The organism is Flavobacterium sp. WC2409 (assembly GCF_041200085.1).
Classification (GTDB): Bacteria; Bacteroidota; Bacteroidia; order Flavobacteriales; family Flavobacteriaceae; genus Flavobacterium.
In genome coordinates this window covers 2,011,786-2,069,456 of sequence record NZ_CP165625.1, presented here as the reverse complement: position 1 = coordinate 2,069,456, position 57,671 = coordinate 2,011,786, and the positions used below count along the sequence as shown (strand labels likewise).

At 32.7% G+C, this 57,671-nt stretch carries 48 protein-coding genes and 1 other RNA gene (2 of these 49 only partly in view); 15 read left to right on the top strand and 34 right to left on the bottom strand.

Annotation, left to right across the window (positions count from 1 at the left end; genetic code table 11):
- The 3 genes from AB3G34_RS08870 to AB3G34_RS08860 all read right to left on the bottom strand — a co-directional run.
- Nucleotides 1–578, bottom strand: the beginning of a protein-coding gene (locus AB3G34_RS08870; protein ID WP_369752183.1) for an efflux RND transporter permease subunit. 2,614 nt of this gene lie to the left of the window's left edge; 578 of the gene's 3,192 nt are visible here — the first part of the coding sequence; it begins with the start codon at nucleotides 576–578; the stop codon falls past the left edge of the window.
- 184 nt (nucleotides 579–762) lie between these two features.
- A complete protein-coding gene (locus AB3G34_RS08865; RefSeq protein WP_369752182.1) occupies nucleotides 763–1,842 on the bottom strand; it encodes an efflux RND transporter periplasmic adaptor subunit in 1,080 nt (359 codons plus the stop codon).
- Nucleotides 1,843–1,915: 73 nt separating this feature from the next.
- Nucleotides 1,916–3,229, bottom strand: a complete 1,314-nt coding sequence (locus AB3G34_RS08860; RefSeq protein WP_369752181.1) for a TolC family protein — start codon at nucleotides 3,227–3,229, stop codon at nucleotides 1,916–1,918.
- A gap of 160 nt (nucleotides 3,230–3,389) precedes the next feature.
- Here AB3G34_RS08860 and AB3G34_RS08855 point away from each other — a divergent pair, with 160 nt between their 5' ends.
- A complete protein-coding gene (locus AB3G34_RS08855) occupies nucleotides 3,390–10,160 on the top strand; it encodes a PAS domain S-box protein (protein WP_369752180.1) in 6,771 nt (2,256 codons plus the stop codon).
- A 37-nt stretch (nucleotides 10,161–10,197) separates the two neighbouring features.
- Here AB3G34_RS08855 and AB3G34_RS08850 read toward each other — a convergent pair whose 3' ends face one another.
- From AB3G34_RS08850 to AB3G34_RS08790, 13 genes are all read right to left on the bottom strand, one after another.
- Entirely contained in the window at nucleotides 10,198–11,322 is a 1,125-nt protein-coding gene (locus AB3G34_RS08850) for an ABC transporter permease (RefSeq protein WP_369752179.1), read from the bottom strand.
- A gap of 98 nt (nucleotides 11,323–11,420) precedes the next feature.
- Nucleotides 11,421–12,527: an ABC transporter permease gene (locus tag AB3G34_RS08845; RefSeq protein WP_369752178.1), complete on the bottom strand. Its 1,107-nt coding sequence runs from the start codon at nucleotides 12,525–12,527 to the stop codon at nucleotides 11,421–11,423.
- 103 nt (nucleotides 12,528–12,630) lie between these two features.
- Nucleotides 12,631–13,365 (bottom strand): ABC transporter ATP-binding protein, encoded by a 735-nt coding sequence (locus AB3G34_RS08840; protein WP_369752177.1) that lies wholly within the window; start codon nucleotides 13,363–13,365, stop codon nucleotides 12,631–12,633.
- 3 nt (nucleotides 13,366–13,368) lie between these two features.
- Nucleotides 13,369–14,280 carry an ABC transporter ATP-binding protein gene (locus AB3G34_RS08835; protein ID WP_369752176.1) on the bottom strand — a complete coding sequence of 304 codons (912 nt, stop codon included), beginning with the start codon at nucleotides 14,278–14,280 and terminating at the stop codon, nucleotides 13,369–13,371.
- A gap of 58 nt (nucleotides 14,281–14,338) precedes the next feature.
- Nucleotides 14,339–15,217: an HlyD family secretion protein gene (locus AB3G34_RS08830; RefSeq protein WP_367770895.1), complete on the bottom strand. Its 879-nt coding sequence runs from the start codon at nucleotides 15,215–15,217 to the stop codon at nucleotides 14,339–14,341.
- Between the two features lie 141 nt (nucleotides 15,218–15,358).
- A complete protein-coding gene (locus AB3G34_RS08825) occupies nucleotides 15,359–16,615 on the bottom strand; it encodes a TolC family protein (RefSeq protein WP_367770892.1) in 1,257 nt (418 codons plus the stop codon).
- On the bottom strand, nucleotides 16,612–17,205 hold the full coding sequence (locus AB3G34_RS08820) for a TetR/AcrR family transcriptional regulator (protein WP_367754050.1): 594 nt from the start codon (nucleotides 17,203–17,205) through the stop codon (nucleotides 16,612–16,614). The genes AB3G34_RS08825 and AB3G34_RS08820 overlap by 4 nt, the downstream gene beginning before the upstream one ends.
- A gap of 63 nt (nucleotides 17,206–17,268) precedes the next feature.
- Complete coding sequence (locus tag AB3G34_RS08815; RefSeq protein WP_367770890.1) at nucleotides 17,269–17,463, bottom strand: DUF6132 family protein; 195 nt, start codon at nucleotides 17,461–17,463, stop codon at nucleotides 17,269–17,271.
- Nucleotides 17,460–17,765 (bottom strand): thioredoxin, encoded by a 306-nt coding sequence (gene trxA / locus AB3G34_RS08810; protein WP_367754046.1) that lies wholly within the window; start codon nucleotides 17,763–17,765, stop codon nucleotides 17,460–17,462. Before trxA ends, AB3G34_RS08815 begins: the two co-directional genes overlap by 4 nt.
- Entirely contained in the window at nucleotides 17,758–17,964 is a 207-nt protein-coding gene (locus tag AB3G34_RS08805) for a hypothetical protein (RefSeq protein ID WP_367754044.1), read from the bottom strand. Before AB3G34_RS08805 ends, trxA begins: the two co-directional genes overlap by 8 nt.
- A 2-nt stretch (nucleotides 17,965–17,966) precedes the next feature.
- Nucleotides 17,967–18,821 carry a methyltransferase domain-containing protein gene (locus AB3G34_RS08800; RefSeq protein WP_369752175.1) on the bottom strand — a complete coding sequence of 285 codons (855 nt, stop codon included), beginning with the start codon at nucleotides 18,819–18,821 and terminating at the stop codon, nucleotides 17,967–17,969.
- A 16-nt stretch (nucleotides 18,822–18,837) separates the two neighbouring features.
- A complete protein-coding gene (locus tag AB3G34_RS08795) occupies nucleotides 18,838–19,044 on the bottom strand; it encodes a DUF2892 domain-containing protein (protein ID WP_367754041.1) in 207 nt (68 codons plus the stop codon).
- An 88-nt stretch (nucleotides 19,045–19,132) separates the two neighbouring features.
- Nucleotides 19,133–20,545, bottom strand: coding sequence for a rhodanese-like domain-containing protein (locus AB3G34_RS08790; protein ID WP_369752174.1), 1,413 nt, complete (start codon nucleotides 20,543–20,545; stop codon nucleotides 19,133–19,135).
- A 204-nt stretch (nucleotides 20,546–20,749) separates the two neighbouring features.
- On the opposite strand from AB3G34_RS08790, the gene AB3G34_RS08785 reads away from it, so the two are divergent.
- Both AB3G34_RS08785 and cydB read left to right on the top strand, forming a co-directional pair.
- The gene (locus AB3G34_RS08785; RefSeq protein WP_367770884.1) at nucleotides 20,750–22,081 is read left to right on the top strand and encodes a cytochrome ubiquinol oxidase subunit I; all 1,332 of its coding nucleotides are present in this window, start codon (nucleotides 20,750–20,752) and stop codon (nucleotides 22,079–22,081) included.
- A 3-nt stretch (nucleotides 22,082–22,084) separates the two neighbouring features.
- Entirely contained in the window at nucleotides 22,085–23,161 is a 1,077-nt protein-coding gene (gene cydB, locus AB3G34_RS08780) for a cytochrome d ubiquinol oxidase subunit II (RefSeq protein ID WP_369752173.1), read from the top strand.
- Nucleotides 23,162–23,235: 74 nt separating this feature from the next.
- Here the strand turns inward: cydB and AB3G34_RS08775 are convergent, their stop codons facing one another.
- From AB3G34_RS08775 to AB3G34_RS08765, 3 genes are all read right to left on the bottom strand, one after another.
- Nucleotides 23,236–24,510, bottom strand: a complete 1,275-nt coding sequence (locus tag AB3G34_RS08775; RefSeq protein ID WP_367770878.1) for an FAD/NAD(P)-binding oxidoreductase — start codon at nucleotides 24,508–24,510, stop codon at nucleotides 23,236–23,238.
- A gap of 75 nt (nucleotides 24,511–24,585) precedes the next feature.
- The gene (locus tag AB3G34_RS08770) at nucleotides 24,586–25,374 is read right to left on the bottom strand and encodes a sulfite exporter TauE/SafE family protein (RefSeq protein WP_367770875.1); all 789 of its coding nucleotides are present in this window, start codon (nucleotides 25,372–25,374) and stop codon (nucleotides 24,586–24,588) included.
- Between the two features lie 74 nt (nucleotides 25,375–25,448).
- The gene (locus tag AB3G34_RS08765; RefSeq protein ID WP_367754030.1) at nucleotides 25,449–26,075 is read right to left on the bottom strand and encodes a Crp/Fnr family transcriptional regulator; all 627 of its coding nucleotides are present in this window, start codon (nucleotides 26,073–26,075) and stop codon (nucleotides 25,449–25,451) included.
- A gap of 297 nt (nucleotides 26,076–26,372) precedes the next feature.
- Here AB3G34_RS08765 and AB3G34_RS08760 point away from each other — a divergent pair, with 297 nt between their 5' ends.
- From AB3G34_RS08760 to AB3G34_RS08745, 4 genes are all read left to right on the top strand, one after another.
- Nucleotides 26,373–26,684, top strand: coding sequence for a rhodanese-like domain-containing protein (locus tag AB3G34_RS08760; protein WP_367754028.1), 312 nt, complete (start codon nucleotides 26,373–26,375; stop codon nucleotides 26,682–26,684).
- Between the two features lie 53 nt (nucleotides 26,685–26,737).
- Nucleotides 26,738–28,318: an NADP-dependent glyceraldehyde-3-phosphate dehydrogenase gene (locus AB3G34_RS08755; protein WP_369752172.1), complete on the top strand. Its 1,581-nt coding sequence runs from the start codon at nucleotides 26,738–26,740 to the stop codon at nucleotides 28,316–28,318.
- A 165-nt stretch (nucleotides 28,319–28,483) separates the two neighbouring features.
- Nucleotides 28,484–30,361 carry a M1 family metallopeptidase gene (locus AB3G34_RS08750; protein ID WP_369752171.1) on the top strand — a complete coding sequence of 626 codons (1,878 nt, stop codon included), beginning with the start codon at nucleotides 28,484–28,486 and terminating at the stop codon, nucleotides 30,359–30,361.
- Nucleotides 30,362–30,698: 337 nt separating this feature from the next.
- The gene (locus tag AB3G34_RS08745; RefSeq protein ID WP_369752170.1) at nucleotides 30,699–31,370 is read left to right on the top strand and encodes a hypothetical protein; all 672 of its coding nucleotides are present in this window, start codon (nucleotides 30,699–30,701) and stop codon (nucleotides 31,368–31,370) included.
- A gap of 69 nt (nucleotides 31,371–31,439) precedes the next feature.
- Here AB3G34_RS08745 and AB3G34_RS08740 read toward each other — a convergent pair whose 3' ends face one another.
- Complete coding sequence (locus AB3G34_RS08740) at nucleotides 31,440–32,345, bottom strand: DUF6268 family outer membrane beta-barrel protein (RefSeq protein WP_369752169.1); 906 nt, start codon at nucleotides 32,343–32,345, stop codon at nucleotides 31,440–31,442.
- A 375-nt stretch (nucleotides 32,346–32,720) separates the two neighbouring features.
- Nucleotides 32,721–33,584 (bottom strand): DMT family transporter, encoded by an 864-nt coding sequence (locus AB3G34_RS08735; RefSeq protein ID WP_369752168.1) that lies wholly within the window; start codon nucleotides 33,582–33,584, stop codon nucleotides 32,721–32,723.
- Between the two features lie 123 nt (nucleotides 33,585–33,707).
- Here AB3G34_RS08735 and AB3G34_RS08730 point away from each other — a divergent pair, with 123 nt between their 5' ends.
- Complete coding sequence (locus AB3G34_RS08730) at nucleotides 33,708–34,178, top strand: OsmC family protein (protein ID WP_367770859.1); 471 nt, start codon at nucleotides 33,708–33,710, stop codon at nucleotides 34,176–34,178.
- 39 nt (nucleotides 34,179–34,217) lie between these two features.
- Here AB3G34_RS08730 and ssrA read toward each other — a convergent pair.
- Both ssrA and AB3G34_RS08720 read right to left on the bottom strand, forming a co-directional pair.
- Nucleotides 34,218–34,614, bottom strand: a transfer-messenger RNA (tmRNA) gene (gene ssrA, locus AB3G34_RS08725).
- 94 nt (nucleotides 34,615–34,708) lie between these two features.
- Entirely contained in the window at nucleotides 34,709–35,905 is a 1,197-nt protein-coding gene (locus AB3G34_RS08720; protein ID WP_369752167.1) for a serine hydrolase domain-containing protein, read from the bottom strand.
- Between the two features lie 239 nt (nucleotides 35,906–36,144).
- Here AB3G34_RS08720 and AB3G34_RS08715 point away from each other — a divergent pair, with 239 nt between their 5' ends.
- On the top strand, nucleotides 36,145–37,347 hold the full coding sequence (locus tag AB3G34_RS08715; RefSeq protein ID WP_369752166.1) for an NAD(P)-dependent oxidoreductase: 1,203 nt from the start codon (nucleotides 36,145–36,147) through the stop codon (nucleotides 37,345–37,347).
- Between the two features lie 101 nt (nucleotides 37,348–37,448).
- On the opposite strand, the gene fumC is transcribed toward AB3G34_RS08715, so the two are convergent.
- On the bottom strand, nucleotides 37,449–38,846 hold the full coding sequence (gene fumC / locus AB3G34_RS08710; protein ID WP_367770851.1) for a class II fumarate hydratase: 1,398 nt from the start codon (nucleotides 38,844–38,846) through the stop codon (nucleotides 37,449–37,451).
- A 253-nt stretch (nucleotides 38,847–39,099) separates the two neighbouring features.
- Between fumC and AB3G34_RS08705 the strand changes: the two genes are divergently transcribed.
- Entirely contained in the window at nucleotides 39,100–39,267 is a 168-nt protein-coding gene (locus AB3G34_RS08705; RefSeq protein ID WP_367754008.1) for a hypothetical protein, read from the top strand.
- Nucleotides 39,268–39,436: 169 nt separating this feature from the next.
- Here AB3G34_RS08705 and AB3G34_RS08700 read toward each other — a convergent pair whose 3' ends face one another.
- Both AB3G34_RS08700 and AB3G34_RS08695 read right to left on the bottom strand, forming a co-directional pair.
- On the bottom strand, nucleotides 39,437–41,917 hold the full coding sequence (locus AB3G34_RS08700) for a TonB-dependent receptor domain-containing protein (RefSeq protein WP_369752165.1): 2,481 nt from the start codon (nucleotides 41,915–41,917) through the stop codon (nucleotides 39,437–39,439).
- Nucleotides 41,918–42,012: 95 nt separating this feature from the next.
- Entirely contained in the window at nucleotides 42,013–42,354 is a 342-nt protein-coding gene (locus AB3G34_RS08695) for an ArsC/Spx/MgsR family protein (RefSeq protein ID WP_369752164.1), read from the bottom strand.
- Nucleotides 42,355–42,459: 105 nt separating this feature from the next.
- On the opposite strand from AB3G34_RS08695, the gene AB3G34_RS08690 reads away from it, so the two are divergent.
- Nucleotides 42,460–43,398, top strand: a complete 939-nt coding sequence (locus AB3G34_RS08690) for a lysostaphin resistance A-like protein (RefSeq protein WP_369752163.1) — start codon at nucleotides 42,460–42,462, stop codon at nucleotides 43,396–43,398.
- 14 nt (nucleotides 43,399–43,412) lie between these two features.
- Nucleotides 43,413–44,459 carry an AMP-binding protein gene (locus AB3G34_RS08685; RefSeq protein WP_367770839.1) on the top strand — a complete coding sequence of 349 codons (1,047 nt, stop codon included), beginning with the start codon at nucleotides 43,413–43,415 and terminating at the stop codon, nucleotides 44,457–44,459.
- A 74-nt stretch (nucleotides 44,460–44,533) separates the two neighbouring features.
- Here the strand turns inward: AB3G34_RS08685 and AB3G34_RS08680 are convergent, their stop codons facing one another.
- The 5 genes from AB3G34_RS08680 to lpxD form a co-directional block, all read right to left on the bottom strand.
- Complete coding sequence (locus tag AB3G34_RS08680) at nucleotides 44,534–44,956, bottom strand: DoxX family protein (protein ID WP_367753998.1); 423 nt, start codon at nucleotides 44,954–44,956, stop codon at nucleotides 44,534–44,536.
- 155 nt (nucleotides 44,957–45,111) lie between these two features.
- Nucleotides 45,112–45,744, bottom strand: a complete 633-nt coding sequence (locus AB3G34_RS08675) for a hypothetical protein (RefSeq protein ID WP_369752162.1) — start codon at nucleotides 45,742–45,744, stop codon at nucleotides 45,112–45,114.
- A gap of 156 nt (nucleotides 45,745–45,900) precedes the next feature.
- Nucleotides 45,901–47,475 carry a S41 family peptidase gene (locus tag AB3G34_RS08670; protein ID WP_369752161.1) on the bottom strand — a complete coding sequence of 525 codons (1,575 nt, stop codon included), beginning with the start codon at nucleotides 47,473–47,475 and terminating at the stop codon, nucleotides 45,901–45,903.
- A gap of 77 nt (nucleotides 47,476–47,552) precedes the next feature.
- Nucleotides 47,553–49,181 (bottom strand): acyl-CoA carboxylase subunit beta, encoded by a 1,629-nt coding sequence (locus AB3G34_RS08665; RefSeq protein WP_369752160.1) that lies wholly within the window; start codon nucleotides 49,179–49,181, stop codon nucleotides 47,553–47,555.
- A gap of 167 nt (nucleotides 49,182–49,348) precedes the next feature.
- Entirely contained in the window at nucleotides 49,349–50,347 is a 999-nt protein-coding gene (gene lpxD / locus AB3G34_RS08660) for a UDP-3-O-(3-hydroxymyristoyl)glucosamine N-acyltransferase (protein ID WP_367770828.1), read from the bottom strand.
- A gap of 183 nt (nucleotides 50,348–50,530) precedes the next feature.
- Between lpxD and AB3G34_RS08655 the strand changes: the two genes are divergently transcribed.
- Complete coding sequence (locus AB3G34_RS08655; protein WP_367770825.1) at nucleotides 50,531–51,442, top strand: phospholipase A; 912 nt, start codon at nucleotides 50,531–50,533, stop codon at nucleotides 51,440–51,442.
- A 189-nt stretch (nucleotides 51,443–51,631) separates the two neighbouring features.
- Entirely contained in the window at nucleotides 51,632–52,999 is a 1,368-nt protein-coding gene (locus AB3G34_RS08650) for a T9SS type A sorting domain-containing protein (protein ID WP_369752159.1), read from the top strand.
- A 218-nt stretch (nucleotides 53,000–53,217) separates the two neighbouring features.
- Here the strand turns inward: AB3G34_RS08650 and AB3G34_RS08645 are convergent, their stop codons facing one another.
- Both AB3G34_RS08645 and AB3G34_RS08640 read right to left on the bottom strand, forming a co-directional pair.
- Complete coding sequence (locus AB3G34_RS08645; RefSeq protein ID WP_369752157.1) at nucleotides 53,218–53,916, bottom strand: hypothetical protein; 699 nt, start codon at nucleotides 53,914–53,916, stop codon at nucleotides 53,218–53,220.
- Between the two features lie 138 nt (nucleotides 53,917–54,054).
- Nucleotides 54,055–56,019, bottom strand: a complete 1,965-nt coding sequence (locus AB3G34_RS08640) for an aconitate hydratase (protein WP_369752156.1) — start codon at nucleotides 56,017–56,019, stop codon at nucleotides 54,055–54,057.
- 499 nt (nucleotides 56,020–56,518) lie between these two features.
- Between AB3G34_RS08640 and AB3G34_RS08635 the strand changes: the two genes are divergently transcribed.
- Nucleotides 56,519–57,235, top strand: coding sequence for a L,D-transpeptidase (locus AB3G34_RS08635; RefSeq protein WP_369752155.1), 717 nt, complete (start codon nucleotides 56,519–56,521; stop codon nucleotides 57,233–57,235).
- 126 nt (nucleotides 57,236–57,361) lie between these two features.
- On the opposite strand, the gene prfB is transcribed toward AB3G34_RS08635, so the two are convergent.
- Nucleotides 57,362–57,671 (bottom strand): peptide chain release factor 2 gene (prfB, locus tag AB3G34_RS08630; RefSeq protein WP_367770814.1) (it continues 789 nt past the right edge of the window). Within the gene, nucleotides 57,362–57,671 belong to an annotated coding region that runs on past the window's edge; the region does not span the whole gene.

Genomic DNA, 57,671 nt, shown 5'->3' with positions numbered 1-57,671 from the left:
TCTAAAACTACTTTTAGTGTTCTACTACGTCCACCAATTTCTTTTGTAATAGCAACATCTTTTACTTTTTCAATTTCCGAAGTTACCTCTTCAGCAATTTGACGCAATTGAAAATCGTCCATTTTGTCGCTCCAAAGCGTGATTCCAAGCATAGGAACATCATCAATAGAACGTGTTTTTACCATTGGTTTGTACACTCCTTTTGGGAACATATCTTCGTGTTTTGCTAGTTCGTCGTATAATTTTACATACGAACGCTCCACATCTTGACCTACGTAAAACTGAACAATAAGCATCGCTTGACCATTCATAGCCATCGTATGCACGTGTTCCACCCCTTTAATATTCGAGATGATTTTTTCTAGCGGTTTAGCCACACGACTTTCTACTTCTGTAGGACTCGCTCCTGGATAACCCACCATGACGTCGGCCATAGGAACATTAATTTGTGGTTCTTCTTCTCTTGGAATGAGAAAAGAACTATATACACCAATGATCATCAAACCCACCATCATCAAAATGGTTAGTTTTGAATTGATGAAAAAATTGGCGATTTTACCTGAAATTCCTTCTTGCATAATTTTTTATTTATTTGGGCGTGACCACAAGGGTCGGGCTATTCGTTTCAATCTTTATGTTTTTAAAGAAAAAACATAAAGGATTTTCACTTCTATCCCTCACGCTGGAATTAACAATGACATTTATTTTATTCGTTTTCAGTTTAGGTGTTCTGATTTTTAAACCTTAAACTTTAAACTTTTTTTACTGAATACTAACTTTCGCTCCGTTATACAATTTCCCTTCGGCAGAAACGATATATTGTTCGTTTGCTGCTAATCCAGACAAAACTTCTACTTGGTTGCCAAAAGTTTTCCCAGTACGCAACCATCTTAAGATGGCTACATTTTCATTACCAATAGTATATATTCCAGTAAGTTGTCCTTGTTGTACTAAAGCGCTTTCCGGAACTAAAATAACAGTACTTTCAGAAGTCTTTGCTTTGTTTTCAACTGGAAACTGAACATTAACAAACATTCCTGACAAGACTGAACTATCTGTTTTATCTAAATTGATTTTTACCAGATATTGACCACCCGTATTTTTAGCAGATAAACTCACTTCACTCACTTTTCCCGTTAATTTTTCATTAGAGGATTTAACTAAAACTTGTACTGGCATTCCTTTTTTAATAGAAGTAATATCAGTTTCAGAAACCATGGCAGTAACCCCTAATTTAGAAGCTCCTTCGATACTTACTAAAGGCATTCCTGGGTTAGCCATATCGCCTTCTTTTACAAAAGTATTTGTTACTACTCCTGAAAATGGTGCCGTAATATTAGAATAATTAAATTGTGCTACTACTTCATTTCGCATTTGTTTTGCCCCTTCAAGTCCCGCTTTGGCCATTTCGTAACGAGCAGTCATATCGTCTAGTTCTTTTTGAGAAGCACTTTGTTGTTTGAATAAGTTTGTAAAACGATCATAATCTTTTTTAGCGCTATTGTAACCAGCAGTTGCTTGAAGAATACTAGCGTCTACTTGTGCTTTTTTGGCTTGTAAGTCAGAATTGTTGATGCTTACTAATGATTGTCCAGCGCTTACTTTTTGTCCTATAGTTACATGAACTTTAGTTACATAACCCATCATTCGGGTACTTAAATCGGCACTATTTTCGGCCTCAATTTTCCCACTTGCACTTACAAATGGACTGTTGTCATTTTCGGATACTCCGCTTACTTTAACAGCAATTGCAGGAGATTCAGCAACTGCTTCTTTTTTCTCTCCGTTGCAGGATGTTAAAATAAAAAGGGAGATTGAAATTAGTGTTATTATTTTTTTCATGGTTTTTCGTTTGATAATTTTTTGTCTTAAATCTGTATTCTTTTCTCTATATTCTTTGCTCTTTTCTCTATTGTTACTTCGTTAAAAATTGTAAATATTGTTGTGTAAAATTGTATTCAAAAACAGATTGTAAGTATTCTAATTCTTTTTTGAACATTTGAGTTTCAGTTTGTAATAAGTCAGTCGTTTTTTCTAATCCTTGTGCAAATCGATTGCTTCTTATTCTGTATGCTTCTTGAGATTGTTCTAAATCCAACTTAGAAAGAGTAACCTTGTTTTCGGCATCATTCAGCTGGCGGTTAGTTTTATTTAGTTCCAATTGGCTTTTGGCTTTGTACTGTTGGGTTTCAATTTCCGCTTTTTGAAAGTCTGCTTTCGCTTTTTCCATTTTTCCAATGGATTTAAAACCATCAAATACATTCCATGACAATTGAGCTCCTACAACATATCCTTTAGCCTTAGTTCCAAAAAGGACATCATCATACAATTCATAACTTCCAAAAGCATTCAAGCGCGGTAAGAAATTCATTTTACTAGAAAGAAACATTTTTTGATAGGCCTCAGTCGATTGATCCATGGCTTGAATATCCTTTCTGTTTTCAGAAAGTGTAGTATCTATATTTTTAATAGTAATCGTGTTTTCTAATTCTTCGGTTGGTTTGTAAACTTTATCACCAATATCTTCATTCAATAAAAAAGCTAAATAATCGGAAGCATTATGCACATTGCTTTTAGCATATTGTAATTGATTTTTAACTTCATTTACGCGTACTTGTACTGAAAGTAAATCTGTTTTTTGCAGCATTCCTTGCTTGAAATAGTTATCTATTAATTTCAAATTAGCATCTGCGGTAGCATTCGCTTTTTCTAAAACGGCCACTGCTTTATAAGCCAATTGCAATTCCATATACGATTTATTCACCTCTAGCTCGAGATATTCTTTGGTGCGCTCGGTTTGTAATCCGTAAGCATTCATTTTAGCTTTTGCAGCTTGTCTTCCATACATTCCATCTACATTAATTAAGGGCTGTAAAACCTCAATTTTAGTAGCAAAATTTTGTGTGCGATTTGGATTATTTAATAAATTTGGATCAAAATCAGAAGCCGTAAGGATTTCTTGATTTAATTTAGATCCAAAAGCCATTAATGGATTTGTTGTCGAAATGGCAGTATGTGAAGCCGTAATATTGGGTAAGAAAAGAGAATTAGATTGTCTATAATCTGCTTTTGCCGATTTAAAATCTTGTTCGGCGATTTTAATCTGTAAGTTTTTATCGGAGACTTTTTGCGAAAGCTCACTCTTAGAAATAGGCAAAGTTTCTTGACTATAACTAATAGTAGAGATGGAAATTGTTCCTAATAGTACTATTAAATTTATTTTCTTCATAATTTTTATTTCTAATTATTAAGGCAAAGATAAATTCAGAGCTAGGTATGCACAGTAACAAATGTCACATAAAGAAGCAGGTTTACAGTTTTATTATTTTTTTTAAAACTATCAAGAATTTATCTAAGTAAATTTTTATTATATTTAGCATATATATATTATGATTTTAAGAATGAGTATGAAAGAGGGAAAACCAACGTATGAGGAGTTACTCAAATTAACAAAAGAGCAAGAGTTTGAAATTAATCGATTATTAAAAAAAGAGCGATTAATTACTAATTTTGAGTTTTACTTCAAAGAGTCTTTAGATCTAGTGTGTTTAGCTGGGATTGATGGTTTTTTTAAAGAAATCAACCCCGCTTTTATAAATGTATTGGGTTATACGAAACAAGAATTGTTGAGTATTCCTTTCATAGAATTAGTCCATCCTGATGATGTAGCGAAATCAAATGCTGAATTAAAACAATTAGGACAAGGAATTTCATCATTACATTTTGAAAACAGATTTATCCAAAAAAACGGGAAAATTGTTTATATACAATGGACAACCAGCGTGGATTCTTCAAAAGAAAATATTTATGCAATAGGACGAGATGTTACCAAAATTAAAAAAGCAGAGGCTGATTTATTAGAAAGTGAAGAGCTACTGGAAAATGCACAAAAAATATCAAAAATAGGAAGTTGGGAGTATAATTATGTTGATCATAAAATGATTTGGTCAAACGAATTGTATTCGATTTATGAATTAGAGAAAAAAGATAATCAAGATTTATTTCAGGAATATGTAAAACGATTTTCTAAATCAGATGTAGATTCATTTTTAAATAAAATCAAGCAGTCTAAAATAGATAAAAAACCATTTGAAGCTGAACAAATTGCCATTATTAGTAAGAATAAAACAAAATGGGTTTATGCTATTGTTTATCCAATTGTAGATGAAAATGGAACTGTCATTGGTTTAAGAGGGAATACGCAAGACATCACTGAAAAAAGACAAACTAGAGAAGAACTTGATGCTAGAAAGCAGACTGAAATAGAATTAAAACTAAAATTAGTAGAAGAAGAAAGCAACCAAAAGTTTAAAAATTATATTGAAAATGCACCAGATGGAATTTTCATTGCTGATGAAAATGGAAACTTTATAGAAGTAAATAATGCGGTAACTTTAATATCGGGTTATTCAAAAAAAGAGCTCTTGACATTATCTATGATGGATTTAACATACCAGGAATCTATTGATGATTTGGGAGTGTGTTTTAATAGGTTAAAAAAAGTAGGAGTATCGAAAGGAGAATTTAAAACCGTTCATAAATCTGGAGAAATTAGATGGAGTGGTGTGGACTCAGTAAAACTTTCTGAAAATCGATTTATGGGTTTTGTTAAAGATATTACTGAAATTAAACGTGCAAACGAGTTACTTAGAAATACTTTTGAGCGTATTACGGATGCTTTTGTAGCACTTGATAATGACTGGTGTTACACCTACATGAATAAAAAAGCAGGAGAAATTCTTAAACGTGATCCTGATCAAATGATTGGTAAACATATTTGGACTGAATTTCCAGATGCTGTTAAAGGAGACTTTTATAATGTATGTCATAAATCAATAGCAACTCAGGAGTATAATCGTTTTGAAGATTATCATAAGTCTAGTAAGCGATGGATTGAAAATCATATTTATCCATCAGAAAATGGTATATCTAATTTTTTTAGAGATATAACTGAAGAAAAAATTGTTAAAGAAAAAATTGAAAGTAACGAAAAGTATTTTCGTGCTTTAGTTGAAAATAATGAGGGAATTATTACCGTTCTTGACGAAAATTTAAAAACGATATTTCGCAGTCCTTCATCGGAACGATTAACTGGATATAGCAACGAAGAGTTAAAGAAAATTTCTGATTTAGATTATTACCATCCAGATTATGTAGAATACATGCAGGAGATCATCCAAAAAACTGTGGAAAATCCGGGTATACAGAATCAAGTTTTATTTCAGGTAAAACATAAGAATGGACACTATATCTGGTTAGAAGGAATATTGAATAATCTAATTGATAACAGCAATGTAAAAGGTATTGTTGCTAATTTAAAAGATGTCACTCAAAGTAAAATAGCTCAAGACTTAATTGAACAAAATGAAAAACGTTTTAGGGCTTTAGTCGAAAATATTGACGGTATTATAACAGTTGTTGATGAGAAATTAAAGGTTATTTTTAGAAGTCCTTCGTCACGGAAAATTACTGGATATACAGACAAAGAGTATGATGAGCTTCCTGAATCAGATTATTTTCATCCTGATTATTTAGAGTATATTCATGAAAATTTCAAAAAAATATTAGAGCATCCAAAAGAACCAGTATTTATTTTGTTTCAAGCGAAACATAAAAACGGAGATTATATTTGGCTGGAAGGTATATTAAACAATAGACTTCATGATGATAGTGTGAAAGGCATTGTAGCAAATTTTAGAGATGTTACAGCTAGAATAGAATCAAATGAAACACTTGTAAAAGAGCGTGATGTATTTTCTAAAATTGCAGCTACTTCACCTGGTTTAATTTATTCTATGCGCCAAAATCATGATGGTTCAATATGCTATCCTTATGCGAGTGATGCGGTAAAAGATATTTATGGATTTAGTTTTGAAGAAATAGAAAATAACGCAAATAAAATTTTCGATTTAATACATCCTGATGATATTGACGATGTACTTGCTAAGATTGTAAAAACAAAAACAACTTTCGTTCCTCTTAAAGGAGAGTATCGTTATTTTCATCCTACAAAAGGACTTGTTTGGCATGAAGTAAATTCTTTACCTGTTGTTGAACCTGAAGGTACGGTAATTTGTCATGGAATAATTACTGATATCACGGATAGAATTGAAGCCAAGCAAAAACTACTTAAAGCAAATAGACTTTATTTTTTTATTAGCCAAATCAATCAAATGATTGTGAGGACTATCGATCAGGATACCCTTTTTAGAGAAGCCTGTAATATAGCGGTTGATTTTGGAGAATTTAGCATGGCATGGATTGGATTAATTGATTCCAAAAACAGTAGTGTTACACCCACAGTGGTTGCGGGAATTCATCAAGAATATCTGGATATAATAAAAACGATTACTACTGATGTAAATACAGTTGAAGGAAATGGACCTGCAGGGACAGCAATAAGGACTGGAAATTATTGTATAAGTAATGATATTGAAAATGATTTGATAATGGCACCTTGGAAAGAGGAAGCGTTAAAATGTGGCTTTCAATCTATAATGTCACTTCCTATAAAAAAATTCGGAATTGTAATTGGCGTTTTTACTTTTTATGCTGGAGAAAAGAACTTTTTTGATGCCGAAGAAATTGCTTTACTAGAAGAAGCAACTGGCGATGTCGCTTTTGCCTTGGAAATTTTCGAAAAAGAAAAATTAAAAGAGAAAGCAGAACTAGAAGTTTTTGAGAGTGAAAAACGATATCATACCCTTACAGAAGTCTCACCCGTTGGGATATTTCGTACTGATGCAACAGGGTATACTACTTTTGTAAATCCAAGTTGGAGTGAAATATCGGGTTTACCATTTGAGAAGGCTATAGGAAATGGTTGGCTTAATGCCGTTCATGATGAAGATAAGATAGGGATTTTAAACGGTTGGGAAAGTGCAACTTATATAGGTGAAAAATCGCTATCTGAGTACCGTTTTGTTAGGCCTGATGGTTCGATAGCTTGGGTTATGGGGCAAGCCATCCCAGAGAAAAATGAAAAAAATGAAATAATAGGGTATATAGGTACTATCACAGATATTACAGAACGTAAAAAAATTGAGAGTTTAATTTTAAAAGAAAAACTACTTTCTGAAACAGTAATAAATAATCTGCCGGGAATATTTTATCTATACGATGAATCAGGAAAGTTTTTGAAGTGGAATGCTAATTTTGAAAAGGTAACTGAGTATAGTACGATTGAAATTGATCAGATGGGGCCTTTAGCTTTTTTTGATGAAGTAGAAAAAGAAAAAGTTAAAAAAAGGATAGAAGATGTTTTTGCCAAAGATAATTGTGTAGGAGAAAATAAATTACCAGGTATTGAAATTGAGTTTTATACTAAAAGCAATAAGAGAGTTCCCTATTATATCAACTCTCTTCCTGTAGAGTACGAAGGAAAAAGATGCGTTTTAGGAATGGGATTGAATCTAAGTGAAATTAAAAAAGCTCAAAATGAAATAAAAATAGCCAATGAACGATTTGAGAGAATTTCGGTTGCAACAAATGATGCGATATCCGAAGTTGATCTAGTGACAGGGGAAAATTGGAATAATAAAGCATTTGTTGAACTCTTTAATTTTGGTAATAATGACCAATTAAGTAATACTGATAATAAAGAAATTTGGAGATCTAAACTTCATCCCGATGATAGAGAAAGAGTTATTGATAAACTTGAAAAAGTATACTTAAGTGATGTGAATACTTGGTCAGATGAGTTTCGTTTTCTAAAAAAAGATGGAAATTATGGCTACTTTTTTGACCGTGCTGTTATAATCAGAGATGAATCAGGAAAGGCCGTACGTTATATTGGAAGTATGACTGAAATCACAGAATTACAAAATATAAAACAACAGCTTTTTAATAGTGAAGAAAAATACAGTAGTCTAGTAGAACAAGCATCTGATGCTATTTTTATTAATGATCTTTCAGGTAATTTACTCGAAGTAAATAAAAGTGCTTGCGATATGCTTGGATATACAAAAGAAGAGCTTTGCACAAAAAATCTAACGGATCTATATACAATTGATGAGCTTGCGAGCAGGCCTATTATGTACAATGAACTATTTAGTGGTGACCAAACATCTCTAGAGCGCCATATGATTCATAAAGATAGATCATTAATTCCTGTTGAAATTTCGGCAAAAATGCTAGTTGATAAACGTATTGTGGCAATAGTAAGAGATATAAGCAGGCGTAAGGCATCAGAAGATGAGTTTAAAAAAATGCATAAAAAATTGGAAGCAATTTTAGAAGCTATACCTGATTTATTGTTTGAAGTAGATATTAATGGCCTAATTTATAACTATCATTCTCGCCGCAATGATTTGTTGGCTTTGCCTCCAGACTTGTTTTTGAACAAAAGGTTTTCAGATGTATTACCTTCTGATGTTTCAAATATATGCCAAGAAGCAATTTTAGAAGCTGCAGAAAAAGGCTTTTCTACTGGTCGACAATATTCTTTACAGTTAGAAAACCGCATTCATTGGTTTGAACTGTCAATAGCTCCTATGCAAGAGGGAGAAGATGATGAAATACATTATATATGTTTGTCTAGAGATATTACAAATGCAAAACAATCGGATTACGCACATTTAAAAAGCGAGAAAAGGTACCGTGGTTTAATGAATAATCTTGATGCAGGAATTGTAGTTCATGCTCCTGACACCTCTATAATAGTCAACAATCAAAAAGCAGCAGAGTTATTAGGGTTAAATGATGGGAAAATGATCGGGAAAACAGATGCGGATACCGCTTGGGTGTTTTTTAGAGAAGATAAATCAATAATGGCAATTGAAGAATACCCTATAAACCAAATTATTTCCAATAAAAAATCACTTAAGAATTTCAGAATTGGAATAAATAATCCTAAAACCAAGGATGTTATTTGGCTTTTAGTTAATGGGTTTCCAGAGATTGATGCTAATGGAGAAATATTTGAAGTAGTAATTAGTTTTATCGATGTCACAGAACAAAAGGTGATGGAACTAGAATTAGTAAAAGCCAAAGAACAAGCTGAAACTGCTAATAGAGCAAAGACGGATTTTCTTGCCAACATGAGTCATGAAATTAGAACCCCATTAAATGGAATAATAGGTTTTACTCATTTGTTAATGAAAACAAATCTGGAAAAAAATCAATTAGAATATATGGGTACTGTTAGTGAATCAGCTACAACATTGATGCACATAGTAAATGATGTTTTGGATTTTTCTAAAATTGAATCGGGAAAGTTAGAATTAAGTATTGAAGAAGTAAACCTTTTTGAATTAATTAAACAAGTTGTTGATTTGTTTAAATATCAAGCTGTTCAAAAAGGTCTTAAATTGACTTTTACAATGGATAATAACGTTCCTGAATATGTTTTAGCCGACTCAATAAGATTAAAACAAATATTGGTAAATTTATTGAGTAACGCTTTGAAGTTTACTGATTTTGGAGAAATTAGATTAGATATAAGTGAGACAGGTACATTTAAAGATGATTATTTAGGTTTAAATTTTTCTGTAAAAGATACTGGAATTGGTATAAAGTTAAATAACAATGAAAAAATATTTAACTCCTTTGTACAAGAAGACAATTCAACGAGTAGGAAATTTGGAGGAACAGGTTTGGGGCTAGCTATTTCCAATAATTTATTAGCTCTAATGGACAGTAAATTACATTTGCAAAGTGAATATGGGGAAGGAAGTAATTTTTACTTTGATGTTAAATTTAAAAAAATCACTCCTACAATAGTTAACGTATTAGATTTTGGAAAATCTTCAATTGAGACGGAAAGTATACCTTCAGAAATTTTGAATAATAAGAGAGTGCTAATTGTTGAGGATAATAAAATCAATATGCTTTTGGCGAAAACATTGGTAAAAAGATTAATTACAAATTGTATTATTTTTGAAGCTAAGGATGGGAATGAGGGAGTTGAAATGTATGTGAAGGAGAAACCGGATGTTATATTAATGGATATTCAAATGCCAAATAAGAATGGATATGAAGCCGCTTATGAAATTAGAAAATTGGAAGGGGATACATCAAAAACACCAATAATTGCTGTTACTGCAGGTATTTTGACCGGAGAAAAAGAAAAATGTTTTGAATCAGGAATGGATGATTATCTCCCAAAACCGATCATTATTTCTGATTTAGAAAGCATGCTTTTAAAATGGTTAAATAAATAGGATTAATTCGCAATTACTATTAAGTCAATTGTGATTTCTAGTTTGTTTTTTTATAGCTCCAAACTGCAAATCCGTTAATAACAAAAGCATAAAAAGCAATTATAAAAAAAGGAGTGGAAATTTCGCTAAAAGTAGCTCCTTTGAGCATTACCATTCTAATAATCTCCACAAAGTAGCGTATTGGGTTGAATAGGGTGATTTGCTGTGCCCAGTTGGGCATGCTTTCAATTGGAGTGAATAATCCGCTCATCAAAATAAAAATAACCGTAAAAAACCAAGCGATGAACATGGCTTGTTGTTGGGTTTCGGTATAATTAGAAATAAACAAACCAATACCAAGAATAACTAATAAATAGACCGAAGTAAATAGGTAGATTAAGCCAATATTCCCTATTATAGGAATGTGAAATACTAATCTTGCTATGGTCAAGCCTACCGTTAAAATAAGTAATCCTAAAACCCAAAATGGAAACAGTTTTCCTATAATGAATTGGTGTTTTTTAATAGGCGTCACGTTGATTTGTTCCAAGGTTCCTATTTCTTTTTCACGAACAATATTCATGGCGGATAGGAAAAGTGTAAGCATCGTCACTAATAAAACTAAAATCCCCGGAACCATAAGAGTCTTGTAGTTTAAAGTATTATTAAACCAGAAAGAGGGAATTGTAATAATATTTTGAGGCTGTATGTAGGATCCCTCATTGTATTGATACAATTGGCTTTGTATTTTTTGATTGTAACTGGCTATAATTTGAGAGATATAGACATTTTCTACGCCGGCCGCAGCTCCATCTATGGCATTGATGCTAACTGAAAGTGTCGATATTTTGTCGGTTATTAAATTGCGTTCAAAATGATTTGGGATTTCTAAGATGACATCGACTTTACCTTTTTGCATTTGTAGATTGGCTTCCTTTTTTGAAGGATAATCAGCTACAACAATAAAATAATTTGAGGATTGAAATTTACTTATCAATTCTCGTGAAGCTCTAGAATGGTCACTGTCTACATAAGAAAATTTAATATTTTTTACTTCAAAACTAGCTGCATTGGATAAAATCAGCAACTGAATAAATGGCAAAATAAATATAATAGGCAACATGGCTTTATTTCTAAAGATTTGTCGGAACTCCTTTTGTATGATGAATAATATTGTTCTCATTTTTTATTTTTTAGCCCTGGTTGAAGTGGAAATCCTTTTCTCTCGTTTTTTTAAGAGAGAAAAGATTGAAGCGTAAAACAGGAAATAGCTCCTAAAACTTATTCTAATCTTATTTTATATTTTTTAATGCTTAATGCAATGAAAAATACGGTCATTCCTATTAAAATCAGTGTTTCTTTCCAGACGATAGCAATAGAAGCACCTTTGAGCATTATTGCTTTTATAATAATGATAAACCACTTTGCAGGTATAATGTTACTGATGATTTGTAAGGGCAGAGGCATACTGGAAATAGGAAATATAAATCCAGATAATATAATTACAGGCAACATTAATCCCATCAATGAAAGCATCATGGCAGTTTGTTGTGAAGCAGAAATGGTTGAAATTAATATTCCTAATGAAAGTGCGGTGATAATGAATAAAATACTCTCTAGTGCCAATAGAAATAAGCTGCCTTGGAGTGGCATTCCAAATACGAAAATACCTAAGGTCAATATTACAATTGCGTTTACAATAGACAGGAAAATATAAGGAAATACTTTGCCAAGTATGACTTGTAAAGGATTTAGTGGCGAGACAAGGAGTACCTCCATTGTGCCTAATTCTTTTTCGCGAGTGATTGAAATGGAGGTCATCATTGCCGAAACCAGCATTAATATCACCGTCATTACCCCAGGAACAAAGGTGAAAACGCTCTTGAGTTCTGGATTGTAGTACAGTTGAGTTTGGGTTTGTATTTGATAAGCAGGTTGGTTTATTTTATTGATTTCTTGCAGGTAATTTTGCAAAATGGCATTGATATAATTGGTAATTGTATTGGCAATATTGGGATCAGTGGCATCCGTTATGACTTGTACTTTTGCTAATTTTTTGGTTTGTAAATCTTTAATAAAATGGTTTTGAAAAACCAAAACGGCTTTTACTTTTCCTTTTTTAAAGATGGATTCAATCTGAGTTTCACTACTAATTTCTTGTTCGATATGAAAGTAGGGAGAAGCACTGATTTTATTGATTATTTTTTGAGTTTCGGTATCTTTTGATTGATCCAGAATAGCAATATTGACATTATTGATTTCGTTAGTAATAGCAAAGCCAAACAGCATAATTTGGGCAATAGGCATCCCAAAAAGGATAAACATGGAGCGTTTATCTCTAAAAATATGGTAGAATTCTTTGGTTACAAAACCGATAAATCGTTTCATTTTTTTTGTTTTACTTTCTACTTCTCTTTACTCTTTCTTCTTTCTTCTTTACTCTTTCTTCTTTCTTCTTTACTCTTTACTCTTTACTCTTTGTTCTTTGTTCTTATTCAATATTCCGCGCTAATTTTAAAAATACTTCATTCATAGAATCCACATTATACTGTTTTTTCAAATTTTTCGGGGTATCCAGCGCTTCGATTCTACCTTCCACCATGATAGAAACTCGGTCGCAATATTCGGCTTCATCCATATAATGTGTAGTTACAAATAGGGTAGTTCCTTTGTGTGCTTCTGCGTAAATCATTTCCCAGAATTGCCTTCTAGTAATGGGATCCACACCGCCTGTAGGCTCATCTAGAAATACAATTTTAGGTTCGTGCAATAAAGCGACTGAAAAAGCCAGTTTTTGTTTCCAGCCCAATGGCAGCGAACCAACCAGTTTATCAGCAACGGCTTCAAGTTGTAATTCTTGAATCAATTGATTTGTTTTTTCTTTGATTTGCGTTTTGTTCAATCCATAGATTCCACCAAAAAAAGTGATGTTTTCCTTTATGGTTAAATCATCATACATTGAAAATTTTTGACTCATATAACCAATACTTTTCTTCACCATTTCAGAATTGGTTTTGACATCATAACCGGCTACGATTGCTTCTCCTGAGCTGGGTTTTGAAATTCCTATAAGCATTTTCATGGCAGTGGTTTTACCCGCACCGTTTGCTCCTAGAAAACCAAAAATTTCGCCTTTATTCACTTCAAATGAAATATTGTTCACAGCAGTGAAATCACCAAATACTTTGCTGAGGTTTTTTACAGATATGATTTTTTCTTGATTCAAAACTTATTGTTTTAGGTTTGTTAAATCCATAAATACGTCCTCAATTGTTGTTCTGGATTTTTTTATCACAATCTCTTGATGATTATTTTGTTTTAAATAACTATCTAATTCCAACGGATCGAAATTTTCATTTTTGTCGATGTAATGAATGTATTCCCCAAAGGCAAAAACACTGTATTGAGTTGAATAATTTTTTAGATCTTCGATAAGTTGGTAGGTGTTTTTTGCCTGAACATCATATATTGTTTTTTCATAGTTGTCAATAATGTTTTGTGGACTGTCAATTTTTAAGATACTTCCTTTTTGGATCAATGCAATTCTATCGCACAAAGCCGCTTCGTCCATGTAGGGTGTAGAAACAAGAATGGTGATCCCTTTTTGTTGTAATCGTTTCAACATTTCCCAAAACTCTTTTCTAGAAACGGGGTCTACACCAGTGGTAGGTTCGTCGAGAAATAATACTTTGGGTTTATGAATTAATGCGCAACATAAAGCCAATTTTTGTTTCATTCCGCCCGAAAGTTTTCCAGCGCGTCTGTTTTTAAATGGGGCAATCTGTACGTAAATCTCTTTGATGATATCGTAGTTTTCTTCAATTGTAGTACCAAATATGGTGGCAAAAAAGTTAAGATTTTCTTCTACAGTCAAATCTTGGTACAACGAGAATTTTCCAGGCATATATCCTACCACATTCCTTATGGATTTATAGTCATTAACAACGTCAAAACCAGCTACAGTAGCAGTGCCTTCATTGGCAAGTAGGAGTGTAGTGAGAATTCTAAACAAGGTTGTTTTTCCGGCGCCATCAGGTCCAATAAGTCCAAACAATTCCCCTGTCTTCACTTGAAAAGTAATGGAGTCCACCGCAACAGTTTTTTGGTAGGATTTTGAAATATTTTGAACTGAAATACTCACGTTACAAAGGTTTTAATTGGAAAATTGCTTTTACATTTTTACTACAAACTGTTAGGACTTATGGTGTGATCCACATTTCGGCAGGCATTCCTATTTTAAGACTACCATCATTGACTACAGTTACTTTTACAGCATAGACTAAGTTGACGCGTTCTTCTTTGGTTTGGATGATTTTTGGGGTAAATTCTGCCGAAGCTGATATCCAAGAAATGGTTCCGCTGTAATTTTTCATTGCTGATTCCGCATCAATTTTAACGGTCACTTTTTGACCAATTTTTATTTTTGGTAATTGGGTTTCACTTACATAAACGCGCAAAGTCATTTGGGATATATCGGCTATTTTGTATAAAGGTTTGCCAAATGACGTTATTTCATTTGGTTCCGCATATTTGGCCAGTACCGTTCCTTTTATTGGGTTGATAATTTTACTTTTAAGGATTTGGTCGTCGATTTTTTCAATTTGAACATCGATTGATTTGGCTTCATTTGTGATAGGTGCATTTTGTGTTCCTACACTTTTTATCTGCTCTTTTAAGACATTTACTTTCCCGTCAATCTCGTCTACTTGTCGTTTTGTGGCCGCATTTTCGGCATACATGTTTTCAATTCTTTTTTTCTCAATCAATGTCGTTTTTAATTGCTCTAGCAAAACTTGCTCTTGCGATAAAACATTTTTAGATTTTGAAACAATCGTATTTCTAGAGGCAATTAGTTGTTGCTTGTTCAAATACAATTGTATGGTGTCTACAAGGCCTATCTGGATGTTTGGTTCTAGGACAGCTCCTTCTTCTACATTTAGAAAGGTTAATTTTCCATTGGTTTCTGCTGAAATGGTCGTTTCGGTAGCTTCAAAGTTTCCGTATCCATCTGCTTTGTCATCACTGTTATTGCAAGAGAACAAAGAGCCGAAAATCAATAATGTTAGTATTTTTTTCATTTTAGTTTTGGATTGTGAATTGTAATTATGAATTGAATGTGCAAAGCGGATAATTCAAAATTTATAATTCATCATTTATAATTATATTTTAACCCTTTTATAACTTGATAATTTGCATTGAAGTGAAAAGTCATTTTCAAGTTATAATCCTTTTATAACTTGGTAATTTGCCTTGGCTAAAGCCAATTGAATTTGATGGAGTTTTTCATTTGTTTTGGCTTCAAATAAATTGGTTAGTTCGACTACATATTCGGATGCTGTGATGACTCCGTTTTTTAGTTGAGCATCTGATGATTTGACTACATATTCCCTCAGCTCAATTATCTCCCCATCGGTAGTAATGACTTCCTCTATTTTCTTGATTTCGTTTACCATTTCCTGCAATTGCAAATTGGTGTTGAGTTCAAAAGTTTCTTTTTCGGTCGTGACAATGGCTTCGGAGATAGATAATGCTTGCTGCTCTGTTTTGGTTTTATTCCAATCAAAAACATTCCAATTGGCTTTTACTCCCAAAACATAGAAAGGTTGAAATGAATTGTCAAGCATGTTAAGTCCTGGATTTCCATAACCAGCTTGTCCAAAAGCATTTACTTTGGGTAAATTGTTTTTTAAAAGTATATTTTTCGAAAGGTTGATTTGTTCGTTTTGTAAATCAAATAGTTTTAATTCAGGTCGATTATTTTGGGTGTCGAAAGTGCTAACTAAATTTGGTTTTAGCAAAGTCACTTTTTCATCTATAGTTGAATAAGTGAGTGTCGATAGGCTTTCGAGTGCTTTACTTTTGTCAAAGCGAATTTCAACAAGTTGCTGTTTAATCTTTAGTTTCTCTGCTTCTAACACTTTTTCGGATGCAGGAAGGATAGCACCAAACTTTACTCCTACTTTTATCTCCTTAATTTTCGAGTCTAATTGTTCGTTTTTGGATAGCAATAAGGCAGCACGTTCTTGCAATAATAAGGTAGAGAAATACAATTGATTGATTCTAGTTTTCAATTGGTATAAATTTACTTCAACTTGTTGTTGTTGGGTTTTGGTTTGTGCTTTTTTAATTTTGGTGTTGGCATCGATCAAACCTCCATTATACAATAATTGATTGATGTCTAGGGTCGCTTTGTATTGGTCTTTGTTGGGAGGATTTACAGTAACGTTTGGTAATTTAATGGGTAATTGTGTTACTGCAGATTGATAAGTAGCTTGTGCATTCAAATCCATTTTTGGAAGTTTTCCTGTATTGAGCACTTGAGTATCTAAATTGGATTTTTGTTGCAACAACTCATTTTGTTTGGCTAATGGGTAGTTTTTATTGGACAAAGTGTAACAGTCTTCTAGTGACAACGTTTGTTGTGCAACAGAAAATAGAGGTATTGCAAATAGTAGGACTAGCAAGAGTTTTCTCATTTTTTTATCGAATTTATTATTTGTTCTGCTATACTGGTTTTTCTTTTTTCCATCATTTCATTGAACTCCTGATCAGTGATATGTAATATTCCTTTTACCATCATTTGTGCTGCAAATGGGAAAACCGTCATAGCGAATATGTCTAATACTAGTTGTTGGGGATCAACTGGTTTAATGATTCCATCGGCTATTTCTTTTTTGATTTGGGATATCAGGAGCGTAGGGTTTGGTGTATTTTTATTTTTAAGAAATGTTTTTACAAATTCAGGGTTGTTATTCATTTCCTGAATAATAAATGGAGGCAAAAAAGGGTTGAGTAGTACAAATGAAATATAACTGTGTGTAAACTGCGTGATTTTTTCAAAAACGGTTTCCTCGGAATTAAAAATAGCATTGATTTGTGGAGCCAATTGACTAAATGCATTCATGAATACAGCTTCAAAAAGCAGCTGCTTGTTTTTAAAACAATAATGTAGCATGGCTTTATTAATACCGGCTTCGTCTGCAATTTCTTGCATACGAGAACCAGCAAATCCCTTTTTTTGGAATACGATTCGGGCTGCATTAAATATTTTTTCTTCGGTGGTCATTTCGTTTTAACTTTTTGGTTTAACCACTTGGTTAACAAAGGTAGAAAAAAAAAGTAATCGCAATTACTTTTTTTCATTTTTAATAAACATATTAAATATTAATCCTCCCATCAAACTGCCATATAAAGTGGAATTGAGAGGTTTGGAGGTGATAGCGCAAGTCCCTGATGCGCAACCTATAAAAAAATAATATAAATAACCAGCTATGGCACCAATACCTATTCCTATCACAGTGAGAATGATTGCTTTTTTTGTCATTGATTGCTTTTTTCTAAAATGATTTTAATAATATCATTTTTTTGTAAAACACCTGATTGTCTCCATAATTGTTTTCCGTTTTGGAACAATATCATAGTAGGTACGCCACGTACTTGATATTGTGAGGCTACTTGCTGGTTTTTATCGACATCAATTTTAATAATTGAAATACGATCTCCTAAGTCGTCTTTTACCTCTTTTAGAATAGGACCTAGCATTTTGCAAGGCCCACACCAAGTGGCAAAAAAATCAATTAAAATTGGTTTTTCGGAATTTATAATTTTGTCAAAACTACTATTCATTTTTACTTTTTTTTAAGGGTGAAACTTCACATCCATTTAGACTACAACCTGTATTAAATGCAGCTTGAAATAAGAAAAAGAGAGCAATAAATCCAAATAAAATTTCGTGGTATTGAATTGCTTGCTGTACAAAGAAAAGACCAATTACGAGACGAATCCAGCGCATGGCATGCCAATTTGTATAGAGTAATTGTTTCATTTTTAAATTTTTATAATGCTGTATTTTTCATCATAAGAGACAATTTCTTGCAACTGAGAAACAGGTATTTCATTTTTACTTACGATCAAAACTTCAGCAAAATTAGTGCTCATACTTACGTTTTCGACTCCGTTTAAATCTTTGAATTGTGTTGTTACGGTATTCATGCAGCCACTGCACGTTATTCCTTTGAATTCATAGAGATTTACTTTTACTTTATTGTTTTTCTTGAATTCGATAAACAATTCTGAATTGGCTCTGGGAGCAATCGAATTTGGAGCAACGTCCATTTTTAAAAAGTCAAACGCATTTTTAAAAAGTAATTCGTATTCCTCTTTACTTCCTCCAAAAGGAGGACTTACCTCAAATGTTCTATTGAATAATAATCCAGCTATGATGCCATTATGGGCCAAAAGCTGGTGCATTTTCCAAACGTATTTTTGGCGCATCGTTGGTGGTAAAGCACAAAAAAAGGTTTGTTCTAAAATTAAATCGTACGTTCCTTTATGTTCAAAAAAGTCACCTTGAATGATTTTTATATTTGAATTGTTTTCAAATTTTTGTTTTAACTCCTGTACTAATGTTGGTGCTATATCAATGACAGTAATATTGGTAAAACCGGCTTGCAATAGGTATTCTGCTTCATATGTGTTCCCGCAACCAGGAATTAATATACTACTATTTTTATTTTCTAAAGTGTCAACATACTCCTTAATTGGAGGAGACACTTGTCCTATATCCCAACCCGTAGTTTTGGCTTTGTATTGTGCATCCCAATAGTCTTGATCTAGTGGTCTATCACAAGATACTACACAACAAGAATCGGTACTTTTGGATGTGTTTTTTATTGTATTCAAAATTGATTGGTTTTATTTATTGCTTATTTTCTCTTGTATTAATTCCAAACGGGGTATATAAGGGACAAAAGCTAACAAAGCTGGTAATTAAAAAGATAACGGCAAATGCGCCTAAAACTAATGCTAGTGTACCGCTAATTACATTGGTGAAATATAAAATTGCAATTACAGCCGCTATAATTCCTCTAATTATTTTATCGATTTGACCCATATTTTTTTTCATGATATCCTATATTAATTAGTTAAAAAATGCATTCGTTATCTATAAAATTACAATATAAATATTTGATAATCAATATAATTGAAATAAATTATAAGGTTTTACTTTGACAAACAAAATTTGTTTTTGGTGTATCTGTTTTTGCAATCGCATTAAATCCGCCTTCAATTTCACAGAAATTTCTAAACCCTCTTGCTTGTAAAATGGAAGCTGCAATCATAGAACGGTATCCACCAGCACAATGAAGGAAAAAAGGTTCTTTAGGATCAATATCTTTCACCCAATCATTGATGTTTACTAATGGCTTGCTATAGGATTCGTCAACATGTTCCGCAGCATACTCGCTGTCTTTTCGAATATCAATTACCTTGCTTTCGCCAATTTTTACTTTTTTGGCAAATTCATCTGCTGTGATTCTATTGACAGTATCAATTTCTTTTCCTGCTTTTGCCCAAGCTTCAAAACCACCATCTAAATGACCAATTAAATTATCAAAACCAACACGGCTTAAACGAGTCACTGATTCTTCTTCTTGTCCAATTTCGGTAACTAGAATTATAGGTTGTTTTACATCAGCAATTAGCGCGCCTACCCAAGGTGCAAAATCACCTTCGATGCCAATGTTTATAGATTGCGGAATAAATCCTTTTGCAAAAACGCCATTTTTTCTAGTATCTAGAATTAGGGCACCAGTATCTTCGGCAACAGCCTCAAAATCGATAACTTTGATGGCTCTCATACCATTGTTTAAAACGGTTTCAAAGCTTTCATATCCTTGTTTATTCATGGCTACATTCATCCCAAAATAGGCTGGAGGAGGCAGCAAACCGTCAGTCACTTCTTTGATGAATTCTGCTTCGGTCATATTTGCTCGTAAAGCGTAATTGGTTTCTTTTTGGTTACCAATCGTACCTACCGTTTCCTTACTCATGTTTTTCCCGCAAGCACTACCTGCACCATGTGCTGGATAAACAATAACATCATCAGGTAAAGTCATCACTTTGTCTCTCAAGGAATGATATAATGTTGCAGCCAATTGTTCTTGCGTCATATGAGCCGCTTTTTGGGCTAAATCTGGTCGTCCCACATCACCAATAAATAAGGTGTCACCAGAGAAAATAGCGTGTTCTTTTCCGTTTTCATCTAGCAATAAATAAGTTGTACTTTCCATGGTATGTCCAGGAGTGTGTAATGCTTTTATTTTGACAGCTCCCAATTCGAAAATTTGTCCATCAGTAGCTATAATTGCTTTAAATTCAGGTTTTGCTGTAGGTCCGTAAACAATAGGTGCTCCTGTTTTTTTACTTAAATCAACATGTCCTGAAACAAAATCAGCGTGAAAATGGGTTTCAAAAATATATTTCAATTTTACATTATCTCGTTCTAGGCGATCCAAATAAGGTTGTACCTCACGAAGAGGGTCAATTATAGCGGCTTCTCCATTTGAAGTTATATAATAAGCACCTTGTGCTAAACATCCTGTATATATTTGTTCTATTTGCATGATATATTTTTTTTAATCTATTACAAAGATAATTCTTGTATTTGTATTTAAACGTGACTAATGTTACATAAAGTAATTTAAAATTAGAAATAAATAATTTTACCATAAAACGTAACAAATAGCGGATGAGAAAGTAATATTATGTTGGGCTGCTACGGTTTTAATTGGTTAAATTTGCGAGTATTTTACAACATAAACATCAGTATGGAAGAAATGCTTTTTTACGATCGAATGCAATTTGCATTTACGATTACCTTTCACTATCTCTTTCCCCAATTAACGATGGGACTTTCCTTAATCATTGTTTATTTTAAATGGAAATTTCTACGAACGAATGAGGAACATTACAATAAAGCCACTCATTTTTGGATGAAAATATTTGCTCTTAATTTTGCTATGGGGGTCGTTACAGGGATTCCAATGGAATTTCAATTTGGTACAAACTGGGCTAAATTCTCTGAATTGACAGGGGGGATTATTGGACAAACATTGGCAATGGAGGGAATGTTTTCCTTCTTTTTAGAATCATCATTTTTAGGGATGTTTCTTTTTGGCGAAAAAATATTAGGACACAAATGGCATTTTGTCACTGGATTGCTTATTTGTTTAGGATCATGGGCCAGTGGCTTTTTAATAATTGCTACCCATTCTTGGATGCAAAATCCAGTGGGTTACGAGATCTTGGCTAATGGTAAATTTGTACTTAATAATTTTGGTGCTTTATTTACAAACCCTTGGATTTGGCCTTCTTATTTGCACAATCAAGCGGCTTCCATGGTTACAAGTTCTTTTGTAGTTTCTAGTATTGGCGCTTTTTATATTTTAAGTAAAAGGAGTGAATTTTACGGAAAATTATTTTTGAAAACAGGAATTATTTTTGGGTTGATTTCTAGTATAGTAGTTGCTGTTCCTACAGGGGATTTATTAGCAAAAAATGTAGTGAAATACCAGCCTGTAACTTTTGCTGCAATGGAAGGGATTTTTCATACAGAGAAAAAAGGAGCTGAGATTGTTTTAATTGGGCAGCCTGATGTAAAAGATAAAAAATTAGATAACAAGATTGCAGTACCTAATGTTTTAAGCTTTTTGACTTACGGTAGTTGGAATACAGAGGTAAAAGGATTGGATCAGTTTGATGAAAAAACACATCCTACTAATATTTCTGGACTTTATTATGCCTATCATATTATGGTAGGTTTGGGTACCGTTTTTATAGGTTTAATGGCAGCTGCAGTTTTTCAATTATTTAGAAAAAAACTTTTTGTAACCCACTGGATTTTATGGTCGTTGCTTTTTATGTTGCCCTTCCCTTATATTGCTAACACAACGGGATGGTACACAGCTGAATTAGGAAGACAGCCTTGGTTAGTATATAATTTATTACGCACAACAGCAGGAGCATCGCCTACGGTTTCTTCAGGAAATACGTTGTTTACCCTACTTGGCTTCGTAGGTTTATATTTACTTTTGGGTTTACTATTCTTATTATTAGTGGGGAAAATTATTAAAAACGGTCCAGAAACAAAAAAAATATAAGCTATGGAATTCTTTTGGTATGTGGTTTTAATGGGAATATTGGCGGTGTATATTGTCTTGGACGGTTATGATTTTGGGGCTGGAATTATTCATTTGTTTTTTGCAAAAACAGAAAAAGACAAAAAAGCCATTACCAATGCGATTGGTCCGTTTTGGGATGCAAATGAGGTTTGGTTAATTGCAGCTGGAGGCGTTTTGTTTTTTGCTTTTCCTACGCTTTATGCGTCCTCTTTTAGTGGTTTTTATTTGCCATTGATGATGATTTTATGGTTGCTTATTTTTAGAGCAATTGGTTTAGAATTGCGTGGGCAAATTCATCATCCTATGTGGGAGGTAGTTTGGGATAAAGCCTTTGGTATTGCTAGTTTGTTATTGGCATTATTTTTTGGTGTAGCATTGGGTAATATAGTACGTGGGGTGAATTTAGGAATGGTAGAAAATGGTGTGTCTACGCAGGAAGCTCATTTTTTCTTTTTGCCATTATGGAATCCTACTTTTAGTCCAAAAGCAGATCAACTGGGAATTATAGATTGGTTTACTTTGTTTCTAGGCGTGGTAAGTGTAGTTGCTTTGATGATACATGGAGCCAATTGGATTATTTACAAAACCAATTCCGATTTGAATCCAAAGTTAAAAGAACTGGTATTCAAGCTTAATTTTGTTCTACTAGTTTTGGTGATTGTTTCACTACTTATTTGGCATAATATAGAGCAAAAACCATTTCATAACTTCATATACAATCCAGTACTTTGGGTATTTCCTACTCTTACTTTTATTGGAATTTTTGGTTTGTTTAAGGTAAGATCATTTGAAAAGGAGGGACTTGGATTTCTTTTTTCATCGCTGTTTCTTGTAGGCGGATTTACGTCTACGACTGCTTCCATTTTTCCAAATGTTTTGCCCTCTACAAATAATTTAAATCCATCATTAACCATCTACAATGTGGCTGCAGATGATTACGGATTATCAGTGGGAGTGTATTGGTTTGTTGTAGCCCTGATATTAGTGATTGCTTATTTCGTTATCCAATATAAAGTGTTCAGCGGTAAAATGGATGATATTGGCTATGGAGAGCATTAATAAAATGGAATGTTTTAAATATAAAAACGCCCTTGTAAAATGAATTACAAGGGCATTTTTCTTTATGAATAGAATTAAGCGGTTCCTTTTAGAATTTTATTCCAATAGAGCCAAGGCAATATTTTTGTTTTAAGTTTCCACATCGTCCAGCGTGGTACTGCTTGGTCAAATGGGAAAGTCATTTTAGGTTTATTGTCATAATCAAATTCGGCAAGCATCAATTTTCCATATTGTGTAGGAATTGGGCAAGCACTATATCCATCATATTTGGCAACTAATGTAGTATCGTTTAATAGTGATAATACATTGGCAACAACCACCGGCGCTTGTTTTCGAATAGCAGCACCTGTTTTACTACAAGGCGCATTTGTACAATCACCTAGGGCAAAAACATTGGGAAATCGAGAATGTTGAAGGGTGTATTTATCGACTTCTACAAATCCCAACGGATTTTTCGCATCGGCAAGAGGACTTTTTTTAATAAAATCAGGAGCCGATTGTGGTGGTACAGCATGACAAAAATCAAATTTTAGTGTGATTTTTTTAGTTTCGGCACTTGCATCAAATGGTATAATAGAATAACAAGAAGCGTCCAAAGTAGAGAGATTTTGCTTGATGGTATCATCAGTTGCTTTTGTTTCAAATTCTACCGTTTTAGTTTCTCCATTAACCGCAGTAACATTGGCTCCAAAATGAGTTTGAATTTTATATTTTTTTAGCGTTTTTACTAATGTTTTTGCATACTCAGGTACGCCAAAAATACTTGCGCCACCAGAAATATAATGAACATCACATTTATCTAAAATACCTTTCTTATACCAATAATCGCAGGCTAAATACATGATTTTATGCGGGGCTCCACCACACTTTATTGGAGTTGAAGGATTCGTAAATACCGCAGTTCCTCCTTTGAAATTTTCGATAAATTTCCAAGTTTTAGGAGCAAATTCAAATGAATAATTACTGCTTATGCTGTTCTTGCCCAAAGTTTCTTTTAGGCCTTTTATTTTATTCCAGTCCAATTGAATTCCGGGGCTAACAATTAGAAAATCATAACTTATTTCTTTACCGCTTTTACAAATTACTTTATTTTCAGTTGGTAAAAATTCAGTTACAGCATCTATGATCCAGGTACTGTTTTTTGGAATATAATCTTTTTCTTGACGCACCGTTTTTTCAACATCATATATTCCTGCACCTACAAGTGTCCAAGCAGGTTGATAATAATGTTTTTCAGAAGGTTCTATAATTCCGATATTTGAGTCGCTTTTTTTACGAATTAATTGGGCTGCAACTGAGAGTCCTGCATTACCACCGCCGATTATTAGTATTTGAAAATGTTCTTTCATGATTGAATAGTATTATGGTTAGAACAATATTACAGTGATACATTTTGATACACAGTGACTTATGTTACATAAGTGTTATTTGAATAAAATTTCTTTGGTAATTATATAAATTCCCATTACTAATACAAACCATCCAAAAGCAGGTTTTAATTTAGCCCCATCAATTTTTTTAGATAATTGTGTTCCAATAAAAAGCCCAATAATGGCCATTATGGAAATAATAAAAAGTAATTTATATTCAAGTTCAACTCCTCCTAATAAATCACCACCAAAACCAATTAGAGAATTGATAAATATGATAAAAAGCGAAGTTCCTACGGCCTGTTTCATGGGTAGGTTAGCAAAGAATAATAAAGCTGGAATAATTAAAAAACCTCCTCCAGCACCTAAAAATCCAATAATTAATCCAACAAAGAATCCAATTATTGCTAGCATTTTAAAGTTGATTTCAACTACTTCTTTTAACTTTTTAGCTTTTTTTATCATTGAAATAGATGTTGCAATCATAAGAAAAGCAAACACCACCATGATTAATAAATTCTTTGTAACATCAAAATTATCAATTGAAAATAGGGTGTCAGGAATTAAGGGAAGAATAATTTTCCTAACAATAAGTAATGAAAGAATAGAAGGTATTGCAAATACTAAAGCAGATTTGATTTTTAAATTTCCTAATTTATAATGACTGTAAGAACCAAACATTGATGTAATACCTACAATAAATAAGGAATAACTAGTTGCTTGTTCAGGATGTACCTTAAAAAGATATACTAAAATAGGCACAGCAAGTATAGATCCACCACCACCTATTAATCCTAAAGAAAGGCCAATTATTATTGAAGCTAAATATCCAATTATTTCCATCTATGAATTTTTATTGCAAAGGTGGTTTGTATTTTTATTGTGAACAGTAACATTTATCACATTGAGTGATTTTTTTAGGTTAAAAGTTCAATATGATTACGATGTAATTTTACCAACCCTCTTTGCTCCATTTTTTTGAGCAAACGTGAAATAACTTCTCTTGAAGTATTAAGTTCAGTTCCAATTTCTTGATGTGATAATTTTAAATCTTTACAGCCACATGCATCAGCATGTCTTTTTAAATAAAACTCTAAACGTTCATCCATCGCTCTAAAAGCAATACTGTCAACTACTTCTAATACTTCTTCAAATCTTGTGCGATAGGTAAAAATAACAAACTCATACCAGCTACGGTGTTCCATCATCCATTTCTCCATTAGTGCAAGCGGTATCATAATCAGTTCAACATCTTCAATCGCTTTAGCCATGATCTGGCTGGTTTGACTTTTGGTGGCACATATCATAGATACAGCGCAAGCTTGGCCAGGTTGCAAATAATACATGAAAAATTCCCCGCCATTTTCTCCCTCACGATAAATCTTAATTTGTCCTTTAGTTAGTAAAATAGTATTATTAATATATTGTCCTGTTCGCATGATGACGTCTCCTGCCTTATAGGACTGATGTATGGCATTCTTCTCAATTTCTTGAATTAATTCATTAGAAAAAGAAGGAAAAGTGTTTTTTAAAGAATCGTGCATTTTGTAGTTGTTTTATGAATCGGCTTGAATTGACTATTGTAAAAGTACATTAAAAAATGAACATGAATAGAGAAGGCTTTTAGAGGATTGTTTTTTTTGTTTTTTAAAATTTGCTGTTGCAGTTTTTTCAATTTACCCATAGATTTACTAGGCTTTTTTTTGAAAATAAATAGTAATTTACGTAAATGTCTGATTATTAAATAGTCGCGAAAACGTTTTCTATGAATTATTATTTAATTCACATTTTGTTAGTTTTTAGTTAGCAAAAAACATTGTATTTTTACAAAAAAGAGCAACATGAATTTAACACAACAAGATTGGATTTCTCAACTTGAAGGGGATGAAAATGCAGTGATACTAGACGTAAGAACTGAGGATGAATGTAATGATGGTATAATAGAAAATGCCATAAATATTGACATCCATCAAGGTCAAGCTTTTATTAATGACATTGAAGCATTAGATAAAAGTAAAAACTATTATGTTTATTGTCGTTCTGGAGCAAGAAGTGCAAAAGCCTGCGAGATTATGAATGAATTAGGTATTGAAAATGCCTATAATTTAACAGGAGGAATATTGGCATGGAACGGAGATATCGTTTCGCCATAATTTTAGAGAGGCTTTGGCCTCTTTTTTAATTATTACTAATAAAAACCAAAAAAATGAATTTTATACCAGAAGAATTTCAGATTAAAGAGCTTCTTAATCAAGATAGATATCTAGTAAATGGAGAATTGAAAAATTGGGAAGGTCAAACTTCTCCAGTATTTTCAACTATTTCATCCACTGAAGAATATGCGCCAACTATATTAGGGTCAATTCCATTTATGGGAGAAAAAGAAGGATTGGAAGCTGTTGATGCTGCCGATGCCGCCTACAATAACGGTCAAGGATTATGGCCTACAATGAAAGTTTCAGATCGAATTAAATGTATGACTCGTTTTGTAACTCAAATGGAAACTACCCGTGAAGCGGTTGTGAAATATTTGATGTGGGAAATAGGAAAAACGCTAGGTGACTCTCAAAAAGAGTTTGATAGAACTGTAGAGTACATTTATGATACTATAGAAGACTATAAACAATTAGATAGGAATAGTGCTCGTTTTACTAAAAGTCAAGGAGTAAATGCCATGGTACGCCGTGGACCACTTGGAGTAGTTTTGTGTCTTGGGCCTTATAATTATCCTTTAAACGAAACTTTTTCATTGCTTATCCCTGCTTTAATTATGGGAAATACAGTAGTATTTAAACCTGCAAAACATGGAGTTCTATTAATTTCTCCTTTGTTGGAAGCATTTAGAAATAGCTTTCCAGCTGGTGTAATTAATATTGTTTATGGTAGAGGTCGTGAAGTGGCTTCTCCAATTATGAAATCGGGGAAAGTGGCTGTGTTGGCTTTGATAGGGAATAGTAAATCGGCCATTGCTTTACAGGATCAACATCCTAATAAGAACAGACTACGTTTAATCTTAGGCTTGGAAGCCAAAAATCCAGCGATCATTTTACCAGATGCCGATTTAGATTTGGCAATCCAAGAATGCATTGCGGGATCATTGTCATTTAATGGACAACGTTGTACAGCTTTGAAAATTTTATATGTTCATGAAGCTATCGCCGATGAATTTAATAAACGTTTTTCTGCTAAAGTGGATGCAATTCCATTTGGTAACCCATGGGAAAAAGGGGTTTCATTAACTCCATTGCCAGAACAAGAAAAGCCAGCATATATTCAGGAATTAATTGATGATGCAACTAGTAAAGGAGCAAAAGTGATTAACGCAAAAGGGGGAGAACATGCTCCAAATTATATTTTTCCTGCAGTTCTGTTTCCAATAAATAAGGACATGCGTGTGTATCACGAAGAACAATTTGGCCCAGTAGTGCCTATTTTAACCTTCAAAGACATTCAAGAACCATTAAACGATATGGCAGAGTCTAATTATGGACAACAAGTAAGTTTGTTTGGGAAAGACATTAAAACACTAGCTCCACTAATCGATACTTTAGTCAATTTAGTGTGTCGTGTCAATTTAAACAGTTCTTGTCAAAGAGGACCGGATATTTACCCTTTTACAGGACGAAAAGACTCGGCTGTAGGAACATTGAGTATTCATGATGCTTTACGTTCTTTCTCGATTAGAACCTTTGTTGCTTCAAAAGACAATGAGTATAACAACGAAATATTACAAGCGTTATTAAATAGTGATCAATCTAATTTTATCACTACCGATTATATTTTATAAATCATTCATTGCCCATTATAGCCGCCTAATTTTTATGATTAGGCGGTTTTTTTATGGTATAAATTCTCCTAAATAAATTCTTTTTTATTTTCAATTATTTTGTGTTACAATCTTGAAGGTATTGCTACTAATGGTACATTAGTATTTATTTTTAAAAAATTATTTATGAAAGAAAAATCAATTTTATTACTACTGTTTACAATTGCATTTTTTGCACAAAATAGTTCAGCTCAGGAGCTCTACACTCCGCGAAATATCAAAGAAGCCTATGCTAAGGGAACTCGTTCCAAAATAGGAAAACCAGGAGACAATTACTGGCAAAACCACGGTAAATATACTATGGAAATTAGTGTAGATCCTACTTCTAAAATGGTTAATGGTACAGAAACTATTATTTATGAAAACAACAGTAAGGATACTTTGAAAACCCTAGTTATTCGTTTTGTAAACAACTTGCATAAGCCTACTGCTCCAAGAGGAGGTGAGGTAAGTCCTGACTTTTTATCAGCGGGATTAACTATCACGTCTTTTAAAATTGATGGAGAAGTCTACAATGAAAATGCTAAAAATTGGGGGACTGTGGGAGTTGTTAAACTAAAAAAAGCTATCGCACCTCATAGCAAAACTCCAATAGATATTGACTGGAATTATCCTTTGTCTAAAGAAAGTGGGCGTGAAGGTCAAATTGATGAAACTACATTTTATGTAGCTTATAGTTATCCTAGAGTATCTGTTTATGATGATTACAATGGTTGGGATAGATTACCACATACAGACCGTCAAGAATTTTATAACGACTTTAATGACTACAGTTTTTCGATCAAAGCACCCAAAAACTACGTTGTTTATGCTACAGGAGATTTATTAAATCCTGATGAGGTGTTACAACCTACATTTTCATCCCGATTAAAAGAATCGTATACTTCGGATGCAGTTATTCATATTGCAAACGAACAGGAAATGAAAGAAGGAAAAGTTACTTTACAAAACGATTGGAATACTTGGAAGTTTGAAGCCAATGCTATTTCGGATGTGTGTTTTGGTTTAAGTAATCACTATCTATGGGATGCAGGAAGTGTAATTGTAGATAATAAAACAAACCGCCGTGTAAGCACACAAGCGGCTTATGATGTGAAAGGAACCGATTTTATAAACTCAGTAAAAAACACCAATTATGCTTTGGGATGGTTTTCTAATAACTGGCCTGGGGTACCTTATCCGTTTTCAAAAATGACTGCTTTTCAAGGATTTGCTGATATGGAATATCCAATGATGGTCAATGATTCTCAAACTGGAGATCCTGTTTTTGCACAATTAGTACAAGATCACGAAATAGCGCATACTTATTTTCCTTTTTATATGGGAATTAATGAAACTCGTTATGCTTTCATGGATGAAGGTTGGGCTACAACATTAGAATATTTGATAGGAATTTCAGAACATGGCAAAGAAGCAGCAGATAAGTTTTATAAGCAGTTTAGAGTCAATCGCTATATTAACGATAAATCTACCGAAGAGGATCAACCTATTATCTCTATGTCATCTCAACTTTCAGGGTCTGGTTATGGAAATAATTCCTATGGTAAAGCATCACTTTCTTACCTAGCTTTGAAAGATTTATTAGGTGATGAATTATTTAAAAAAGTGCTACATGCTTATATGGAAGATTGGCATGGGAAACATCCTATTCCATGGGATTATTTCAACTCAGTGAATACGAACTCAGGTAAAGATCTAAATTGGTTTTTTAATAACTGGTTTTTTACTAATAATTATATTGATCTTGCTATTGCAAATGTGAATACCACAAAACAGTCAGTTGAAATAAAAAATGAAGGTGGATTTGCAATTCCGTTTGATGTAGTAATTAGTTATACTGATGGAACCAAAGAAACGATACATGAGACGCCAGCTATTTGGGAAGCAAATCAAAAAATGACAACGATTAACCTAAAAGGCTCAAAGAAAATAAAGGCAATAACAATTGATGGGGGACTTTTTATGGATGCTACACCTTCAGATAATAGTTGGGCCTCTAAATAATTTAAATTCATTAGAATATAATTGTTCCTTATATTTTAAAAAAGGGAATAAGAGTAAACAAAGAAACCGATTCGTTTTAAAAAGCGAACCGGTTTCTTAGTTTAAATGTATGGAGAAGTTTTTTTGAAAATAGTAATCTATACGCTTTATATGTGACAATTACCTATCAAAATTTTAGTTGGGTACGTTTTTTACTACACAGTTTTTTGAATTTATTAAAAATATAAATGTCTGATTATCAGTATTTTTCATTATATTTATATAATAAACAACTAAAATATATAGTACTATGGAACACATTAAAAAATTTTTGAAGCCCCTTTTAATATTAGTTTTTATGGTTACAGTTTTATCTTGTAAGAACAATAAAACAGAAAAAGTAGAAGAACCAAAAAAAATGGAGGAACCTGTTATGCCAGAGGCTCCAGTATTTACCCCTTTTGATGTAATTGTAATAAAGCACAAAGTAGTCAATTATGATAAGTGGTTATTAGCCTATAATGCCCATGATTCAATAAGACAAAGTTATGGAATCACCCACTTTGTGATAGGAAAAGGAATGGAAAATGAAAATATGGTTATTGTCATTGATAAAATGAATGACATAAAAAAAGCAAAGGAATTTAGTACACTGCCAAGTCTTAAGGATGCGATGAAAAAAGCGGGTGTAATGGGTGTTCCTACTTTTTCTTTTTACAATGTAATTCGAAATGATGATTCAAAAATAAACATCAAAGATCGACTAATGGTCACTCATAAAGTAAAAGATTTTGATGCATGGCTCAAAGTGTATGATGCAGAAGGGACAGCAAAAAGAATGGAAGAAGGGCTTATAGATAGAGGAATGGCTCGTAGTGTTGATGATCCTAATATGGTAACTTTAGTTTTTGCAATATCAGATATGAAAAAAGCTAAAGCGGCTATAACTTCTGAGGCTAAGAAAAAAGTAATGATGGACGCTGGAGTAGTGGGAGCACCTGAAATGTTTTATTATAAATTAGTAGAGTAATTAATTATTATATCTATAACAAACCGTCTTTTTTATTGAAATGAGACGGTTTTTTTTATGTTTTTTAAATTAATTAGGAACAATATAAAAACGGTATATGGCTTCAACCTTAAAAAAAAGACTATTTGATAAATTAGAGTTCATTTGAGTTCTGTCGTCTCCAAATCGTAAAGATGAAATTCCTAAATCAATTTTTTGATTTGCAGGATAAACTTCATAATTGTTATTTGAAAACCCTAGTTTAAAGCGTAATAATAAATTTTTATTTATGGAGTTGTTTTGAATATATGACGAAAATTCTAAAGAGTTGTTTTGTACATAATTTGGATTTAGTTTCTCTTTCGAAAGTCTAAAACTTTCAGAATTACCAAAATAATCAATTCCTAATTTTGTGTTTTTAGCAATGCTATAATTCACATCAAAATCACCAGGGAAAGATACGTTTAATTCAAAAAGGGAATTAGGACTTTTATAATAGATTCCAATTAAAGGGGAAAAATACAATCCAAATGCTTCGGTACTACTATATAAACCAAAACGATAATTAAGAGTATTACTTTTCTTATATTTAAATACCACTGCACCTCCAAGATAAAAATCATTTTTATCTATGTTAGTATAATCTGAGGCTAATTTTGGAAGAAATACATAAGTAGTACTCCAATGTTCAGAATATTTTACTTTCATTCCTAATTTTAATCGGGTAGTATATAAATGATTATATTCTGTATTGGGAAATAATTGTAAGGATTGTTTATTAAAGTCGGCTCCTGTAATAACTGCATATTTATCGTTTAGAACTAAAGGAAATAATGTACTTGCTCTAAAGGTTGAAATAGTTGTGTTTTCGGAACTATTTTCAAAAGAAGTGTTTCCAGATTCTCCATAATTGACATTTATCAAATCGACATATTCTTGAGAATTACTTAAGAGAGGAAGTATTAAAAATAACAGGGTTAGTAATTTTATTTTCATTCTCTAAATATAGTGTTTTTTTTTATTTTTATTTTTTAACTCCTTTATTTTAAATTAATTGAGTAATTTAGAGTAAAATAGGAATAGCTTTGAAAGGTTAGAATTTATTATAGTAATAACTCAAAAGGTAACAGTATCAAAAAGAAAATTAAAATAGTAAATAAAAGCATCCACGAAAGATTACATCGTGAGCCATATTACACCCATCCCAAACTGAAGTTTATCCCTAATATTGTTATAAATCTGTTTAGTTTTATCCTGGCATTTGCGGTTGTGGCAAGTTTATTATTTTTACTGTTGCGTTACTTGATCAATAAATTTTATCACTTAACTTGATATAAACTTGAGATCCATATAATGGAACTATTTATAATTTCAATCAATTTTAGGAGTTGTTTTTTTTGAAGTAATTGTTGATCCAACGGAAGCAATTACGACAAAAATTACGGCTAAAACTTCATTAAAAGTGAGGTGCTCTTGTAAAAATATAAGTGCACAAATAGAGGCTGCTGCAGGTTCTAGACTCATTAATATACTAAATGTTCTGGCAGGAAGTTGACCAAGAGCTTTCATCTCCAATGTAAAAGGAATTGCACTTGACAAAAGAGCTAATGCTATCCCTAAATAAAGGAAAGTAGGAGTGAGATTATTTAAGCCGTTTCCTAAAATTCCAAAAGGAACTATTAATATCGAAGCAAATAGCATTCCTGTGGCTACAGCTTCTCCACCTTTCATTATTTTCGAAATTTTTCCACCCAAAACGATGTAAGCTGCCCAAAGCGCACCAGCCAATAGCGCAAAGAGTACACCTAAAAGATCAATTCCATTATCAGACCAAGGTGCTATTAAAACAATTCCTGCGGCAGCAAGTAGAACCCATAAATAATCTAATAATCGCTTTGAACCCATTACTGCTACTACTAAAGGGCCAATAAACTCTAGTGTTACTGCAAGTCCAATTGGGATTCTCTCAATAGCGAGATAAAAGATTAAATTCATGGCACCCAATGACAAACCATATGGAATTACAATTTTCCATTGATTGGGAGTGATTTTGAATAAATTGGGTCTGTAAACAGCAAAAAGAATGATTGCTGATATACCAATTCTTAGCGAAGCAGTGCCTGCGGCACCGATAGAAGGGAAAAGAGTTTTTGCTATAGCAGCACCAGACTGAACACTTATTATAGCGAAAAGAACAGCTGGAATTGGAGGAATATTGAGTAATTTATTTTTCACTTTTTGATTGTAGATTTAGGTTCGTAAAACTACAAAATTTATGCATCAAATGATTTTGTAATTGTATACTAAATGTGGTTAAACTGTTAGACAGTTTTAATTACTTTTGAAATAAAAAAAAGAATGGGATTTAAACATTTATTTAAAGCAAAAGTAACATGGTCTTCGATTTTAAATCGGGAAATTTCGATAGTCAAGACGTACAGTAAAAGTCATACTATCGCAATTGAAGGTAAGCCTATTTTAAGTGTTTCAGCTGCCAAAGCTTTTAAAGGAGATCCAACTTTGTATAATCCCGAAGACTTGTTATTAAGTAGTATAATTTCGTGCCATATGATGTCGTATTTGTACGTTTGTGGGAAAGAAGGAATAGAAGTTATTTCCTATACAGATGCTGCTGAGGCAACACTTGAAGTTACTGAAGATGGTAGTGGTCGTTTTATTGAAGTTCGTCTTTATCCTAAAGTTGCTATTAGGCAACCAGAAAAGATTGCGGAAGCATTAACTTTACATAAAAAAGCCAACGAATTATGTTTCATTGCGAACTCTTGTAACTTTCCTATTGTCCATTTTCCTAGTTGTGAAATAGAATAAATAAAAAAAACCTTGTAAATCAATGATTTACAAGGTTTTTTGTGGAGTCGCCGAGAATCGAACTCGGGTCCAAACAAGCAACTAAGAAGCTTTCTACACGCTTATTTCCTGATTGAATTTTCGATTATGTGATTGGCCAGAAACAGCCGCACATAACTTATCTTCTTTAGTTCGAAATCCACCCGAAGCTTATGGAAATCTAGGTTTAAATTTACGATTCACCTTGATCGACCGCTATAAACCAAAGCTTTCGAGGTAAATCCTGCTTTCCTATCTTATAGGAACTAGGCTAATCTTACTATGATTCAGATTATGCAGCAAGAGCGTAGTTTCCTTCGCCGTGTAAGTGTTTTGAAACCTTTTATTAACGAGAATTGTCCCAGTTCTCGACGTGCTTACTTGTCAATTCGACTTGCTGTCAAAACCAGTCGACCCCTTTTTATTTTACCATCGCTGATAATTTTGAGTTTGCAAATGTATTCTTTTCTAGTTGAAATTACATTTTAAACACTCTTTTTATTCTACAAATATCATTCCTCTTTTCCATCATCATCCAGTTTGAATGGATAATCTCCAAAAAGTGCAGCTAAATTCCGAACCTTATAGGTACTTCGATTGAATTTATTTGACAAAGCAATAATTGTAACCTTTTCTTCTGGTAAAGTAATATAAGCAGAAGTATTACCATGCCACCAGCCATTATGAAAATAGAAATTTTGTCCTGTAGGCCAATTGATCATTCGCATACCTAAGCCATAATTTTTTGTTCCTTTATGTTCGTTACTATATCCTATAAAGGCTTGTTTTAGTAATTTTGGATCTAAAAAACTGGCAGAATTACGACCATCATCAAATTTTAATAAATCTCTAGGAGTAGAGTAGATGTTTTTATCACCATATATCGCATCTAAATAATCCATATTAATCAATGAAAAATTCCCTCTGTAAGAAGGTGTAGCCGTCAATTTGTCTTTTTCATAATCAAAAACATAAGTGTCTTTCATCCCTAATGGTTTGAAAACAATTTCTTGCATGGCATCTTTGTAAGGCTTACCTGTTATTTTTTCAATTATTAATGCCAACATGGCATAATTAGTATTGCAATAGCTAAAACGAGTATTGGTTTTAAATTCTAAATCAATCCCTTTTGTTGCCATGATAGTCAAGATATCTTGATTGCTTAGAATTTTATGTCGGTCCCAAATTCCTTTTTTTTCTGTAAAATAGGCGTAATTACGCATCCCAGTTCTATGGTTTAATAGCGTTTTTATAGTAACATCTGGATAAGGAAACTCTTTTAGGATGGTAGTTACTTTTTGGTCTAATGTTATTTTTCCGGCACTTACTAATTTTAATACTGCTGTTGCTGTTATTACTTTACTAACAGAAGCGATATGCAAGGGCGTTGTGCTAGTCATTTCTGACTTGGTTTTGTGATTTGAAATACCTTCATATCGTTCAAATATAATTTGACCATTTTTCGCCACAAGAAAACCCCCATTTAAACTATTATGAGGCCAGTTTTTGTTGTAAAAATGAAGGATAGAATTCTTTTTAGACTCGTAATACTTTTCACTAAGTTTTGGCCCAGAATTGATTACAAGACTTGCTTTCTCTTTTGTGTTTGCTGTTGAATTTGATTCCGATTTATTCTTTTCTTTACAGCCACTCAAAACCAATAAGAGCATGAGTATTTGTAGTATATTTGCTTTTTTTATAAAAATCATTACTGTGGTGCTAGAAAGGCAAATATATGGAATCAATCCCTTTAGTCCCTTTTTTTAGCAAACGTTAACAGTATTTTATTAAAGTTTTTAGAACTGTTTTTCTATTGTTTTGGACCTCAGCTTTTAAAATTTTTTAGGATTTAATTTTTTTTATAAAACCCAACTTAATGTTGTTTAAATTGTTATATTTGTAACAATAACATTGATTAAAGTTATAATAATACATGTAAAACTAAGATATGAAATTCGGAATTTTAAAAGAAAGAAAAAGCCCACCTGATCGAAGAGTCGTTTTTTCTCCTAGTGAGTTAGTTCAATTAAAGCAACTTTATCCAGATGCAATTGTAAAAGTAGAAAGTTCAGATATTAGAATTTTTTCTGATGAAGAATATAAAAAATTAGGAATTGAAGTTACTTCTGATATAAGCGATTGTGATGTATTATTTGGAGTTAAAGAAGTTCCTGTTGAAAATCTAATCCCTAATAAATCCTATTTCTTTTTTTCACATACTATAAAGAAGCAGCCATACAATAAAAAATTATTACAAACAGTTTTAGAAAAAAGCATTGATTTATATGATCATGAAACAATAGTAGATGCCGAAAATCGCAGATTGATTGGTTTTGGTAGATATGCTGGAATAGTTGGTGCTTATAATACGATTCGTGCTTTTGGAATCAAATTTGAATTATTTAAATTACCAAAAGCGGAGACACTTTCAGGTAAAGAGGAGTTAATTAGACAATTGAAACGGATTATTTTCCCACCCATTAAATTTGTTGTTACCGGAAGCGGTAAAGTAGGAGGGGGAATAAAAGAAGTGCTGGATGCTATAAAAATCACGGAGGTTTCGGTTGAAAATTTCTTATCTAAAAAGTATGCACAAGCTGTTTATACCCAAATTGATGTTTTAGATTATAATAAACGCATTGACGGACAAGTACTAAATTGTAAAGACTTTTACGATAACCCTAAAGAATATATAGGAGATTTTGAACGATTTACGAAAGTATCTGAAATTTTAATTACAGGTCATTTTCATGGGAATGATGCACCAGATATTCTGACAAAAGAGATGCTTCAAGCAAAGGACTGTAAGATAAAAGTAATTGGTGATGTTTCCTGTGATATCAACGGGCCTATTGCATCGACTCTTAGAGCTTCAACTATAGCAGAGCCTTTATACGGTTATTTACCATCGGAGCATAAAGAAGTGGATGTTTTTCACCCTGCTGCTATTGTAGTTATGGCCGTTGATAATTTGCCTTGCGAATTGCCAAAAGATGCCAGTGAAGGTTTTGGAACTATGTTTATGGAACATGTTATTCCTGCCTTTTTTGATAACGATAAAGAGGGTATTCTTGAAAGAGCCAAAATGACCGAAAAAGGAAAACTGACTCCAAGATTTAGTTATTTACAAGATTATGTTGATGGGAAGTAGTTAGTATTGAATGTTGTCCTTATTGCATATATGTTAATAAACAAAAACCCTGAAATGTTTTATCATTTCAGGGTTTTTGATTTATAAATCAAAATTTATAATTATTTTAAGCTTCCTACCATATCTTCTGGTTTTACCCATGCATCAAAATCTTCGGCAGTAACATACCCTAAACGTACTGACTCTTCTTTTAAAGTAGTTCCGTTTTTATGAGCTGTTTGAGCAATTTCAGCTGCTTTGTAATATCCAATTTTTGTATTCAAAGCCGTAACAAGCATTAATGAATTGTCAACTAATTCTTTAATACGTTTGTAGTTAGGTTCAATACCTTGAGCACAGTGTTCGTCAAATGAGGTACATGCATCTCCTAATAAACGTGCTGATTGCAAGAAGTTTGCCGCCATTACTGGTTTGAATACATTTAATTCATAATGACCTTGCATTCCACCAACAGTGATTGCCACATCATTACCCATTACCTGAGCACATACCATTGTTAACGCTTCACATTGTGTTGGGTTTACTTTTCCTGGCATGATGGAAGAACCTGGTTCGTTTTCTGGGATGATTAACTCACCAATTCCCGAACGAGGTCCAGAAGCTAACATACGAATATCATTAGCAATTTTATTTAATGAAACAGCCAGTTGTTTTAAAGCACCATGTGATTCAACAATAGCGTCATGAGCTGCTAGAGCTTCAAATTTATTTTCGGCAGTTACGAATGGATGACCTGTAAATTCAGCAATATATTCGGCTACTTTTACATCGTATCCTGCAGGTGTGTTTAGTCCAGTTCCTACAGCAGTTCCTCCTAAAGCAACTTCAGATAAATGTGCTAAAGTATTTTTAACTGCTTTTAAACCATAGTTTAATTGTGCTACATATCCTGAAAGTTCTTGACCTACTGTAAGTGGAGTGGCATCCATAAGGTGTGTACGACCTATTTTTACCACATTTTTGAATTCAGTTGCTTTAGCATGTAATGTATCTCTTAATTTTTCAACTCCAGGAATTGTAACTTCTACAACCGCTTTGTAAGCTGCAATATGCATTCCTGTAGGGAAAGTATCATTAGATGATTGTGATTTGTTTACATCATCATTTGCTTTAATAAACTGCTCTCCTTCACCAATTGCAAATCCCTTTAAAACTTGAGCACGATTAGCTACAACTTCATTAACGTTCATGTTACTTTGTGTACCAGAACCTGTTTGCCAAATTACTAATGGAAATTGATCATCTAATTTCCCAGCAAGAATTTCATCACAAACAGCTGCAATCGCATCTCTTTTTTCAGCAGGAAGGACTCCTAGGTCGCAGTTAGCATAAGCTGCTGCTTTCTTTAGGTAGGCAAAACCTTCTACTATTTCTTTTGGCATGGAAGCAGATGGTCCTATTTTAAAATTGTTTCTAGAACGTTCTGTTTGTGCACCCCAATATTTATCAGCTGGAACTTGCACTTCACCCATGGTGTCTTTTTCTATTCTGAATTTCATTTTATTATTTATTTGTGTTATGTTGAAAATTGATTTAGTTGCACTGCATTCTGTTTTCTAGCCCCGATAGTAGTGAAAATCCTTATATGCCATTGTTTGGCATGTAAGATTGTAACGAATAGCGGGAATAGCTCCTAAAATTGAGCTCAAAAATACGTATAAATACTAATTTATGAAAATTGATTTGTTTTTTTATTGCTAAGAAAAAATAATAAACATACATTTGTACTTACATTCAAAAATTCCGGAAAACATGTTTGAATTTTCACAGTATTTAGGCTTTTTACTTTTTTTATCAATCCTTACATTAGGATTTTGGTTAATGTTTTTTTTAGTTGGTTTCGTATCCTATTGGGTAGGTGGAGCAACTTGGGAAGCATATAAAGAGAAAAGAAAAGCAAAGAAAGAGCAATCAGTTTAGTTTGATTGACACATAAAAAAAGGACCCGTTTTTGCGAGTCCTTTTTTTTTATGCCTAAAAATTGTGTTTTTAGATTGTAGCTTTATGGATTATTTTATAAATAGGGACAATGTTGTATTGTTATAATAAAAAAAAAAGGACCTATTTTCATGAGTCCTTAATCTTGCTTTTATCCTGGAAATCCACCACCTTCTTCTTCACCATTTTTCGGAGCATTTTTATCTCTATCCGATTTCTTTTTATTGATTCGGTAAGTGAATGATAAATTGAATTGTCTTTTTCTCCATTGAAATTCACTGTAATTGCTTACACTAGGTAAGTTAGTCTCGGATCTCATTTTTCGGGTATTGAAAATATCACTAATATTGAAGGCAATCGTTCCTTTGTCTTTTAGGATATCTTTACTAAATGAGGTGTTGATACCGTATTGACCTAGGTTTTTACCTTGAGCTGTTTTACTAGGTCCAAAGTACATTCCGCTTAATTGCCAATCAATTTTGTAAGGCAAAGTTAATCGAGAGTTTACTCTAGTAAACCAAGAGGTTGCTTGGTTATCTAGGTTTTGAGTTACTACTACATTTTGTGAATTTGTATATTGAAAATCTCCTGTTGTTTTAGTATTAAATAAGTTGAAGCTACTGTTGATTTTCCAAGCTTTAATTGGGTTGTAGTTTAAAGTAAATTCAAAACCAATTTTTTGCTCTTTTCCAATGTTAATTGGAGTGCTCAGAATCACTGGAGTACCATTTACAAACTCTCCACTTTCATATCGTACAAATGAAAATACATCAGTGGTGTTTTCAAAATACATGGAAGTATTTAAGGTTACTTTATCCCAACGGTTGATGTAGCCTAAATCAAATTTATCCGTTAATGAAGGATTTAAATCTGGGTTTCCTTTAAAAATATTAATATTACTTGAAATGTTAGGAGTAGGGTCTAAGAATCTACCTCTTGGTCTAGATAAACGTTTGCTATAGCTTAAAGATAAGCTACTTTGATCTGAAACTTCATAATTGACAAATGCACTAGGGAAAAATTTATTGTATTTTTTATTGTTGAATTCTTGGGTATCAAGTAAGTTAACATCAATATTGGTGTCTTCCCAACGTAAACCAAATAAGTAAGAGAACTTGTTTACCTTGAAACCGTATTGTGTGTACAGCGCATTAATTTTTTCTTTATACTCTAATGTATTTGACAAAAGATTTCCAAGGTCACTACCATCATCAGAGAAAATATCGAAGGCTTTGTTTAGATTGTTAAAGTTTCCTTTGTATCCAGCTTCAAATTGGCTTCCTTCTCCTATTGGTAAAACGTAGTCCGCTTGAATTTGATATTGTTTTTGTATTGCATCATTATAAGTAGTACTATACGTGTTTTGATCAGGGAATGTTTCGTTAATACCATTGATTGCGGAATCATCGATATCATTTTCTCTAGAATAAGATGCGTCAGCTGTCAGTTTATGCCCTTTATCGTTGAAATTTTTAATAAAATTCGAAGAATATTCAAAGTCTTTTCCAGTTGTGTTTCCACTATTTAAACGAGAACTTTTTGAAGTAAAACTTTTATTGGCATCAAAATTATTATAGTTCACTAAGTCTTCCGTACTTCCCGTATTATTTTGATAGCTAATAGAGTTTGTCCAAAACGTATTTGGAGTAATCGACCATTCTACACCAGTTTTGGTTGTAATTCCTTTTCTGATTCTTTGTGTATCGCGAGATTCATCAATGAATTTATTAGTAGAACCATCCGAATTGAAATATTGAGAGTTTGTTTTTCCACCACCTTCATTAGTTCTATAATTATAACCAGTAGTTGTGAAGTAATTCATTTTCTCTGTTTTATAATTTAAGTTTCCGCTTAAACCATAGGTTTCTGGAATTCCTGTAGAGGCAATAAAGGTTCCGTTTAAACCTTGATTTTTTCCCTTTTTAAGGATGATATTCAAGATACCAGCACCACCTTCAGCATCATAACGTGCCGATGGATTTGTAATTACTTCCACTTTATCAATTGCGTCTGCTGGAATTTGGCGCAAAGCCTCAGCCATATTTAGAGCATTTGAAGGGCGTCCATCGATGAAAATTCTAACATTATCACTACCTCTTAAACTAACGTTTCCTTCAACATCTACAGAAACGGAAGGTACATTTTCTAATACATCACTTACTGTCCCTCCTTTTACAAGCATATCCTGACCTACATTATATACTTTTTTATCCAGCTTAATTTCGACAGTAGATTTCTCAGCACGAACAACTACTTCGTTTAATTGTGCGGCGTCTTCTACCAAAGAAATAGTTCCTAAACTAGTATTTTCTTTTAAAGTTTGTTTTAATTCGATGGATTTAAAAGAAATAAACTCAATTTTAATCGTGTACATTCCTGGGAATACATCGATATTAAATTCTCCCTTTGTGTTTGTAATTCCTCCAGCAATCACTTTTGCATTCTTTGAGTTAATAAAAGTAACAGTTGCATACTCTAGCGGTTGCTTACTTATTTTCTCAATAACAGTTCCTGTGATTTTTATTTTAGGCATTTCGGCTCCAGCTGGACCAGCTGGTCTTTGTTGTGCAAAATTCAGTAGAAATGTGAAGAACAAGGTGAGGGTCAAATAATATTTTAATTGATAACGCATTAGTTTTTAGTTTAGATTATGGCAATTTGATTGCAAAAATTGCATTTGGTTTAAAGGGTAAATCATAAAAAACTGTTAAATAAAAAAGCTTCCCGCTACAGGAAATGGTTGACTTTCTCTAAGTCCCTGCCAATGATTGCTTTATCTCCTTTTATAAGGATGGGTCTTTCAATAAGAATTGGGTTTGATACCATGGCATTAATTATTGATTCGTCAGTCATAGATTTATTTTTGTAATTTTCAATCCAAATTTTTTCTTTTTGGCGTACTAATTCTAGTGGTTTTAAATGAAGCTTTTTTAATAGTAAAACTAAGTCTGGATAAGTAGGTGGTAGCTCTAGATATTTTATAACTGCATATTCTTGTTTTGTTTCTTCTACTAGTACTAAAGCATTTCTTGATTTTCCGCAACGAGGGTTATGGTATATTTGTATCATTTGTTTTATTTTTGTTTTTTAGTCTATATTAAAATAAAAAAGGTATTTTCGACTGACAAAAATAGACTTTGATAGTCTAATTATACTCATATTTAAATTAAATAAATGTTTATAGAGCAAGGTGTTAATTCAGAAAATAAGTTTTGGAAATATTTAGTAGGTTCTACTTTAATTATAGTGACCTCTTTTGTGGGGCAAATTCCATTATTAGTTGGACTTTTATATGAAGTAATGATAAATGGAAAGGCTTATCCGTCAAATAACGAAGATATAATGCGTTTTTTTGAGCCTAATCTCACTTTGTTTTTAATCCTAATTTCGTTTGTTTTTACTTTAATTGGGATTTATTTTGTGGTACGGTATCTTCACAATCAAACCATGCTTTCCATAACTACCTCAAGAAAAAAAATGGATTGGAATCGATTTTTTTATTCTTTTTCAATCTGGTCTATTTTTACAATTGCTTCTACTTTAATTTTTTATTACGCGAGCCCTGAGAATTTTGTTTTCAATTTTAAACCTATTCCTTTTGCGATTTTAGTAGTTATAGGAACGCTTTTGATTCCTATTCAAACTAGTACAGAGGAATATGTTTTTAGAGGATATTTAATGCAAGGATTTGCTAATTTATCCAAGAACAAATGGTTTCCATTATTGATGACTTCTGTTATTTTTGGAGCAATGCATCTATCGAATCCGGAAGTCTCTAAAATGGGAAATATCATCTTTATTTATTACATAGGTACCGGTTTATTTTTGGGAATACTCACTTTGATGGATGAAGGAATGGAATTGGCATTGGGTTTCCATGCAGCAAATAATTTAATTAGTGCATTATTAGTTACCTCAGATTGGTCTGCTTTTCAAACGAATTCTATTTTTAAAGATATTTCAGAACCAAAAGCGGGAATCGATGTTATCTTACCAGTAATAGTTATTTACCCATTACTTTTATATATCTTTAGTAGAAAATACAATTGGTCTGACTGGAAAGAAAAATTAACTGGAAAGATTGAATTAAATAAGGAAACAAACATCTTATAAACAACATACTAGTAATGAAAAAAATAACTTATAAAAACGTGCACAATCAGTTTAAATTGAATGGTTATCATTTGAATAAAGAAGATTTATGCCGTGTATCTTACTGTTTGATAAAAGAAGGAGATGAATTTGAAAAATCGATTGGAGACTTTTTGCTCGATTGGTTTGATGAGAAATCGTACATTGATTTACAAACTTCGGGAACTACAGGTGCACCTAAGATTATTAGAACAAATAAGCAAACAATGGTTAATTCGGCTTTAGCAACAGGTGATTTCTTTGAATTAAGTCCTGGAGATAAAGCATTATACTGTTTGCCAACTAAGTATATTGCGGGTAAAATGATGCTAGTTCGAAGTTTTATTTTAGGACTTGATATTGATTTTGTGGAACCAAACTCACATCCGTTGACTAAGAATGAAACCAAATATGATTTTGTGGCAATGGTACCTTTACAAGCTCAAAATTCTTTGGCTGGCTTAAAAAATGTGAAGAAAATGATAGTGGGTGGCGCTAAAATGAGCAAGTCTCTTGAAAAAAGTCTATTAAAAGGGAAGACTCAAGTTTATGAAACCTACGGAATGACTGAAACTATTACTCATATTGCTGCCAAAAAAGTGGGGGAGAACGCTTTTTCTATTTTGCCGAATATTTCAATTTCTCAAAACGAGAAAAATTGTTTAGTAATTGATGCACCAAAAATATCGGAAGAACTTATTGTTACCAATGACTTAGTCGAAATTTTAAATGAAAAGCAATTTGTGTTTTTAGGACGTATTGATAATGTAGTCAATAGTGGAGGAATAAAATTAATTCCAGAACAAATTGAGGAAAAATTAGCTAACGAAATTCATTCTCGCTTTTTTTTAGGTGGAATTCCTGACACCATTCTAGGTGAAAAATTAGTTTTGGTCATAGAAGGAGAAAAAGACGGTGCAGTCGAATTGAGTTTTGACGGATTGGATAAATATGAAAAACCCAAAAATGTTTTTTATGTTTCTAAATTTATGGAAACCGAAAACGGAAAAATAAAAAGGAAAGAAATGTTAGAAAGTATTTAGGCATGTTTTTAAAGCCTTTATTCTATTATAAAAGAAAAGCATTATGATAATTCATAATGCTTTTTTTTATAGATTCACTTTTGCATTTTAAAATAATAGTCAGCGGAGTGCTTGCCACTTCCATAAAACAAGAAAAATAAGCATACTACTAATATAAGTAGCGCCAATAATAAATTTTGAGAATGCATTTCTCCCATAAAATTGACAACAATGGCACCTATCAGGATAGGTAATTGTGCAATTATAGCCCACCTCGTTAACAAACCAAATACAATCATAATACCTCCTATCATATGGGCAGGAGCAATATAATGAATTAGAAACATTCCACCACCAATTCGATCAATTGGAGAAATTAAATCTACTAGATACTGGATATTTGTAATAAAGGAAATACCTTTTGTAAACAAAAATACTCCAAGTGCAATTCGTACTAAATCTAAAGTTAAATAAGTGTGCGCATTGGCCCATTTATTTAGTTGTTTTACATTATTCATATTGCGATAGTTTAAAAATACTACACTAAGTTACTGATTTTAAGTGTAAAAATGTGTTTTTAGACCTATAAATTTCCTTCAGTTTGAAATAGAAAATTGGGGTTTTTAGTGCATCGTTTCTATTTGTTCTATAATACTATAAAAATTCTAGTTACTTAATGAATGAAGCGGTATTTTACTTTCAAGCCAAGGCTGTTCTCTGCATGCCCATGAGCTAAATATTGTGTGAAATCAATAGATAATCCTAATTTATTTTTTTGGTTACCAAGGAAGAAATACCTCCCAATATAGAAGCTCGAGGAAATTCCAAAGCGTTGTGGACCACCAAATTCAGATACAAAACCAAGTCCAAACCTCCCGTCTGCATCCGAAAGCGCATAGCCTATACCAGATTCTGCTCCCCAATACCACTTGTTGGTGAGACTATATTGTGTATTTGCTTTCAATGAAAAGATGCTAAAGTTACTGTATAATGCTCTATCGCTTAAAGAACTTTCGGGTTTTAGTACTGGGGGATTTTTTTTGACAAGCCAATAGTCATAATCGAATTTAATTCCCAGGTCCCATTTGGGTGAAATTTTTCTCCAAGCCCTTAAATTCAAACCAATTTCAAACCTATGGGAACGATACATTTGTACGTGTACAGGTACTGAAAGGTTTATGCCTGATTCCCAATGTATTTTTTTGTCCTTTTTGGGTGAGGTGCTATCTGGAGTTATGGCCTGCGCAACAACAGACTGTACGGTCATAAGCAATACATTTAAAAATAGAATCGGAATCTTTTTCATCTTACTTATAATTTTAAATCATTATAATTTTTAAGTAATTTCTTTTCATTTTAAAAATGAAAAAGAGTGTAAAAGAAAAACATATTATTATGTTTTAGATTGCTATTTGGGTATATAAAGTTATGAAATAATAATGCAACTAGCTGTAAATCAGTGTTAATTATGTTTTGTTTTCTGTTTTTTAATATCCTCTAAAACCCAGTTGAGTTCAACATCAATTTCCTCTATTTTGTTTTGCAGGGTTGGTATTATTTCTTGATCGGGAAAAATACCGTGCCCGTGTTGATCTGTTTTATAATGGGGCGCAAACAACATTAAACCAATTCGGATTTTTATATCGGATTTAGGGAGTTTTATTTTAGGCATAAATCCAGCTACAGTTCCGTTATATCCACCACCCGTTTCTTGTCCTACAAAAGTGGCTCTTTTTGATCCCTTTAAATTGGATGAAATAATGCTGGAGGCCGAAAAACTACCTCCGTTAATCAGTACATATATTTTTCCTTTAAATGCAGCTTTATTGATTTTATGAAGCCTTGTTTGCGTTGCATAATAATTTTTTCCGTTTTGTCCTTTGTGCACCGTAAGAAATAAATAGCCATAAAGTAGAGGTGAATAAATGGTTTTGATAATTTTTTCAACAAATGTACCTTCGCTGAAATAAGCACCTTTTAATAAGCTCGATTTTGAAACTACTTCTGATTCATCTATAAATACAAATGAGGAATCGGCTAAATAGGTATATAAATTAACTATTTCGTTTAATCTCCCTCCGCCATTATCTCTTAGATCAAGAATCAATGTTTTTGATTTATACCGGTCTATTTTATTGAAGCTTTCTTTGTAAAAAGTTCTAAAATCCCCCAGTTTAAAACTATTTATTTTCAGTATGGCAATACTGCTGTCTTTTTCAATAAAACGTAAATTTCTATTAAATATATTTTCGGTTTTGTTGTAGCCATTAACTCTTTTTTTCTTTCGGATGACTTTTCTTTTAGCATGATTAAATGCTGTTTTTTTTAGTTTATTTTTTTTTAGGGAATTACTAGTTGTATCTTCTTGGTGTCTTAGTATGGTTATTTTTTTTAGGCTATCATTAATTTTGAAAACATAATTTAAACTATCTTTTAATCCATTTTCTATAGTAAAATAAGAAGAAAAACGTTTGCCTGAATAGCGTTTTTTTAATGTGGTATTATAACCATCCGAGCTATAAAAAGTGTTATACTCCTCAATTAAATTTATGGGTTTTACTTCATTTACCGACACAACCTCAGTCCCAGGCTTTATGGTTTTATTGTTTGATTTATTTTTAACGACATATAATTTATCATTTATAAAATCAAAATTAAATTGTGAAAACGGTCCAGTTCCTTTTTTTGTAATAGCCTTAGTCACTTTTTTGCTCATTAGTTTTGTTGGAGCATAAACAAAAGTATGACCTTGTCTAATAGCAGCAACTACAGGACTTAATTTTTTGTAGAATGCTAAACTTGTCATGGGTTTTCGAATCGTTGTTTTAAGACTGTCGAATTTCGAGTCCAATTCTTTTTTAGTGATGTACTCATATAAATCAGGATGTAGTTGCTGCAGTTTTTTATATGTAAAATCTACATCTGATTTTAAATCTTTTGCCGAGATTAAATCATTCAAATGACTATTGTGCTTTTTGATAGAAGCACATTGAATAAACAATATGGAGACAAAGACTAAAGTAAATAATTTTTTCATAGTGTTTGTTTAGGTCTCCGTTTTTAGCTAGAAAGGGAATTATTTTTTTTAAATAAAAACGGAGAGCCAGTACTATATTATACTTGAATGACACCTAGATTAAATTGTTTTTCAATAGGAGAGTGGTTTGCCGCTTCTATACCCATAGAAATCCAAGTTCTAGTGTCTAGTGGATCAATAATAGCGTCAGTCCATAGTCTAGAGGCAGCATAATAAGGGGAAGTTTGCTCGTCATAGCGCGCTTTGATTTTATTGAACAATTCGGCTTCCTTTTCTTCATCTACGGTTTCTCCTTTTGCTTTAAGCGAAGAAGCTTCTATTTGTGCCAATACTTTTGCAGCTTGAGTTCCGCCCATAACTGCTAATTCAGCGCTTGGCCATGCAAAAATCAGTCTTGGATCGTATGCTTTTCCACACATAGCATAATTTCCTGCACCGTAAGAGTTTCCAACGATTACAGTAAATTTAGGAACAACAGAGTTACTAACGGCATTAACCATTTTTGCACCATCTTTAATAATACCGCCTTGCTCTGATTTGGACCCTACCATAAAACCGGTAACATCTTGTACAAAAACTAAGGGTATTTTTTTCTGATTGCAGTTGGCTATAAAACGAGTGGCTTTGTCAGCACTATCAGAATAGATGACACCGCCAAATTGCATTTCTCCTTTTTTAGTTTTTACTACTTTTCGTTGATTAGCAACTATTCCAACTGCCCAGCCATCAATTCGTGCATATCCAGTAATAATGGTTTGACCATAACCATCTTTGTATGGTTCGAATTCAGAATTGTCAACCAAACGATTGATGATTTCCATCATATCATATTGTTCATTTCGCGCTTTTGGTAGAATACCATAGATTTCTTTTTCATCTAATGCCGGTTTTACAGCTTTAATACGACTGTATCCCGCTTTGTCAAAATCACCTATTTTGTCAACTATATTTTTTATTTTGTCTAAGGCGTCTTTGTCGTCTTTGGCTTTATAATCGGTAACACCTGAGATTTCGCAATGTGTTGTTGCTCCGCCCAGCGTTTCATTATCGATGCTTTCACCGATAGCTGCTTTTACTAAATAACTTCCTGCAAGAAATATACTTCCAGTTTTATCTACTATTATAGCTTCATCACTCATTATAGGGAGATACGCGCCACCCGCAACACAACTTCCCATTATAGCTGAAATTTGGGTAATTCCCATGCTACTCATTTGGGCATTATTTCTAAATATGCGACCAAAATGTTCTTTATCAGGGAAAATTTCATCTTGTAATGGTAGAAATACACCTGCACTATCTACTAAATAAATAATTGGCAGTCTGTTTTCCATGGCTATTTCTTGTGCACGTAGATTTTTCTTAGCAGTAATAGGAAACCATGCTCCGGCTTTTACTGTTGCATCATTAGCCACTACAATACATTGTTTTCCTTTGATGTATCCAATCTTAACGACTACACCACCAGAAGGGCATCCACCATAAGCAGCATACATTCCTTCACCTACAAAGGCACCAATTTCGATACATTTTGCTTTAGGATCAAGTAAATAATCGATACGCTCTCTAGCGGTCATTTTACCTTCGGCATGTAACTTCTGAATTCGTTTTTCACCACCACCTAATTTTACTTTAGAGAAATTTTGTTTTAATTGACTTAATAAAAGTTTATTGTGGTCTTCGTTTTTGTTGAAGTTCAAATCCATAGGTGAAATAAGGTTAAAAATAGTTTGTGCTAAAGTACAAAATCCCAACTAATAAAATTATTATTTGAATGGGATTATCATGGTTTATGTGAAAATTTCAGGTCTTAAAACCAAAAAAACAGAAGTAAGCTTCTGTTTTTTTATGAATTTAATAAAAAGTGGAATAATTATTTTTTTGAATCATTTACTAATCGTTTCAATATTGCCCATTGTTTTAATGCGTCACGTGCTTCAACAGCGGGATACCCTAACATGGTTTTTCCAGCAGGAATATCTCCAGTAACACCAGATCCAGCACCTACAATTGCGCCATCACCTATGGTTGTATGGTCTTTTATTGATGCGCTTCCACCAATAATGACTCCATTTCCTAAGGTTACGGAACCTGCTAATCCACTGTTACCAGCCATAATACAAAAACGTCCTAACTTACTGTTATGACCTATTTGTACTAGGTTGTCAATTTTACAACCATCACCAAGTACTGTAGAACTAAATTTCCCTCTGTCCACGCAAGAATTTGCACCAATTTCAACACTATTTCCTATAATTACATTTCCTATTTGTGGAATTTTAACTAAACCTCTTTCTGGATCTGGGCGAAAACCAAATCCATCTGCACCAATTGTAGCATTTGGATGTATTATACAATCATTACCTACGTGGCAACGTTCTCTAATCACTGTTCCAGACCAGATTACGGTATTTTTTCCGATTGAACTTTCATCTAGAATAGTCACGTTAGGATATATAGTAGTATTATCTCCAAGAACTACTTTAGGACCTATATAACAGCCTGCACCAATTCTTACCCCATTACATATAATTGCAGTTTGATCCACTACAGCTGTAGGGTGAATGTCTAATTGAAATACTGGAGTTGGAGGAGCAAAAAGAGCTAATATTTGGGACATGGCCAAATCAGCATTTTTTACTTTAATAAAAGCTCTATTTTCTCCAGGTTCTATTGAAATATCCTCGTTAACAACAGCAACTCCAGCTTTGGAATTTGCCCAAAATTTCTCATATTTCTTGTTTCCAATAAATGAAATTTCTGATTCATTTGCTACTTCAAGTTGTTCAGGAGCTGTAATTTTTTGTAGTACACTACCAATGATACAGCCATTTAAAATTTCATTAATTTCTTCGAGTGAATAGGATTTCATTAAGTCTAGATGTGTTTGGTTTGTTTAAGTTGTCAAATAAAACAAATTGGTACTTTAATTCCTAATATTTCGAAATTCTTTAACAAGTTTAAATGTGTGATTTATGTAAGTAAATGGAATAAATATATAACGAAGAGCAATAGTTAATAGCTAGTTTTACAGGCTAATATATGTTTTTAAAATATGAAAGTAATATCAATAAAATTGACGATTATTATAACTTTTTGTTCTTTTATTTCTTTAAATGCACAAGTTCAAGCGCTATTCAATAATAAAACACAGCTTCATAATTTAACGGAGCGCTGGGAATTAGATACAAATTCTGTACGAGGTACTTTTTTAGTAACACCTTATAAACCCATGTATGTTTTACCAGTTCGTTGGTCAAATAATCCAAATGAGCAGCCCCATTCAGGAAATGTTGATCCAGATTATATAGCACCAGCAGGAGTTGATTACAATAATATTGAAGCTAAATTTCAATTGAGTTTTAAAACCAAAGTGTTGCAAGGTATTTTTTGGGGAAGGGGTGATTTATGGGTGGCATATACTCAAATATCGCATTGGCAAATTTATAATAATAACCTATCAAGACCATTTAGAGAAGTGAATTACGAACCAGAACTGATTTTAAATATTCCTGTAAAGTTAAAAGTTTTTGGTTTTAAAACCCGAATGGTTGGTGTCGCTTTTAATCACGAATCCAATGGGAAAAGTGATCCTTTTTCTAGAAGCTGGAACAGAATTATTTTTCATGCTGGTTTTGAGCGCAATAATTGGACGGTTTATATACGACCTTGGTTGCGAATGAAAGCTACAAAAGATGATAATCCGGATATTTCTGAATATGTAGGTAGAGGAGATTTAAATATAATTTATGCTAAAAATGGAAATGTATTTTCCTTTATAGGGAGTCATAATTTGAATTTTGGATCAAAAGCCAGGGGGAATTCTTCTTTTTCATGGTCATATCCTATTAAAAATAACTTGAAAGGATATTTGTTGCTTTCACATGGTTATGGTGAAACGCTAATTGACTATAACAATTTACAAACGACCATTGGTGTTGGGGTTTCTTTGATTGAATGGTTATAGGTTTTTAAAATCATTGTTTTTAAATATCGGTGCTGAAACATTGTAATGGTTTTGAATATTGGATTGGACATAAGTATGTTTTAATTTGATTAATAATTTTTTTATAAAAAGAGGAATTATCTTACTATTGACTATATTTGAATTTTAAGACACAGTATTTTAAAATTAAGAAATAGAAACATCATAACAATGAAAAGAAAATTACTCTTATTATTAATTATTTTATCAAATACTGGAATTTATGCACAGTGTTGGAATTCAATTTCTCCGGGTTATCAAAATATATCTGCAATAAAATCCGATAAAACTTTGTGGGCTTGGGGCCGAAATAATTATGGACAACTGGGAGATGGCACTGTAATAGATAAAAATATTCAAGTACAAATTGGGACAAGTGCTGATTGGCAAAATATATCTGTGGGAGCGCAGCATACCGTAGCACTAAAATCAGACGGAACTTTGTGGGCTTGGGGTCGCAATAATTATGGGCAATTGGGAGATGGGACAAATATAAATAAAAATAGTCCTATTCAAGTTGGTACGGATACCAATTGGCAATCCATATCTTCTGGTCCTAGTCAAACCATTGCCTTGAAATTGGATGGAACTTTATGGGCTTGGGGTTTTAATGACGAAGGTGAGCTAGGCGACGGCACTATTACTAGCAAAAATATTCCTACAAAAATTGGATCTGATTCTAACTGGAAATCTATTTCAGCAGGATGGTCTCATACTGTTGCTTTAAAATCGGATGGGACTTTGTGGACTTGGGGTTATAACCCATATGGGCAATTAGGAGATGGAACACTGTTAGGTAAAAATACTCCAACAAAAATTGGTATAGCAACTGATTGGATAACTATTTCTGCAGGAGGTGATCATACAAATGCAATAAAATTGGATGGAACTTTATGGACTTGGGGGGCTAATTTTTCTGGAGAGTTAGGCGATGGCACAAACATAAATAAAATTGTTCCAACTAAAATAGGAATAGAAACAAAATGGGCGTCAGTTTTTGCAGGAACTGACTATTCAATCGCCAAAAAGGTAGATGGATCTATTTGGACTTGGGGTTATAATAGTAGTGGACAGTTGGGAGATGGAACGAACATAAGCAAAAATATTCCTACCCAAATAGAAATAACAAGCAATTGGCTTGATATTTATGGTGGATATGCCAATGGATTTGCCGTAAAAAATGATGGGACTCTTTGGGGTTGGGGTTATAATTCCCATGAGCAATTACTAGACGGTACACTTATAAATAAAAGTACCCCCATTTTAATTAGTTGTAGTTCTTTAGGAATAAATGAATTAAAATTAGCAAATAAATCTTTCAGAATATATCCTAACCCTGTGAAGGACTTTCTTTATATTGAAAATTCAATAAATCAATCTATTGACAAAATTATTATAATTGATTTTTCAGGGAAAATAGTTTATAATCAAAATGGGAATCATACTGAATTAAATGTGCAACATTTGCAGCAAGGAACGTATTTATTAAAAATTTTTATTGGAGGAAAAATTTCTCAGAAAAAATTTATTAAAGACTAAAATTTTAAACTAAGGCTTAAAAAAACCTCTGTGTGAGGTACGCTCGTTCAGTCAAAAAAAACACAATCACAATGAAATAAAACTTTTAAACTGTTTTTTGTTGATTATAAAAGGCAATTGTAAAACGCTAATTGACTATAACAATTTACAAACGACCATTGGTGTTGGGGTTTCTTTGATTGAATGGTTATAAAAATAAAGTTGTTTAGTTGAAAGATTTATTTTATAGTTATTGGAATACTGTATTTCACTCGTGAGTCTTTGCCATCTACTTTACCAAGAATCCATAACGGACTATTAAAAAGTACTCTTAGAGCTTCAACATTCATGTCGTAATTTAGTCCTTCTTTTATTTTAAAATCTCTCAAACTACCATCTATTTCGACAACAAAATCAACTTTTATTAGTCCTTTTGCATTATTTTTTGACTTAAAGTTTTTTCCTATATAACGGTAGAACTCTTGCATTCCACCTGGGAATTCAGGTTTTACATAATACGGAAAAAAAGCAATTTCTAAGCCATTTTGATCAAAGCATTTTCCGTCAATAAATTCGTCATTTTTGTAATTTTCGGTACGTTTAATTTGGCCATTCTCATAATATCGCGTTTGAATTCCTTCTTGCTTCCCTTTTGTATACAATAAAATAGATTCCTTATTTCCATTTTTGTACCAATTTACTGATTCGCCATTTAAAATGTGTTTTCGCAAATTAGAAAATTGATCACTATTTCTAATTGTACCATCTAAATAGTAAGTTGTTCTCTGTGTCCCGTCTTTGCTCTCTTGATAAATGCTATAGTAAGTTGCATCTTTAGCTGAAGCTAGTTCTTTAAAATCTTCGGTATAATAAACTTTTTTCTGCCCATAAGAAGTGAGAGACATAAACAAAACAAAAAGGATTATATTTTTTTTCATAAAAGGATGAATTTTCCAAGCAAAAATAACCAAATATTGCTGCAACAAGTAAAAAAAAAGCTACAGAATTTTAGTTTGTTTGAATGTATGATTCATTTTTATTCTTTAAGTTCCATATATAACTTGTTTAAATCCAACTTATAGTTTTGATCTAAAATCATTTATGATTCCTCCTTTTGAAAGAACATTAATTTGGCGATCACTTAAGTTGTGTTTGGTTTCAAATTCTATAATACTTCCGTCTTCCTTTTCAACCAATACTTTTATATTCTTTCTATTCATAACGTCATCTCGAAGGTTTTTAAAACGAATCAAATCTCCCTGTTCGATTTTGTCGTAATCAGAAACGTTTATAAATTCTAAAGGTACAATTCCAAAATTAACTAAATTTTGCCAAGCAATACGGGCATAACTATGAGCAATGACAGCCACTTGTCCCAAATATTTAGGAGCAAGAGCAGCATGTTCTCTACTAGAACCTTGAGCATAATTTTCTTTTGCAATCACGATGTGTCCACCAAATTCTTTTTTTGATTTCATGGCCCGCTCATAAAAACTAGGATCGATTACACTAAATGTATATTTACTAATTTCAGGGATATTACTTCTTAGGGGGAGAACATCGGCTCCGGCTTTCAAAATTTCATCAGTTGAAACATTATCACCCATTTTTAATAAGATAGGAATGCGATAATCTTGCTGTAAAGCTTCGATTTCAGGGATAGATTTAATATTTGGTCCTTTGTGTAATTCAACTGCCGAACCATCTTCTAAAGGAGCAACAAGCATATCGGTATTGATAATTTCTATTTCAGGATTTTCAAATTTAGGATATTTCATACCATAGATTTTTTCCAAATCTCTAGGATCAGTTATTTTTCCTGTCAGAGCAGATGCCGCAGCCGTTTCAGGACTGCATAAATGCACCTGATCGTCTTCTGTTCCTGATCTACTTGGGAAATTTCGTGGCATGGTTCTTAAACTGATTGTTCCTGTTGCGGGAGCTTGGCCCATTCCAATGCAACCCATACAACCCGATTGATGAAACCGAGCGCCTGCAGTAATTAAATTTGCAAAAGTAAAATTCTTCAGCATATTTTGAATTGTTTGTCTCGAGGTAGGATTGATATCAAAAGAAACCGCACTGTTGATTGTTTTGTCTTTTACTATGGCTCCGGCAATCCAAAAATCTCTTAATCCAGGATTGGCAGAAGAACCTATTACGACTTGAGAAATTGATTTCCCAGCAACCTGGCTCACGGGAACTACATTTCCAGGACTAGTAGGAAGTGCAATTAAAGGGACTAATTGGTCCAAAATGATTTCGGCATATTCATCATAAGTCGCTTCTGCATCGGCTACTAATTCTGTCCAATCAGATTCCCGGTCTTGGGAAATTAAAAAACGTTTGGTTTCGGCGTCACTGGGAAACACAGTAGTTGTAGCACCTAATTCAGCACCCATATTGGCAATAACATGCCGATCCATCACACTTAGATTTTTTAATCCCTCACCATAATATTCTATTATTTTTCCAACACCACCATTTACATCGTAACGTCTTAGCATTTCTAAAATAACATCTTTGGCACTAACCCAATCTGGTAATTTACCTGTGAGTTTTACACCCATTACTTTTGGCATTTTAACAAAATAGGGTTGACCTGCAATTGCTGCAGCAACATCTAAACCACCAGTTCCAATCGCAAGCATTCCTAATGAACCTGCAGCACAAGAATGACTATCAGATCCAACGAGTGTTTTTCCGGGTTTGCCAAATCGCTCCATATGTACTGGGTGACTTACGCCGTTTCCAGGTCGGCTAAACCAAAGACCAAATCTTTGTGCTGCCGAAAGTAAGAATAAATGGTCATCGGCATTTTTTGAATCGGTTTGCAGTAAATTGTGATCCACATATTGAACTGCAATTTCTGTTTTTGCTTTTTTCAGCCCCATAGCTTCTAACTCTAATTGGACTAATGTTCCAGTAGCATCTTGCAATAAAGCCTGATCTATTTGGATTCCAATTTCCTTGCCCGCAATCATATCCCCGTGTAAGAGATGCGATTGAATTAATTTCTGACTAACGTTTAATTTTGACATATTTTGTTTTTTTATTAAATGTAAAATCTGATTTATTTTTTTATTCTAGAACGGATCGGATAATCCGCTGTCGCTTACTATTACTATATTTATATTTAAAAAATGGTTTATTTTTTTGCTTCTGTAAAAATGTTTTATAATAAGAAACTGATAGTTTCAGCATCTATAATAGTCAACAAGGTATTTAGGGGATTTTTGCGAAGTCTATGTTTTTATTAAAAAAAAATAGTACTAAAGTTTGTAAAATAATTTGTTGAATCTATAAGATAAAACTTTCTGCAGTAAAAGTTTTATATCATTCATATATTAACGTTTTAATAACAAAAAAGGAGTCTTTTTAGGGATCATTCCATTTTTTATTGATTTGCCTTTAGAATGGATTTTACTTATTTATATTTTTTTTGAATTTTTAAGGACAAATACCTATTAAAGGTAATGAGATTAATCTAAAAAAGGTATTTTTAGAATCTTAAAAATTAGATAAATAATCCCTAATAAAATGAAGTTTTTGAACCTTTTTATCTTTTTAACTTTAGTATTGTTTTCGTCTAATCATTCCAAGGCTCAAAAAAACAATGCTACAATTGAAAATGCTTTGTTAATTACGAATCAGAACAAAAATAACTTAGAAAATGTACAACAATTACTAGTAGTGTATAATTATCAGCCAGAAAATTATACAGCTTCTTTTGTAGCTTTAGAAAAAAAAGGAACTGGTTATAATGTAAAACTAGGTCCGGTAGAAGTAGGGATAGGAAAAAACGGCTTTGCATTGCCATTTCATAAAATGGAAGGAGACGGTAAGTCGCCAACAGGAATTTTTCGTTTAGGAAAATTATTTAGTTATGAAAAACAGTTTGAAACTTTATTAGAAAACCAACAAACTACTGCTGAGGATAAATGGATTGATGACCCCAATTCAAAGGATTACAATACGTACATCAAAGGAGCTACTAATGCAAAATCGTATGAGAATTTAGTATTGAATAATGATGCTTATAAATACTGTTTAGTTATTGAATACAATACAAACCCAATTGTAAAAGGGAAGGGGAGTGCAATCTTTCTTCATTTGGCTATAAAAAAGCCATCTTTTACCGCAGGTTGTGTGGCGATTGATGAAGTAAGGATGAAGTCATTAGTGAATTGGTTAGATCCTAAACAAAACCCCACAATTATTATGGGAAATTTAAATGTTTTGAAAAACGGATTGTAAAGAGAGTAATACACCTAGCGTTTAAAAATAAGTCATAAAATAAAAAAATCCTCTCAAACTTTCAATAATTAAAAGTAGAGAGGATTTTTTTAGTGGATTTAATCAAAGGGATGTAAAACTGAATTTCTATTCTTCTTCCTTTTGCCCCATCATCATCAAATAGGCTTTTAGGAACTCATCTATTTCACCGTTCATGACGCCGTCAACATTACTGGTTTCATAACCCGTTCTAACGTCTTTTACTAATTTATAGGGTTGCATTACGTAATTCCTGATTTGGGAACCCCATTCAATTTTCATTTTTCCCGCTTCAATATCGGCACGCTGTGCTAGTTGTTTTTTTAATTCAATCTCATACAACTGAGAGCGTAACATTTGCATCGCTCGTTGTCTGTTGTCTTGCTGAGAACGTGTCTCTGAACACTGAATTTGGATA

Coding starts and splice junctions, on each gene's coding strand:
- AB3G34_RS08865 (WP_369752182.1), bottom strand. CDS start 1,842: ATGAAAAAAATAATAACACTAATTTCAATCTCCCTTTTTATTTTAACA.
- AB3G34_RS08860 (WP_369752181.1), bottom strand. CDS start 3,229: ATGAAGAAAATAAATTTAATAGTACTATTAGGAACAATTTCCATCTCT.
- AB3G34_RS08855 (WP_369752180.1), top strand. CDS start 3,390: ATGATTTTAAGAATGAGTATGAAAGAGGGAAAACCAACGTATGAGGAG.
- AB3G34_RS08850 (WP_369752179.1), bottom strand. CDS start 11,322: ATGAGAACAATATTATTCATCATACAAAAGGAGTTCCGACAAATCTTT.
- AB3G34_RS08845 (WP_369752178.1), bottom strand. CDS start 12,527: ATGAAACGATTTATCGGTTTTGTAACCAAAGAATTCTACCATATTTTT.
- AB3G34_RS08830 (WP_367770895.1), bottom strand. CDS start 15,217: ATGAAAAAAATACTAACATTATTGATTTTCGGCTCTTTGTTCTCTTGC.
- AB3G34_RS08825 (WP_367770892.1), bottom strand. CDS start 16,615: ATGAGAAAACTCTTGCTAGTCCTACTATTTGCAATACCTCTATTTTCT.
- AB3G34_RS08820 (WP_367754050.1), bottom strand. CDS start 17,205: ATGACCACCGAAGAAAAAATATTTAATGCAGCCCGAATCGTATTCCAA.
- AB3G34_RS08815 (WP_367770890.1), bottom strand. CDS start 17,463: ATGACAAAAAAAGCAATCATTCTCACTGTGATAGGAATAGGTATTGGT.
- trxA (WP_367754046.1), bottom strand. CDS start 17,765: ATGAATAGTAGTTTTGACAAAATTATAAATTCCGAAAAACCAATTTTA.
- AB3G34_RS08805 (WP_367754044.1), bottom strand. CDS start 17,964: ATGAAACAATTACTCTATACAAATTGGCATGCCATGCGCTGGATTCGT.
- AB3G34_RS08795 (WP_367754041.1), bottom strand. CDS start 19,044: ATGAAAAAAAATATGGGTCAAATCGATAAAATAATTAGAGGAATTATA.
- AB3G34_RS08790 (WP_369752174.1), bottom strand. CDS start 20,545: ATGCAAATAGAACAAATATATACAGGATGTTTAGCACAAGGTGCTTAT.
- AB3G34_RS08785 (WP_367770884.1), top strand. CDS start 20,750: ATGGAAGAAATGCTTTTTTACGATCGAATGCAATTTGCATTTACGATT.
- cydB (WP_369752173.1), top strand. CDS start 22,085: ATGGAATTCTTTTGGTATGTGGTTTTAATGGGAATATTGGCGGTGTAT.
- AB3G34_RS08775 (WP_367770878.1), bottom strand. CDS start 24,510: ATGAAAGAACATTTTCAAATACTAATAATCGGCGGTGGTAATGCAGGA.
- AB3G34_RS08770 (WP_367770875.1), bottom strand. CDS start 25,374: ATGGAAATAATTGGATATTTAGCTTCAATAATAATTGGCCTTTCTTTA.
- AB3G34_RS08765 (WP_367754030.1), bottom strand. CDS start 26,075: ATGCACGATTCTTTAAAAAACACTTTTCCTTCTTTTTCTAATGAATTA.
- AB3G34_RS08760 (WP_367754028.1), top strand. CDS start 26,373: ATGAATTTAACACAACAAGATTGGATTTCTCAACTTGAAGGGGATGAA.
- AB3G34_RS08755 (WP_369752172.1), top strand. CDS start 26,738: ATGAATTTTATACCAGAAGAATTTCAGATTAAAGAGCTTCTTAATCAA.
- AB3G34_RS08750 (WP_369752171.1), top strand. CDS start 28,484: ATGAAAGAAAAATCAATTTTATTACTACTGTTTACAATTGCATTTTTT.
- AB3G34_RS08745 (WP_369752170.1), top strand. CDS start 30,699: ATGGTTACAGTTTTATCTTGTAAGAACAATAAAACAGAAAAAGTAGAA.
- AB3G34_RS08740 (WP_369752169.1), bottom strand. CDS start 32,345: ATGAAAATAAAATTACTAACCCTGTTATTTTTAATACTTCCTCTCTTA.
- AB3G34_RS08730 (WP_367770859.1), top strand. CDS start 33,708: ATGGGATTTAAACATTTATTTAAAGCAAAAGTAACATGGTCTTCGATT.
- AB3G34_RS08720 (WP_369752167.1), bottom strand. CDS start 35,905: ATGATTTTTATAAAAAAAGCAAATATACTACAAATACTCATGCTCTTA.
- AB3G34_RS08715 (WP_369752166.1), top strand. CDS start 36,145: ATGAAATTCGGAATTTTAAAAGAAAGAAAAAGCCCACCTGATCGAAGA.
- fumC (WP_367770851.1), bottom strand. CDS start 38,846: ATGAAATTCAGAATAGAAAAAGACACCATGGGTGAAGTGCAAGTTCCA.
- AB3G34_RS08705 (WP_367754008.1), top strand. CDS start 39,100: ATGTTTGAATTTTCACAGTATTTAGGCTTTTTACTTTTTTTATCAATC.
- AB3G34_RS08700 (WP_369752165.1), bottom strand. CDS start 41,917: ATGCGTTATCAATTAAAATATTATTTGACCCTCACCTTGTTCTTCACA.
- AB3G34_RS08695 (WP_369752164.1), bottom strand. CDS start 42,354: ATGATACAAATATACCATAACCCTCGTTGCGGAAAATCAAGAAATGCT.
- AB3G34_RS08690 (WP_369752163.1), top strand. CDS start 42,460: ATGTTTATAGAGCAAGGTGTTAATTCAGAAAATAAGTTTTGGAAATAT.
- AB3G34_RS08685 (WP_367770839.1), top strand. CDS start 43,413: ATGAAAAAAATAACTTATAAAAACGTGCACAATCAGTTTAAATTGAAT.
- AB3G34_RS08680 (WP_367753998.1), bottom strand. CDS start 44,956: ATGAATAATGTAAAACAACTAAATAAATGGGCCAATGCGCACACTTAT.
- AB3G34_RS08675 (WP_369752162.1), bottom strand. CDS start 45,744: ATGAAAAAGATTCCGATTCTATTTTTAAATGTATTGCTTATGACCGTA.
- AB3G34_RS08670 (WP_369752161.1), bottom strand. CDS start 47,475: ATGAAAAAATTATTTACTTTAGTCTTTGTCTCCATATTGTTTATTCAA.
- AB3G34_RS08665 (WP_369752160.1), bottom strand. CDS start 49,181: ATGGATTTGAACTTCAACAAAAACGAAGACCACAATAAACTTTTATTA.
- lpxD (WP_367770828.1), bottom strand. CDS start 50,347: ATGAAATCCTATTCACTCGAAGAAATTAATGAAATTTTAAATGGCTGT.
- AB3G34_RS08655 (WP_367770825.1), top strand. CDS start 50,531: ATGAAAGTAATATCAATAAAATTGACGATTATTATAACTTTTTGTTCT.
- AB3G34_RS08650 (WP_369752159.1), top strand. CDS start 51,632: ATGAAAAGAAAATTACTCTTATTATTAATTATTTTATCAAATACTGGA.
- AB3G34_RS08645 (WP_369752157.1), bottom strand. CDS start 53,916: ATGAAAAAAAATATAATCCTTTTTGTTTTGTTTATGTCTCTCACTTCT.
- AB3G34_RS08640 (WP_369752156.1), bottom strand. CDS start 56,019: ATGTCAAAATTAAACGTTAGTCAGAAATTAATTCAATCGCATCTCTTA.
- AB3G34_RS08635 (WP_369752155.1), top strand. CDS start 56,519: ATGAAGTTTTTGAACCTTTTTATCTTTTTAACTTTAGTATTGTTTTCG.